The sequence below is a fragment of the Streptomyces sp. NPDC002144 genome (assembly GCF_053593695.1).
Map to the genome: position 1 here is coordinate 130990 of NZ_JBSFDB010000006.1, position 54157 is coordinate 185146.

A 54157-nucleotide genomic window follows, 5' to 3' on the forward strand; every position below is an offset into this window, starting at 1 on the left:
CGGCTGAAGTCATGGCCGCCCTTTTGGATCGCCGCCCCAGCTGGCCAGGGCCCATCCGGAAGTGACCCGGATCCTGCGCCGTCGTGGCCTGCAGCACATCCATTCTGAGATCGGCCTCGCCCCCCGCGTCCTGCGGGACGTGGAGGAAGGCGTTGCGTCCGGCCGCTTCGACGTGCCCGATCCGCTCGTCGCCCTCTCGGCGCTCGGTGAAGGCCAGCTGACCCTCTGGGAACTGAGGTCCGCACGCCCCGATGTCAGCGCCGACGAAGCGCGGCTGACATGGCGGAAATGATCCTGTGCATGCTCGGTCTCCCCCGCGAGGAAGCACGCGAAGTCGCCCGGCGTCCCTTTCCCGCTCTCGACTGATCGAGCCGGCCTGGCCGTCGAGGCCGGTTCGGCATGTCCGGGGCGGTCAGGGCTTTGCCAGGGCAGTTCGCAGAGCGTCGAGGGCGGCAGCGCGGAAAGCGGTCATCGAAGGTGCTTTGCCGTCGAGCAAGGCATCAGCACCGTGGTACATGCCTGATTCGACCCGCAGCTCGCAGGCGACGCCGGCCTCGCTCAGGCGTCGGGCGTAGTCGACGTCTTCGTCGTGGAAGAGGTCGATGTCGCCCACGCCGATCCACGCGGGCGGCAGCCCGTCGAGGTTCTTGCGCCTCGCAGCCGCAGCATAGGGGCGATCGTCGAGGTCCTGTGGCGGGCGGCCGAGGTAGGAGGTCCAGGCGAAGCGGTTGGAGTCCGGGGTCCACGTATAGATGGCACTGTCGGGAGGGTCGACGCGTAGAGCCGTGCGGTCGTCGAGCATGGGGTAGATGAGGAGTTGAAACCGGACCGGCACTCCTGCATCGTGGGCGCGCTGGACTACGGCGGCGGCGAGCCCGCCTCCGGCGCTTTCGCCGCCGACGGCGATGCGGGCGGGATCGACGCCGAGGGCGGCGGCGTTGGCGTGAAGCCAGCTAAGCGCACCGAAGCAATCGTCCAAAGCTGCGGGGTACGGATTTTCGGGTGCGAGGCGGTAGTCGACGCTGACGACCAGAGCGCCCAGTTCGTCGGCAACGCGGCTGCACCAGGTGTTTTCCTGCCGAGCGGCACCCATGACGGTTCCTCCGCCGTGGATCCAAAGCAGCGCCGAGCGCGGTGCTTGGCCTTCTGCCTGGTAGGTGAGCACCTCGACGGGGAGGTCGCCGGTCGTGGCCGGCAGCGTGCGCTGCTCGATGCGGACGCCTGGCCTGGAGGCGGCTCCCGCCAAGGGCACGAGGCGGCGAGCGATGGCCAGAGTGACCGGGTTGCCGAAGTTCAGCGGGAGGAAGAGCACTGGGTGCCGCAGCTCGCGAGGGACTGCCGCCAGGGCGCGGCGACGTGTGCTGATCGCCGCAGCAACGCCGAGGGTTGCTGCGGCGCCCAGTTCGGCGAGGACTCGTCGGAGCGTCATGTACTGCGCACCTTTCGTTCGGGTGGTCACGGTTCTCGGGTTCCAGGGTGGCGCCTTGACGGTCGGCCGCGGTTTCCAGGTCGGGCAGTGGTTGCCGGCAGATCTCGTGGGCCTCGTCTCTGGTAAGGCCGAACATCGGCAGCAGTTCCTCGATGACCTGGTCGGCCGCTTCGGCGTCGTCGCGTTCGGGGTTGTCGTGCAGGAGTTGGCCGCGGCAGAGCGCCGCGTCCGCGAGGCCATGTCCCTGTTCACGCCGGCCAGGGCCAGTCCGTTCCCGCTCTGACGAGCCCTACTTCGGAGGCGAAAGCCACCGCCCGGTCGCGGGTCCCGGCACCGATCCTGGCGAGGATGCTGCTGACGTGTGACTTGACCGTGGTTTCGGCCGGATGAAGGTCCTCGGCGATCTCTCCGTTGCTCCGACCCGATGCGATGCGGGCGGGAACCTCACGCTCGCGTCCGGCGAGGTGGTGGAGCGGCCGCTGTCGTCCCGATCCTGGTCTGGGACGGAACGTTTCAGACGGTGAGCGAAGGTGTCGAGGAGTCTGTGGGTCACACTCGGCGCGATGACGGCGTCGCCTCTGGCCAGTGCGTGGACTGCGGCGATCAGAACGTTGTCGGGCTGTGGTGCAGAGGCCATACGGACCCTCTCGGAGCCGGTGTCGGCCTCGCCGACGACGGTCAGTCCAGGTTGTCGTTCGAGGATTACGCGCGCGGCAAGACGTGGCAGGGGCTCTTCGTCGACGATCAGCAGGGTCATCATGGTGCTGGTTCTTTCGTGGGGGCCAGCGGTACGGGCGTCTACGGCGCTGCCCGGGTAGGCCCTACTCGTGTGCGATGTGTGCGCGGTGTTCGGCGAGCACGTCCAGTCCGAAGTCGGAGGTCAGGTCACGCCACACCGAGTGGGCGTGGTTTGCGTACCGCTGTGTGTTGTCGTACTCGATGAGGACGCGAGGGTCCTGCACCCGGTAGTAGTGCGGTTCCCCGGCGTCCGTGCTGCCCGCCCAGCCGAAATGCACCGCGTCGAGGACGGTGTCGAAGGCGTAGTGGGTGTCGTAGGCGTCGGCGAGGAACTCGGGTGCCCGGCCGGTGTAAAGGCTGACGAGCCGGCGCAGCAGGTGCCGCTGCTCCTTGTTCAGGTCGCGACCGCCGATGCCTTTGGGGGGAATCGTGATGGCCACGCGCGCGTGATCGTTCTCGGTGTATCCGCTGCCCGCTTCCGCCCGGCGGTCGATGTCGTTGACGAGCCGGTCCAGCTCAGGGTCGGCGAACCGGCCCCGCCACAGGTCCTGCATGTGCATCATCGTGTCGCCGTGTTCGACGCGTGGGCGGTTGCCGGAGACGATGTCCGAAACTGCGGACGGGTGGAGCAGGGCGCTTTGGAGTTGGCCCGGATCCAGACTGCGGACCAGTTGACGGGCCGTCTCCTCAGGGCCTTGCAAGGGCCGCAGGGTGCCTCCGATCAGCTCGGTGGTGGCCGGGTCGGCACCGATGAAGCAGGGGGTCGTGGAGACGAGCCGGCCGGCGACGACGAGGTTGTTCAGGGAGATGTGGTGGCCGCCGAACCGCCATGCCCAGACACGGTCGCCGGGGCGGCCGAAGATCCTCAGCCAGTAGCGGCCCGGGTCCCGTCCGCGCTGCCGGCCCCAGTGGACCCGCCACCCTTCCAGCTGGTCCAGGACGTTCTCCAGTCCCATCACGGTGGTGACCGTGGCGTAGCCCGGGATGGACAGTCCGGTGGCCACCAGCCGCATGGCCAGGCTCTGTTGGCGGGCGTTCTGGTCCCGGACGGCGAGCCCGCCGTGGTCGGTGGGGGTGTAGAACCAGCGCAGCCGCTCGGCCTCCGCATCCGGGCGCAGCGGGGAGTCGTATGCGGCGAGCGGGAGTTGGTCCTCGCTCAGGCTGTTCAGCCAGGCGGTGGCAGCATCGGCCATGGCGGCCGCTGCCTTCTCCCGCCCGGCTGCCAGGGCGTCGGGCACGGTGCCCTCTCGGTCACCGGTCACCGGCGGACTCCCAGTCCTCGGAAATGTCGAGCATGACCTTGATGGCGTTGCCCCGGCGCTCGGCGTAGGTGTCGAACGCCTCGGCGACGTCGGGCAGCCCGAAATGGTGGGTGACCAGTTCCGCGGTGCGCAGCCGGCCCCGGGCGGCCAGGCCCACGGCGCGGGCCACCGAACCGGTGCCCTCTCCGCGGACCGTCTGGATCGAGATGCCGTTCATCACGGCATGGTTCAGGTCGGCCCGTACGGGCTCTTCGAAGAAGCCGACGAGGACGACCGTCCCGGACCGCTTGGCCATGCGCAGCGCGTCGTCCACCGCACTCGGGGCGCCGGAGCACTCCAGGACGATGTCGGCGCCGATCCCGTCGGTCGCCTCCCGGACCGCCGCAACCGCGTCCTCCTCCCGGGAGTTGACGACCAGGTCCGCGCCGAAGGACTTGCCCATGGCGAGCCTGGATTCCCGCGTGCCGGCCAGGGCTACGGTCCTGGCCCCGAGTTCACGTGCGACCTGTACCGCGAGCAGACCTATCGGTCCCGGGCCGATCACAGCGACCGTGGATCCGACGAGCAGGGTGTCGAGCACGTCGAAGGCGTGCATCACGGTGCCCACCGTGGTGAGGACGACCGCGGCGTCGAAGTCCACGGTGTCCGGCAACCGGTGGAGGGTCGCCACGTGGTTGAGCGCGTACTCCGCGAAGCCCCCGTTGACGGTCATCCCCTGCACCCGGTGCCCTGTGTGCCGCAGGCCGTAGTTGAGGCAGTCCGTGTAGGCCCCGGCCAGGCAGTTGGCGCAGCGCATGCAGCCGCGGTGGGCTTCCGTCACGACCCGGTCGCCGACCCGGAACTCGTCCACGGCGCTGCCCACCGCGGCGACGACGCCAGCGTACTCGTGGCCGGGTACGAACTCGCCCGCGGCCGGGCCGCCGTCCTTGAAGAAGTGCCGACTGCGGATCTTCAGGTCCGTTCCGCACAGGGACGCCCTGCGGACGTGCACCAGAACGTCTTCCGGCCCCACCTGCGGCACGGGCAGCGTCGTGACGGCGAGGGTGCCGGGCTCGCCCAGCACCGCGGCCTGCATGGTTTCCGGCAAGGACATAGGGGCCTCCAGTTACGGCCATGAACATGCGTCGGAAATCGAACCGAAACGGCCCTGTTCCCCACCTCATCTTGCATGCCGGCAACGCCTATTCCCTATTCGCGGCGCATAGGCATCCCTTATGCATGTCGCGAGAGATTCCTATTGGAGACCCATCACGACCTCATGGCAGTGTCATTTGAAAACGACGAACGGGGCCACCGCCCAAGGAGCGAAGCTGTGGATCTGGGAATTTCGGGCAAGACCGCGCTCGTACTGGGCGGGGGTGGGGGTCTCGGCGGCGCGATCGCCCAGGCCCTCGCCGCTGAAGGCGCCGCTGTCGCCGTCGCGGACATCAGCCCACAGGCCGCAGAGAGCACCGCCGAGGCGGTGGCCGACGCGGGCGGGAAAGCCGTGCCCCTGGAATGGGATCTCGCGGACCTGGGCGCGATCGACCAGCAGATCGCGGCAGTCGAAGGGGCGCTCGGTCCCGTGGACATCCTGGTCAACAACACGGGAGGGCCGCCGCCCTCGCCGGTTGCGGGGCAGGACCCTGAACTCTGGCAGAAGCACTTCCAGTCCATGGTGCTGTCCGTCATCGCGATCACGGACAGGGTCGCGCCGCTGATGCGGAGCCGCGGCTGGGGCAGGATCATCACCAGTGCCAGCTCGGGGGTGATCGCCCCCATCCCCAACCTGGGGCTGTCGAACGCCTTGCGGGGCAGCCTGCTCGGCTGGTCCAAGACGCTGGCCCGGGAAGTCGCGGCCGAGGGTGTCACCTGCAACGTGGTCGTTCCTGGACGGATCGGCACCCAGCGGATCAAGTTCCTCGATCAGGCCAAGGCTGATCGGGAGGGCAAGTCCGTCGCGGAGACGTCCGCCGAGAGCGTCGCGTCGATCCCTGTGGGCCGCTACGGCGAACCGCGGGAATACGCAGCCGCCGTCACCTTCCTCGCAAGCGTCCAGGCCTCTTACATCACAGGCTCGGTCATCCGAGTCGACGGCGGACTCATCCCCAGCCTCTGAAAAAGACATCGGACTTCTGAGGAGGCAGAAAAAAATGGCACCCCTGGACCGCAACACCAATGGTGTTTTCGCCATCGCACCAACGCCCTTCGACGAGGAAGGCGCAATCGATTTCGACTCACTCAGCCGACTCGTCGACTTCTACGCAGACGCCGGCGTCACCGGACTGACCCTCCTGGGCCAGATGGGCGAAGCACCCAAGCTGTCCCACGAGGAAAGCGTGCGCATCGTCCAGCACGTCCTCAAGCGCACCGATCTGCCGATCATCGTGGGCGTCTCCGCACCCGGCTACGCCGCCATGCGGGCTCTCACGGTCGACGTCATGTCAGCCGGTGCCGGCGGCGTCATGATCGCCCCGCCGAACACGCTGCGCACCGACGACCAGATCGTGAGCTACTACGAGGGAGCGGCGGGCGCCATCGGCGCGGACGTGCCGTTCGTGATCCAGGACTATCCGCTGTCCTTCTCCGTCGTCATGTCCCCTGCCGTCATCGCCCGCATCGCGAACGCCGCGCCCGGGTGCGTGATGCTCAAGCACGAGGACTGGCCGGGCCTGGAGAAGATCAGCGCACTCCGGCAACTCGAAGCCGACGGAGCGATGCCCCGCCTGTCGATCCTGTGCGGAAACGGCGGCCTCTTCCTGGACTTCGAGACCGAACGCGGAGCCGACGGAGCGATGACGGGCTACTGCGTTCCCGAACTCCTCGTCGACGTGGTGCGCCACACCGCCGCCGGCGACCGTGACGCCGCCCATGACGTCTTCGACACCCACCTACCCCTGCTGCGCTACGAACAGCAGCCGGGCATCGGCCTGGCCGTACGCAAGTACGTCATGAAACGCCGCGGAATCCTGGCCTCCGACACCCAGCGCAAGCCCGGGGCCGCGCTGTCGGCGCGTGCCCGCACCGAGGTCGACTACTTGCTGTCCCGGCTCACCCGCAAGGACAGCAGGGTCGCACTCAGGGCATGACGCACACGCGAGCTGCATGCCATGCGGCCGAGTAACTTGATCACATGCAGCTACGTCAGCTGGAGTACTTCCTCGCGGTCTGGGAGGCGGGCTCCTTCAGCAGAGCGGCTGCGCGGCTCTATGTCACGCAGCCTTCGCTGTCCCAGCAGATCGGGGCCCTGGAGAAGGAGCTGGGCGCGGTCCTGCTGGAGCGCGGCCGGCAAGGGGTGACGCTGACTCCCGCGGGCCGTGTCTTTCTGCCCCGAGCACAGAACGTCGTCCGCGCGGTTCAGGACGCGCAGGACTCGGTGCGCGAGGTGGTGGAGGGCCGTCAGGGCGACGTCCACGTCCTGACCGTACGGTCCGTCGCCTCGGGGATCCTGCCGCCGTCCGCGGCGCGCTGGCACTCGACGTACCCCTCCACCGTGCTGAGACTGCACGACTACTCCCACCGCCGGGACCTCGAAGAGGCCATGCGCAGTGGCCAGGGCGACATCGCGGTCAGTCCACGGCCCGAACCGTGGGAGGGACCCGTCATCTCCCTGGGATACGAGGAGATGGTGGTGACCGGCTCGGCCGAATACCCGGCGGGGACAGCGGCCGATCCGGCCGAACTGGCCGCTGCCGACTGGGTGCTCTACGAGCAGGAACAGGGCATGAGCGAAGTGGTGGACCGCCTGGCAGGGCACCTCGGGTTCACGCCGCGCGCCGTCGCACGCACGGGCCAGGTCTCCGCGGCGCTCCTGTTCGCGGTCGAGGGGATCGGTGTGACGGTGACACCGGAGAACGCGGTACCGCTGCGCTGGTCGAGGCACGCCCGGCGGATCGGGCCCGGCTATTTCCGAGAGCTGGTGGTGTTCAGCAGGAAGCTCCCCTCCCAACTGGCCGAGCGGTACCGGGACATGCTCACCACTGTGGAGTTGCCGCTGACCGCGGAGCGGGATCTACCAGAAGGAGCACTCCGCTTCTAAGCTTGACTCTGTCGGGGATCTTGGAGTTTCCCGGTGCGGCAGCAAGATCGACGGGCAGTACTGCCCGTACGGTACGAACTGGCACCGGGGGTGAAGCTTCGGCACCCCGAACCGGTCCGGGAGGCGGGGGGCGAGGGGAAGGGGCTGCTGGCGACGCTGCGGAGGGTGATGTTCGGGGCGAAGAAGGAGAGTTGAGGAGGGGGCCTTTCCCTCGGGGGCCCACCCGTCATGAGCAGTGATGCGGGGCACCGCCAAGCGCACCCTGGCCCGTCGAGGCCCTGAAAGAGATTGCGGGCTCCGCATCATTCCGCTGCGGTGGGTGACACCGATCCGCATCCGCCACCGTATCCGTCGAGCAGCTGCCGCCGGGTCCCGCACCGCCGGACGACCCCGCTTGACGGGCTGCGGCAACAACGCCTCCAGCCAGGCCCATTGACCGTTCGCCAGAAGACCCTATTCGCGGCCTTCAGCCTTCGGAGAGGTTCTCGCTCCAGCGCGGTCGATCACAACGGCCGGGGCAACCGGCTCACGTCGTCACACTGCGCGGCGGCGGACACCCGGTCCCGGAACCAGCAGTGGGCCGGGTCGTACGCCCAGCGCGGAGACCACGCCATCGCCATGACGTAGGGCCGGGCGAGGGACGCGGGGACCGGGGCAGGGCGCGTTCCCGTCGGCCCGCACCACGTGTCCGCCAGCCGCCTGGGCACGAGCGCGGTGAGATCCGTACCCGCCACCAGCGGGAACAGTATCGCGAAGCTCTCCACCCGCACGGTGATCGACCCGGCGAGGCCCTCCCTCTCCAGCAGTTGGCCCGGCGACCACGGCATCAACGGTGTGTCGTAGCAGACGGCCCACCGTGCCTGCGCGAGATCGTCGCCCTCGGACTGCCGAGTCGCGCTGACGATGCGCACCCACTGGTCCTCGTAGAGGTCGAGCGACGGAGTCCCGTCCGGGAGCGCGGCCCGGGGCACGATCACTGCATCATGCCTGTCGATCTCCTCGACGATCCCTGCCCGCATGTCGTTCGTGAGCAGATCCAGGCGGATACGTGCACCAGTGCCGTGCGCCGTGACCTCGCGCACCAGTGACGTGGCGAGCGTGCTGCAATCGTAGTCGGAGAGCAGCAGGGAGAACTCGCGGTCGAGCGAACCTGGTTGCAGGCCGGCGTTGGCCCCGAAGACGCCGTCGAGTTCCGCGGTCAGCAGTGAGACCCGATCGCGCAGGCGCTCGGCCAGCAGCGTGAGCTGGGTTCCCTGGCCGGGGACCCGGACCAGCAGTTCATCACCGAAGTGCCTGCGCAGTCGCTTGAGCGCCGCGCTGCAGGCCGGCTGGGAGAGGCCGATACGGTGCGCCGCGGCCGTCACACTGCGCTCTTGGAGCAGCGCGTTCAGCGGCACGAGCAGATTCAGATCGAGACCCATCACGTTCCAACTTCATCCATGCGGTGAATGAAACCCATAACAAAGTTCCACTGTACAGATGGAATGGGGTGTGATGAAACTAAAGCAGCGGCCGCGCCGAGCACGCGTCGCCGCAACGGATCGACCATTCGCGAGCAAGTCGGAAAGACCCAGGGGGCTGAACCACCCAGCAACAACGGCGTTTCCTCGCCACCGCTTCCAATCGGCCGCTTCAGGTCGCCCCACCTCCAGGATTCTCCCTGGGTGCAACGTATCGGAGTGAATCATGATCAAACTTATTGTCGCGGCCCGTCGCCTGCCGGGCATGACACGTCAGAAGCATTGGCAGCATTATCAGAACGTCCATGCGGCCAAGATCCTGGCGGGCCCCGCCGATATGCTGGCCCACCTCTCAAGGTATGTACAAAACTTTGTAATCGACGCTGCCTATGGCGCACCGGATGCGGCACGAGTGGCGCCGGCCGAAATAGATGTCGTAAGCGAAATCTATAACCCCTCGCCGGAAGCGGTAGGTCTCCTGACGTCGCACCCCTATTACCTTTCGGTTATCCAGCCGGACGAACACCTCTTCGCCGACGGGTCGGCCCTGAAGGTGCTGGTGACAGCCGAGGAGCGTGAGCAGGTTGCCGTGCCCCGGCGCGGTGCCGTCAAGCTTGTCCATTTCATAGCCACGCGCGAAGGTGTCGACCGGGAACAATTCTTCACCGCATGGCGTGCGGCCTCGCAGGCGATTGTGGCTGATCCTTCATTGTCGCCCGCGCTGTGTGGCTACACCCGCAGTCATGCACTGCCGGTGCCCGAGGAAGCGACGCGCGATCTTTTGGGCGGCGCCCCCATAAATGTCCATGCCGGCGCCACAAGCATCTGGCTGGACAGGGCAGACGACCTTTCCGGCGTCGCCCGCTACCGCGAGCTCTTCGACGAAATCATGGTCTCGGCATCGGACAGCCTGGTCGATGCCTCTCAGTCCATGTTCCTGATCGTGCAGGAACTGGAACATTACCCGTATCACGCCTAGGGCCCGTTGCGAAAGTGCTGGTCACAGCCACTCGTTGAGGACTGCGACCAGTACGGCCGCCTCGTATCGGACAGCGAACTTAACTCTGTCGGGGATCTTGGTGCCGGCGGAGTCAAGTGCCCAGGGTTCGCCAGGACTTCAGGCGAGGGATCTCGCGTTGGTCGAGGTAGTTCTGGAAGGCAGTGGGCCGACGGGGTGTGGGGGCTTCCTCAGCCGGTGGCAGTCCGCTGAGGCGTTCGATGTTGACGGCGATGGCTGTCAGGACGTGCTGGACGTGGGCCTTTCCCTGTCCTCGGTAGCGGCAGCGCCGCATACCGTGCCCGCGGGCGAACTCGTTGACCGTGCTCTCCACTCCGGAGCGGACCGCGTAGCGGGTCTTCCACTCGGGGGTCTGCTGCTCGGCGCGGACGCGGAGTTCCAGGTCGCGGAGCTCTCGTGGGGGAAATCCCACGGTGCGGGCGTCGTCGGCGGTGCTGGTGCACTGGGTGCGGGTCGGGCAGGGGCGGCACTGGCTCTTGGTGAACCTGGCCACGATCAGCGGGGCGGCGGTGGGTGAGGAGGTCGGGTAGGGGCCGTGCCAGCCCGCGCTGACCTGTCCCTGGGGGCAGGTGACCTGCTGCTTGTCGTAGTCGATGTGGAAGTCGTCGCGGGCGAAGCCCTCGTTTCGGCGATGCTGGCGGGTGGGGTTGCTCTTCAGCGGCCCGGAGACGGTGACCTGGTGTTCACCGGCGGCTTGTTCCAGGTGGGGGCAGTCGACGCGTCCTCGACGCCCGGGAGTCGTTTCGTTCCGACTACTCCTGTCTGCTCCCAACACGCCCCCGAGCGCTGCCATTTGACCGCTGGCGGGGCCGACCGCCATCGGCTACTTCGCACACATGACCCCGCACGGCCCGTATCCCAGCGACCTGTCGGACGCGCGCTGGGAACTGATCGAGCCCGTCCTGACGTCCTGGCGGGACCAGCGCCGCGCCCGGGCGTTTGACATCGGCCGACCGCCCGAACACGACCTGCGCCAGATCATGAACGCCATCCTGTACGTGGACCGCACCGGCATCCCCTGGCGCTACCTCCCGCACGACTTCCCACCCTGGACCACGACCTACGGGTACTTCGCCAAGTGGCAACACGACGGAGTATTCGAGCAGCTCACCGGCCTGCTGCGACGCCTGGTCCGGGAAGCCGAGGGCCGAAGGGCGGAGCCGTCGGCCTGCGTGCTGGACTCCCAGACAATTAAGACTTCCGCCAACGTGCCCCTCGCGGACCAGGGCACCGACGCAGGGAAACGGATCATCGGGCGCAAGCGCCACCTCGGCTGCGACACCCTCGGCCTGCTGCTGACCGTGCTGGTCACCGCCGCCAGCGTCTCCGACACCGCAGCCGGCGTGACCCTGCTCTCCCGCATCGCCGCCACCCGCCCGCACATCACGAAGGCCTGGGTGGACGCCGGCTACCGCACCACCGTCATCGACCACGGAGCGCGCCTCGGCATCAACGTCCACCCCGTCCAGCGCCCGCCCGGCGCCCACGGGTTCACGATCATCCCGAGACGGTGGACCATCGAGCGCAGCATCGGCTGGCTCATGCACCACCGACGCCTCGCCCGCGACTACGAGACACACCCGCACCGCTCCGAAGCCATGATCCACCTCGCCATGATCGACCTCATGGCCCGCAGACTCAGAGGGCGACGCCACCCTGAACTGGCGCGGAACCTGACCCGGGACCAAACACGAATCACCGGACCAAACGCTCAGTAAGGGCCCGTAAAGAAGTGGGGCCGTCGGGGAGTTCGCGAATGCGGGATGCCTATGGCAGCCGACCGGTGAACCCGTGCGGGCGACGTCCATGACTTCCTCGGCAACTCGCTGAGCAAAGGCCTGCCCTCAGGACCATCTACAACCTGGCGACGGCACCGGCTGCGTGAACGTCGTTACGCCCACGCCCCCGCGAACTCGCTCCGAAGCCGACCATCATAACGGTTACATTGTTGCCGTTATTTCGCTAGGCTGAGCCGCTGCATCGATCGACCGAATCGCCCATCTGGGCGCCGAGCGATGCGCTCGGCCGGCAACTCGACCGCGCCCGACACATCCCATAACGGTCTCGTGACGCCCCGCCCGCCATCAGGCCGTCACCCTTGACGCCCACGCCGCCGCGACGCCGGCACCTGGAGATACCTCATGATCCTCACCATCACCCTCGCCTGCGCCATCGCCCTGATCTTCGGGGGGATCGGAGTGCTCAACACACTCGCATTGCCGAAGGCGCGCGAGCTGGCCGCCGAGACCGGCTTTTCCGTCGCCGCCTATCGCCGCATCGGCGTGCTGCAACTGGCAGGAGCCGCCGGCGTGGCGCTCGGCCTCGCCATGCCGCTGCTCGGCGGCCTCGCGGGGGCCGGGCTTCTCCTGCTGCTCGCCGGAGCTGTGGTCGTACACCTGCGCAAGGGCGACCCGGTTGCCAAATTTGTGCCCGCCGCTGTGTGCGCGGCGCTTGTCGCCTCATACCTCGCGGCCTTGTTCGCCTGAAGCGCTGCGGATCGAGCCCATGCCACGGAGGGCAGCTCCGGCAGTGTCACCCTGAAAGCAATGCCGCCTCGAGCTGTGACTTCACCTCGAAGAGCCGACCGACGGGGATGGCTTCAGACCGCCACGCTCCCGAAGGGCAGATCCAGGGCTGGCCAACAGGCATCCGATGGCACCACTGGACCAAAACCAGCTAAACGGCTACGCTGTAGCCAATATTAGAGGTGGCAGGAACCGCAGCCACCTGGGCTCGAGGGCGCTCAAGCCGCGACCGCACGGTCCGCCCTGCCTTCACCAGCGCCCCTTCGTCCACAGTGCCCACCCCCGAGGGGTAGACGATGCCCGTCCTGATCGTGATAGCGATCTACGCCATCCGGATCGCACGCGCCCCCTTGGACGCGCGCCTGAAGAAGCGCCACGTCGGACCCCTGTCGGTCACGACCGGAGCGGTCATGCTCTATCTGGCCTGGGACTGGCTCAGGCCCGAGGGCCTCAGCGCTGTCTATTTCGTCGGCGAGTTCGCCGGCGTCCTGTCCGTCTACCTGATGTCCTGCACCCTGGTACTGGCCACCCGCCTGATGTGGTTGGAACAGTGGTTCGGCGGCCTGGACCGCATGTACCGACAGCACAAGCTGTACGCCGTATGGTCCATTCTCCTGCTCACCCCCCACCTGCTCCTCCACTTCTTCTCCGGTTTCGACGGGAGCCAGTACGGCTACGCCCACCGGACCGCGTCGGTAGGGATGGGCCATCTCCTTGGTGCCGTCTCCGCCATCGGCCTGCTGCTGCTCGTCCTCATCTCACTCGGCCAGGTCGGCCGCATCCTCCGACTGCCCTACGAGCGCTGGCTGTTCCTGCATCGCCTCACCGGCCTGCTGCTCCTGTCGGCGCTGTTGCACGGCTGGTTCCTCGATCTCATCATCAACGGATCCACGCCCCTCCTGGCGATCTACGTCACCATGGCCACCATCGGCATGACCGCCTACACCTACGACGAACTGGTGCTACGCCACAGAGAACCCCGGGCGGACTACACCATCCACCGAGTCGAGCGGCCGACACCCGACATCCTCGACCTCACCCTCACGCCCACCGGCGAGACGACCCTTCCCGTGACAGGAGGTCAGTTCGTCTACCTGCGCGCCGGCGGCTGGCACGAACACCCCTTCAGCGTCGCAGGAACGCAGGCCGACGGCTCGGTACGCCTCACCATCCGTGCCCTGGGCCGCGGTACACGCCGCCTCTACACGGACCTGAGTGAAGGACACCCCGCAACCCTCAAGGGTCCTTACGGCATGTTCGACCACACCCTCGGCGGACCCCGGCAGATATGGATCGCGGGGGGCATCGGTATCGCGCCCTTCCTCGGCTGGCTCACCCACCCCGGTGCAGCGCCGCCCCGCACCGACCTCTTCTACTGCGCCCCCACCGCCGACGAGGCGCCGTTCCTCCCGGAACTCACCGCTGCGGCAGCACACCGCCCCGAGTTCCGGCTCCACCCGACGTTCAGCCGCAGCCACGGCCGTCTGACCGCCGAAAGAATCCAGGCCGAGGCCGGACCGATCACCCCCGACACGCACGTCTTCCTCTGCGGCCCCGCCTCCATGATCGAAAACCTCACTCGCGCCCTCCATCGCCAGGGCGTCCCCCGCCGGCATCTCCACGCCGAACACTTCGCCTTCCGCTGACGAACCGCCGACCACACGAGATCACGCGCTCAGCACCAGCAGCTGTGGCCACGCTCCATGCCGACCGAGATGACTCCGTGGGTGGGCAGCCTCAGGCTCGCATCGTCCTGGCTGGTCAGGCTTCGTCGCGCAGGTGGGCAAGCCCGCTGAGAAGGAGTTCGAGGCCGAAGGAGAACTCCTCCTCGATCGGAACGGGCATCGACCCGGCGACGGTGACCGTTGCCGGGAACAAGGCTGGATCAACGCCCTGAAAGACGGCGGACAGTTGCGCGTCGTCGAGTTGCCCGCCACCGCCATGACCGTTGACCTGTATGGCGAATCCGAGGACGTAGCGGGAGAGGGTGGCAAAGGCGTGCGCGGCCAGTCGCGGCGGGAAGCCGCTGTCGAGCAGCACCGCGACACAGTGCTCCCGCAGCGCCATGGCGTTCGGCCCCAGGGGAATCTCTTCGACCACCAGGCGCGCCGCGTTCCGGTGCCGGGCCAGGGCCTCGAACATGGTGTGCGCGACCGTCCGCAGGGCTTGCTGCCAGCCCATCGCGAGGAGTTCTTCGCCCTTCAGTTCCACGGCGCCGAACATGCGGTCCACGACATGGGCGACCAACGCTGCCCGGTTGTCGAAATGCCGGTACAGCGTCGCCGTGCCCGAGCCCAGGCGCTGGGCCAGCGTCCGCATCGAGAGAGCGTCGGCCCCTTCATCGTCCACGATCTGCAGTGCGGTAGCGACGATGCGCTCCAGCGGCACGGGCGGACGCCCCGGGCCCCGACCCGATGCCGTGGTCGCTCGCACAGGACCAGCTGCTGCCACTGAACGTCCACCTCCTCAGCCAGCACCATAACAGCAACACCGTATCCAGTATGGAGCTCGCCGGCTGGGCATGGAGCGGCAGTGCCCCTTCGATCAGCCCATCGACGACCGCTCATCGGGGACTCCATGCACCGGCCAATCCCACTGAGTGGTGTGCATCGTGAAATCGCAGGTCACGGGTCTGGTGTGAGTGACGATTCGGGGACTCGTGCCCGTCGGCGGCCGATGTCTATGCCGTAGATCATCGGGCAGGTCCGGTTCCGAGGGTCTGCCGGGTTCGGCTGCGCACGTGACCGCCCCCCTACGATCCGTCGGCAGGTCGGCACCCCACGAGATCGCGGGAGGGCCCGGGATGCCGGAGCGGCAGTGGATCACCGCTCGTCGGAGTGAACTGGACGCCCTCGCCGAGGAGTTGATCAAGCAGCTTCAGGAGGTCCAGGTCGCTGGCCGCCCGCATGCCGTTCTGGCCTTCCTGGCCCTGGTTCAGGTCCTGTCGGAGGCTGTCCGCTTGCGCAGGCGCGGCCGTCGGCGCGCAGCGGTGATCGGCGTGGGCCGCTCGCCCGGTACGACTCGGTTGCGGATCGAACCGATGCCCTCGACTGTCATTTCCACGATGTCTCCGGGTTCGAGCGGAGGCGGTGTCCGCGTCCCGCTGCGGCCCCACAACTCACCGAGGCAGCCGCCGTTGCCGCAGGTCCCGGAGCCGAGGACGTCACCGGCCTTCACCCAGGTGCCGCGGGATGCGTACGAGATGAGCTCCTCGAACGTCCAGCTCATGTTGCTCAGCAGATCCTGGCCGACCTCGGTGCCGTTGACCGACACCCGCATGTCCAGTTGCAGGAACCCCTCGTCGTCGCGGTAGGTGTCCAGCTCGTCGGCGGTCACCAGCCACGGTCCCAGGGTGGTGGCGAAGTCCTTTCCCTTGGCGGGCCCGAGGCCCACCTTCATCTCGCGGCCTTGCAGGTCCCGCGCGGACCAGTCGTTGAGGACGGTATAGCCGAACACATGGTCCCGTGCCTCTTCGGGGGTGAGTGAGGCGCCGTCCTTGCCGATGACGGTGGCCACTTCGAGTTCGAAGTCCAGCACGTGTGAGCCCGGCGGGACGGGGACGTCGTCGTGCGCGCCGATCAAGGCATAGGGGTTGGTGAAGTAGAAGGCCGGGGCCTCGTACCACTCCGGTACGACCACGCCGCCTCCGCTGACCGACCGCACGACACCCTCGACGTGCTCCTCGAATGCCGCGAAGTCCCGCACGGTCGGCGGTTCCAGCGGCGGCAGCAGCCGTACGGAATCGATCGGTGTCGGGGAGGAGTTGTCGAGGGCGGCGGCACCGGCCTCAAGGGCGGCCGGCAGTCCGGCCCGTACGAGGTCCAGGACCGTCGTCGTACCGGGGAAGGCGTGCAGCCCGTGCTCGCCGACGACCCCGGCGGCGCAGCGGCCGGCGCTTTCCCAGGTGGCGAAGCGCATGGTGTGTGTCCTTTCCGGGGGCTCTACTTGATGGCGATGGGGTTGACCGGGGCTCCGACGGCACCGGTGACGGGGAGGGGGGCGGCGGTGAGGAAGAAGTCGTAGATTGCGTCGGCAGCGCAGTCGGCCGCGAGGGCGTCGAGATCCCATATCTCGCCGATGAAGAGACCCATGTGCGGGATGGCCACTTGGTGCAGCGGCTGGAAGGCCTGGTCGAATTCGTTGGGCCGGACCTCGAAGCCCCAGGTGTCAGTGGCGATACCGGCGATCTCGCGGGTGTGCAGCCAGTCGGCGGTGGTGAACGAGAGGCCGGGTGCCGGCCCGCCCGCGTAGTCGCCCCAGCCGTCGCGACGCGTCCGCGCCAGCTGTCCCGTACGGACCAGCAGCAGATCGCCCCGGCCCACTCGGGAGGATTCGCCTTGTGCCGCGATCGTGGCTTCGAGGTGCTCGGCGGTGATGGCGAAGCCGTCCGGCAGTTCGCCGTCGGTGCCGATCGCTCGGCCGACGTCGAGCAGCACTCCTCGACCTGCTATCCGGTCGGCCACGGTCTCGATACCCGTGAGCTGATCGCCTTCGCCGGTGACCACCGCGGAGGCGCGTCGTCCGTTGTAGGCCATGCCGTGGTCGAAGACGTGGCCGAGGCCATCCCACTGCGTCGACGCCTGCAACGGCATGAACACCACATCGTCGGCACCGCCCAGGCCGTGCGGGAACTCCGGCGGACCGAACTCGGCGTCCAGGCCCGAGGAGAGCATGGTGTGCACGGGATTGGTCCTGCGGCGCCAGCCGTTCTGCGGACCGTTCGTGTCGAAGCGCTGGGCGAGCGAGAAGGAGACCCCGCGCCGGATCAGGGCCGCGCCCTCGCGCCGTTTGCCCTCGTCGAGGAAGTTGAGGGTGCCCAGTACGTCGTCCTGTCCCCAACGCCCCCAGTTGGAGCAGCGCTTGGCGGCATCGGCGATCGCGCCGGCGGGGTTGGCACGGTCCAGTTCGTTGGGGGTCACGCCGGGTTCCTTCCGATGAAGAACTCACGGAACGGGTCCATGCTGGGCTCGAGTCCGGCGTCGAGGAGTCCCTTGCGCAGGGCGTGCATCTGGGCGTCGTGGATGCGCTGGGTGGGCTGGCGCAGCGGTCCGCCGTTGTAGCCCTGCAGCCACCCCTGGAACTTCCATGCCTGCCGGTTGATGAACGCACCGCCGTGCAGCACGGGAGCGAGGCCGCCCTTGATCTTGCGGGCCGGATGCAGCTGCCAGTAGATGTCGGTGGCGTCGTCGTACTTGCCCTCGCGCAGCAGCTGCATGACACGCGGGATCATGGGCCCGAAGTATTCGTGGTCGCTCGTGGCGGACAGCTGAACAGGCATGACCTGGGCCAGCGGGATGAGCTCGCCCTCGATGGGCACCGAGATGACGACCTCGTCGCCGAAAAGCCGGTGGCACTCGATGGCGCTCTGAATGCTGGGGAAGCCGCCCTCGGCCTTGATGACCGCGATGTTGGGGCAGTCGTCGATGAGCCGGCGGATGAGCCGCGTCGGGATGTCCGAGGGGTGCACCCGGGGACTGAACCCCCACAGGTACATCGGGAACAGCATGACCGCGAGGTTCGTGGCGTCGCAGACGGCCTTGGTGTAGTCGTAGATCTCCTGTTCCGACTCCGGGTAGAAGTTCGGCGGATAGGACAGGAGCACCAGGTCGGCACCGGCCTCCTCGGCGCCGCGCACCGCCTCGATGTTCTGCTCCAGGGTGCTCCAACTTCCGTGGTGGACCACGACGAAGCCGTCGCCCGCCTCATCACGGACGATGCGCAGGAAGTCGAGGTATTCGGGCAGGGTGATGCTGACCTCGGAGACGCCGAGGGTGCCGAGGAATCCGTGCTGCTCGGCGAGCCGGATGTCGTGCCTGATGCCCTGCTCGTTGATGCCTTGAAGGTCGGCGGTGAACGACGGGATCGTGCAGTTGACGGCTCCCACGAGCTTCTCGCGGGCCCAGTCGCGGGCCTCTGTGCGGGTGTATGCGGGCATGGTCGTCCTTGCCTCGGTGCGTGGGTGATGGGGGGGGTGACTCAGCGCCTGGCGGGTTGGTCTCGGCGCGACTCGTTCGTGCGGTGTCCGGCGCGGCAGTCGGCTCAGGGCGCGCCGGCGCCTTCCCAGGCCAGGTACTTCATCTCCAGGTACTCGTCGATGCCGTAGACGGAGCCCTCCCGTCCCAGCCCCGACTGCTTGACGCCGCCGAAGGGGGCGACCTCGTTGGAGATCAGGCCGGTGTTGATGCCCACCATCCCCGCTTCCAGGGCGGCCGAGACGCGCCAGGTCCGCTCGGCGTCGCGGGTGAAGAGGTAGGCGGCCAGACCGTAGTCGGTGTCGTTGGCCATGCGGACGGCCTCGGCCTCGTCGGTGAAGCGGATGAGCGGGGTGAGCGGGCCGAAGGTCTCCTCGCGGGTGACGAGCATGCCCGGGGCCACGTCCGCCAGCACGGTGGGCTGGAAGAAGAGCCCTCCACGCCGGTGCCGCGAACCGCCGCACAGGATCCTGGCACCCCGCCTCGTGGCGTCGGCGAGATGTTCCTCGACCTTCGCCACCGCTGCCTCGTCGATGAGCGGTCCCTGCTGCACGCCGTCGTCGAAGCCGTCTCCGACGACAAGGTCCTCGACCCTGCGGGTCAACGCCTCCGCGAAGCGGTCGTGGATTCCCGTCTGCACGTAGACACGGTTGGCGCTGATGCAGGCCTGGCCGGTGTTGCGGTACTTGGTGGCGACGACACCGGCGACGGCGGTCTCGACGTCGGCGTCGTCGAAGACGAGCACCGGCGCGTTGCCGCCCAGTTCCATCGAGGTCTTCTTCACCGTCTGGGCGGACTGGGCCAGGAGCAGCCTGCCGATCTCGGTGGAGCCGGTGAAGCTGACCTTGCGGACCAGCGGATTGCCGGTCAGCTCGGGCCCGATCTCGCGGGGGTCGCCGATCACCACGTTGAGGACCCCGGCCGGTACACCGGCCCGCTCGGCAAGCTCGGCGAGGGCCAGTGCCGTCAAGGGCGTCTGCTCGGCGGGCTTGACGACCATCGTGCAGCCCGCGGCCAGTGCCGGAGCGGCCTTACGGGTGATCATCGCGGCGGGGAAGTTCCACGGGGTGATGGCCACGCACACACCGACCGGCTCCTTGAGCACCAGCACCCTGCGCGAGCTTTCCGGTGCCGCGAACACGTCGCCGCGGATCCGTTTGGCCTCCTCGGCGAACCACTCGATGAAGGAGGCGGCATAAGCGACTTCCCCGCGGGCCTCGGCGAGTGGCTTGCCCTCCTCCAGGACGATCAGCCGGGCGAGGTCCTCCGTGTGCTCGGTGACAAGGTCGAACCAGCGCCGCAGCACCTGTGCGCGCTGTTTGCCCGACCGCGCCCGCCACTCGGGCAGAGCACGATGAGCGGCGTCGACGGCCTGGGCGGTCTGCGCTCTGCCGAGTGCCGGCAGGTCCGCGATGAGGTCACCGGTCGACGGGTTGCGGACGGTGAGCCGACCGCCGTCGCCGGCTTCCAGCCACTTGCCCTCGACGTAGGCGGCCGTGCGCAGCAGCGTGGGGTCGGACAGGCCGAGTGGAACGGTCGTCTCTGTGGTCATGGCGGCTCTCTCACTTCTGCACGGGATGAATGGTGGCCGGCATCCGGGTGCCGAGTCCCAGCCGCTCGGCGTTGCGCGCGCACATGCCGGCGACCGCCAGGTCCTGGACCGCTGAGCCGACCGACTTGTACAGCGCGATCTGATCGGCGCGGGTGCGCCCGGGGACGCGCTCGCCGACGAGGTCGGCCAGCGAGCGGATCTCGCCCGCCACGTCGAGACCGGCGGCCCGCGCGGCGATCAGGTCACCGGTGTCGTCGAGCACCTCCTCGACCATGTCCGCCACGATCACGTCGGCACGGGCGATCACATCAGGGTCCACCTCACGCTGCTCGGGCAGGGTGGATCCGATGGACACGACGGTCATGCCTGGTCGGAGCCACCTCCCGAGCAGAGTCGGGGTCTCGTCGCGGGACCGGGCGGCGCAGACGACCAGCGTGGCGCCTGCGACGGCCTCCTCGGCGCCGGCCGCCTGCGTGATCGGCAGGTCGGACAGTTCGGCGACGAAACGGGCTCGGCTCTCCGGTCGTGGGCTGTACACCCGTACGTCCTTGAGGTCCCGTACGACGGCGAGGGCGCGCACATGGTTCTGCGCTTCGAAACCGGAGCCGATCACGGCGACGGTCAGGGCGCCGGGCAGCGACAGCAGGTCAGCCGCGACGGCCGAGGTGGCCGCCGTCCGGTAACCGGTGATGGAGTGGCCGTCGAGCAGGGCCACCAGCTCGGCCGTTCGCTGGTCGAACAGGGGGATGAGGTAGGAGGCGCGGCGCGTCGGCATCGCGGCCGCGATGATCTTCGCTCCCATCAGTTCGCGTCCGGCCGGTACGCCGGTGAGAGTGCGCAGCCAGCCGTGGTCTCCGCGGGCCATGCCGCGGGCCGGATAGCGTGCTGCGTCCACGCTCGTCGCGTATGCCTCGCGCACCGCCGAGGTTGCCAGCTCCCAGTCGAAGGCCGCCTGTACCGCCGCGTCATCGAGGAAAAGAGTCACTTCAGTGGCCTTTGCGGAGGATGGATCAGGAGGAGGGGGAGGGATCAGATCGGCGAGGGGGTCCACAGACCGCCGTCCGTCTGCTTGAGCAGCACCGGCAGCATGGTTTCGGTCATCGACCCGCCGGTCCCCCACTGGTCCTGCGACTGAGGAGAGGTGCTGTCGAAGACGCGGGGCTCCCACGCCTCGTCGTCCTCGATCGTCTCCAGCTCCGTCGTGTACTCGACGACGTTCTCGTTCGGGTCGAGGAAGTAGGTGAAGGTGTTGTCTCCCGGGCCGTGCCGGCCTGGGCCCCACAGCGGGCTGTGACCGGCGCGCATCAGACGCCCGGACCCGCGCATGTACTCGTCGATGCCGCGCATCTCGAAGGAGATGTGATTCAGCGAGACGCGCGGTGCTCGGGAGATGGCGAGGATGTGATGCTGGGTTCCGCTGCGCATGAAGCACATCAGGTCGCCGAGCCAGTCCGAGAGGCGGAAGCCGAGGTACGTCTCGTAGAACGCCTTGGTCGCGGCCACATCGGTGGAGTTGATCACCACGTGGCTGAGCTTCTTGGGGACGGATTCGCGTTCCTCGAGCTCCCGGAAGGGCTTCTGCGCGACCCCGGCGGACACCTCGACGAGTCGGCCGTCGGGGTCGAAGAACCGGACGCCGTATCCGCCGCCCGGGGTGTCCAGCTTGCCGGGCTCCCGGTCGAGCATGATCCCGCCGACCGCCAGCCGACAGGCCAACTCGTCGACTTCTTTGGGAGAGTTCACACCGAAGGCGATGAGGTCCAGTCGCTTGTCCTGGTCCTGCCGGACGCGAAGGACGTACTGCTCCGGGTCCGCGGGAGTGGCGAAGAAGGTCACACCGCTGTCGTCGGCCACCGGTTGCAGTCCCCAGAGGTTCTTGTAGAACTCCAGAGCCTTGCCGTAGTCGGGCACACCGATACCCACATGCCTGAGATGGGTGATCGGACGGAAGGCTGCGGTCATCGTCGACTCCTGCTCTTCAGTGACGCCGAACAGATCGTTCGCGTCGCTTTCCCGCTGCAAGACGCTAGACAGACGCACTCCTCGATACAAACAATCGATAGTGATGCGTTCGGATTGATGACATCAATCCGTGGTCGGAGTCGACCGTCGAGCCGCGGCAGCCGACTTCTTTCGGCATGCCTTCAGCACAGACAGGAATTCCGGTCGATGCCCACCACCAATGCGCCCCTGGATCTCAACCGGGTGGATCTGAACCTGCTCGTCGCCTTCGACGCCCTGATGGCGGAACGAAGCGTGACCGCGGCGGCGGCCCGTCTGTCCGTCGGGCAGTCGGCCATGAGCTCCACGCTGGCTCGGCTCCGCAAGCTCCTCAACGACCCGATCCTCGTCAGGCAGGGGCGGACCATGGTTGCCACACCGGTTGCCGAGTCGCTGGTGCAGCCCGTGCAGAAGACGCTGACCGACATCAAGTCGCTGCTGTCACAGCGCGACCGCTTCGATCCCGCGACCGACCACAGGACGTACTCGGTGATGGCGAGCAGCTACGCGGCCGTCGCCGTACTGCATCCGCTGCTGGTGCACCTGCCGACCGAGGCTCCGAACGTGCGGTTGCGCATCCAGCCCTTCGCGGAGGAGTACGCGGAACAGCTGATCCGCCACCAGATCGACCTCGTCATCGTTCCGCGCGAGCTGGTGCCCAGCGGCCCTGACCTGTGCAGTGAGGCCGCGTACACCGACCGCTACGTGCTCGCGGTCGACCAGGAGCACCCCGATGTGGGCGAGAGCATCTCGGTCGAGCAGTTCAGCGAGCTGCCGTACCTCGCGACGAGCCCCGACCGGCGCCCCTCCCTGGCCGAACTGAATCTCGACCTGCTCGGCATCCCGCGCCACGTCGAGGTCACCACGAGTTTCGAACTCGCCCCGTTCCTGATCCGCGGTACCCGGCTCATCACCTTGATCCCCGAAACGCTCGGGCGCCGCATCGCCCCGGCGACAGGCCTGCGGCTGCTCGAGCCTCCCATGGAGCTGCAGCCGGGCACCGAAACGATGGTCTGGACGAGACGCATGGACGACGATCCGGGCCATGCCTGGCTGCGGCAGCGCATGCATCATTTCGCAAATGCCTACATCCGGGACACGCCGCCCGCCCCGGCAGCCGGCTGAGACAGGACCGGTCAGGAGGAGCCTGGCCGCGTTCCATCGATTGGATCAATGCCGACTCATCGACAGGAATTGCTTTTCCCCATGTGATGGCACCAATAGCCTGACGTCTCGAGCCGCAGGCAGGGCCACGGAATTCCGCTGATCGCCCCTGCTGAGCACGACTGAGGCAAGGGAGCCCCATGACTGCCATCTCTCCAGAAACGGCCGATGCCGCTACCATCCTGGACCGCGTCGAGGCTTCGCTGAAGAACGATCTCGTCCCGGTGGAAATCTTCAACGACGAGGCGGTTTTCCGCGCCGAAATCGAGCGGATATTCACCAAGTGCTGGGTGTTCGTCGCGCACGAGAGCGAGATCCCCAAGGCGGGTGACTTCGTGCAGCGCAGAATCGGCCTCGATCCGGTGATCGTCACGCGCGACGGCAAGGGCGGCATCAACGTGCTGTCGAACTACTGCCGTCACCGGGGCACCCAGGTGTGCCAGACCGATGCCGGCAACTCCCGTTTCTTCAAATGTCCTTACCACGGGTGGACCTACAGCAACAACGGAGACCTGGTCGGCACCCCGCACCTGCACGACGCCTACGGCGAGCGTCTCGACCCCAAGGCATGGGGCCTGATACACGCGCCCCGGGTGGCCACCCGGCAGGGCTTCGTCTTCGCCTCGCTGGACCCGGACGGACCGTCGCTCGACGAGTACCTGGGCGGGGCCGGGTGGATGCTCGACCTGATCGTCGGGCTGGCACCCGGCGGCATGCGGGTCGCCGGGCCTCCGGAGCGCTACCGGCTGCACGCCGACTGGAAGACGGCCGCCGAGAACTTCGCCGGCGACGGTTACCACGTCGACACACTGCACTGGAGCACGGAGGAAATCGCGGTCTCCCAGGGGCTGCAGACGACGTGCGAGATCGCGCGCTTCTACGAATTCGAGAACGGCCACGCCTTCACCGGCCATGCCTGGACCAAGGCGGTCCATCCCGGCTACGTGCTCTGGGGCTACGCGCCGGAAATCACCCAGCACTTCGACCTGTCGGGCCTGGACGAGGCACAGCTCCACGTGGTCAATCACGAGCCGCCGACGGTCGGCACGATCTTCCCCAACCTCAGCTTCATCCGGCTGAACACCCCGTCCGTGCCGGGCGGTCCCCTGTCGGTGATCACCAGCTTCCGGCAGTGGCAGCCGATCGGCCCCGGCGAGATCGAACTGTGGAACTGGCAGTTCGTCTGGGACTTCATGTCGGAGGACGAGGCCCGCGATTCCTACGTCAACGGCCAGTTCACCTTCGGCTCGGCAGGCATCTTCGAGCAGGACGACACCGTCGCCTGGGAAGGCGCACCGCGCGCCGCCCAGAGTCCGTGGATGCGCAAGGCCGGCATGGAGTTCCACTTCCAGCAGGGCAACAACAGTCAGGTCGACCAGTCGTACGACCCCTCGTGGACCGGCCCGGGCCGCAAGCGCAACACCGGCTACGGCGAGCACGTGCAGCTCCACTTCTACCGCCACTGGCTGAACGTGATGCGCGGGAACACCGGCGCCGGCACCGAGGGAGCTGCGTCAGTATGACCACGACCGACACACCCCGCGTCGTCCCGCCTGTGAGCGCCAACCCCGAACTTCAGGCCTTGGCCACCCAGTTCCTGGCGCTGGAGGCCCGGCTGCTCGACGAGGGCCGCGAGGAGGAGTGGTACGGACTCCTCGACGACGAGCTTCTCTACACCGTGCCGATCCGGCAGGCAGCGGAACCGCGTGCCAAGGAGATCGACCGCAACGCCTTCCGGGTGCGGGACACCAAGGCCCACGTACGCACGCGCCTGGACCGGCTCAACACCGACCACGCGTACTCGGAGGTACCTCCGTCCCGCACCTTGCGCATCGTGGGCAGCGTCGAGGTCGAGGAGACCGACCGCCCCGACGTCATCAAGGTGTCGAGCGCCCTGCTGGTCTACCGCCAGCGCGGCATCGACCCGCACTTCGATCTCATCCCGTGCAGGCGCTACGACCAGCTACGCCTCACACCGGCGGGCCCACGCCTGCTGTCCCGCGAAATCGTGCTGACCGAAACGGCGCTGGCCACTCCGAACCTTGGGGTCTTCCTGTGAGCGACAGCCTCTCCGTCTCCCTCGACGGCACCCGCTGCAAGTCCTACGGCATCTGCGTCAGCGTCATGCCCGACGTCTTCGACACCCCGCCCGGCAGCCCGACGGCTGTTCTCCTGCGCGACACCGTCGACGCCGACGAGCGGGAGGACCTCGAAGAGGCCGCCCGCGTCTGCCCCGCACAGGCCATCGCACTCAACTCGGGACCCAAGTCGTGACCGGCGGCTTTGAGCGGGTCGTCGTGGTGGGAGCCTCCGCTGCCGGCCTCAGCGCCGCCGACGGCCTCCGGGAGGCCGGATTCACCGGCTCCATCACCGTCCTCGGCGCCGAGCTGCACCAGCCGTACGACCGGCCCACGATGTCGAAGGCCCTGCTTGTCGCCGAGGAGGACCCGCAACTCCTCGAACTCCGCTCTCCCGAACGCATCGAGGCGAGCCGCATCGACCTGCGTCTCGGGCACGCCGCGGCGGGGCTCGACGTCGACCGCCGCTATGTGGTGACCACGTACGGCGAGGCGCTTCCCTGGGACGCTGTGGTCATCGCCTGCGGCAGCCGCCCCCGCGAGATGAGGAGCCTCGCGGGCGAGGTACTGCCGGCCCTGCGCACCCCCGAGGACCTGCGGGTGCTGCGCGAGGCCGCAACGCGATACGGCGAGATGACCCTGATCGGCTCCGGCTTCATCGGACTGGAGGTCGCGGCCGGTCTCGTCGCGCGGGGCGTGGCGGTCACGGTCCTCGACACGCTCCCGCTGCCGCTGGAGCCCGTACTGGGGCCCGACCTGGCCACCCATCTCCGCGACCTGCACACCGCACGCGGGGTCCGCTTCCGCAGTGCCGTCGCGGTGGCGTCGGTCACGGGACAACCCGGGGCGTACGAGGTCCGGCTCACGGACGGAAGTGTGCACCGGACCCCGTTCGTACTCACGGGCATCGGCGCCGAACCCGCCGTCGACTGGCTGGCGGGCTCCGGGATCGAGGTGACCGGCGGGGTCGTCACCGACGCCGCCGGCCGGACCAACGTACCCGGCGTGTGGGCCGCCGGTGACGTGGCCGCGTTCCACCACCCGCTGCTGGGACAGCGCGTACGCGTGGAGCACTGGACCCATGCGGTCGAGCAGGGCCGGCACATCGGCTTGAACATCGCCCGCGGCGAGACCACGCCCTACCAGGGAGTGCCGTACGTCTGGACCGACCAGTACGGCATGCGGTTCCAGTGCTACGGCCGCCGCCGCGCGGGCGACCGCAGCCTCGTCGTCGAGGGTTCACTCGACGCGGGCGAGTTTCTCGTCCTGTTCGGCCACGCCGGCGAGCTCCACGCCGCGTTCGCCTGCGGGCGTGTCCGCTCGCTGCGCGACTACCGCAAGCTGCTCGCCCGCGGCGGCACCTGGGACGAGGCACTCGCGCTCGCCCGCACGAACAATCCCGCCCTCGACACCACAGTGTCGTGCGCCAACCGGAAGGAACGCACCACCCATGAAGCTGCTTGACGACCACGTCGTTCTCATCACCGGCGGCGGCTCGGGGCTCGGTCTCGGGGTTGCCCGCCACTGTCTCGAACAGGGCGCGCAGCTCGCGATCCTCGAGTACGACCAGGCCAAGGTACTCGGGCTGAAGAAGGAGTTCGGCGACGACGTCCTCGTCGTGCACGGCGACGTACGCGACGTCGACGATCTTCGTGCCTGCCGGTCTCAGATCGAGGACCGCTACGGCCGGCTCACCTCCCTCATCGGCGCGCAGGGCATCTTCGACGGCAACGTCCGGCTGACCGACATCCCCGTCGAGCGCGTCGGTGAACTGTTCGACGAGGTCTTCTCCATCAACGTCAAGGGCTACGCCCTGACCGCGCGGATCATGCACGACCTGCTGCAGGCCGAGGAAGGGGCGATCGTGCTCACCGCCTCACAGGCGGCGTTCGCAGCCGACGGCGGCGGTGCGGCCTACACGGCCAGCAAGGGGGCGGTGCGCAGCCTGGTGAACCAGCTCTCGTTCGAGTTCGCCCCGCGGGTACGGGTCAACGCCGTCGCCCCTTCGGGCATCGCGGGCAGTCAGCTCCGCGGACCCGGCGCTCTCGACCTGCACGAGTCCAAGCAGTCGGACATTCCCGCGGACGCCTTCCGCGCGGCGTTCGAATGGTCCACGCCCCTTCAGCACCTGCCCACCCCGGAGGAGTACGGGCCCTTCTACGCACTCCTCGCATCCCGGCACAACAAGGTGATGACAGGCCAGACCGTGATCGCCGACTCGGGCACCCTGAACCGGGCCCTCATGAGCATGGGCCAGCTTGTCAGCAGCTACCCGTCGGCCTGAGTGCCGCGCCTCTGCGCACCACACCCGGGCGCAGAGGCGCGCATGCCGTCTTCCTGCTGGCGGCCATCAGCCGTACGACCGTTGACGTGCGTGCTGTTGCCGCTTGGCCGACCTGTCCCGAACCCACATTCCAAGCCGTCTCCGCAAGCAGGTGCCGACGAATCAGCCGTACGAAGAGCCAGCCCAAGGGGCGCTATATCAGCCGCGTGGTGGGGGTGGCGCGCATTGGGAGGGTGCCTCAGCCACTTGTCGGGTGCCCGGAGGAAGGAGACGTGCGCAAAAGCCGAGAGATGCTGGGTCGTCGAGGGTCAGGCCGGTGCCCGCTATGAAGCCGTCGAGGACGGCGGACCGGTACTGAAGTCGTTTGAGCCGGTTGCGGACGAGGGCTTCTAGCCGGTCGAGGGCGACCACGGCGAGGTTGGCCAGGCTGCGCTTGACGTGCGCCCATACCCACTCGACGGGGTTGAGGTCGGGCGAGTAGGCGGGCAGTAGGAACACCATCAGCCAGGCCCGTTCGGCGATCAGCTCACGTATGGCGTGGGAGACGTGGGTGTTGAGCCGGTCCCAGACCAACACGATCGGTGCCTTGACGAGTTGGTGGACGCCGTCGATCAGTGCGATGAAGTCCCGCTCGCTCATGCTGCGGCGTCTGTCTTTGCCCGCTCGGTGGGTGCGCAGGCGATGGCACAGCCGGGTCCGCGAGCCGGGCCGCATGGCGATCAGCCCGGCCACGGACAGGCGTCCCGAGCGTCGGCCGCTCACCGTCACGACCGGGGTGCGGCCGCGTCGGCCTCAGGTGCGTCCTTTGGGCGGCCGGCGGGTGAAGCCTGCCTCGTCCTCGAAGCAGATGTAGCCTCCGCAGGCCGCCCGGGCTCTTTTACCTCGGCCCATGTCGCCTCCTTCCAGGCGGTGACGGCCTGCTCGTCGCGCTCGGCGACCCGCCGTGCGGGCACCTGCGGACTGAAGCCGAGCCGGTGCATCAGCCTCGTGGCACCCGAGACGCTGTAGGAGACGTGGAACTTTCTGCCGATCAGCGTGGCCACCCTCGCCGCAGTCCACACCTGGTCCTCCACCCAGCCATGCGCGGCCGGTCCCTCCTCGAGGTATGCGGCCAGCTTCTCCAGACAGCGCGGGGACAGACGGCATGGTGACCCGCTCGGGCCACGTGACGCCAGGGCCTGCACGCCGCTTTCCCGCCACAACTGGTGCCACTGGTAGGCCGACTTCGGGCTCACCCGCAGGCGCCGTGCCACTTCCGGCGGCTTGGCCTTCTGCTCGAACAGCTCAGCCGCCTGCATCCGTACGACCTCCCGGCGCTGCCGTCCCGCAGGAGTCAGCCCGCCCCACCTCATGTGGCACCACCAGCTTGCCTTCGACGAGACCCGTCCTCTGCGCGATCACACCCATGTGCGAGCCGCAGACCCACGGAGTGCCGCAGGAGCAGCCATCGGCTCGCCGTCACCGACTGGATCGAGTTCGAGGAGGAACGGCACCAAGTCGCGGGGCTCGACGGTGCAACCGTGCGGCTACGTTCGGAGAACGGCCGCACACAGAGCATCATGCTGTCGGTCCTGCTCGCCGACAGCAGCTTCCGTGCGGCGGTCGAACCGCCGCCCACGGCACTGATGGATCCCGATGCCCACCCCGATCCAGCCGGCGTCCTGGCAGGCCTGGACAAAGCTGTGCAGGACGCTGCGCGAGGGTCGCTACTTCCTCCCATCCAGAGAAGAGTTCAGTGCCCAGGTCAGGGCCACGGGGGCTGAACTGTTTACTTTCGTCCGACAGCCGGGCCCGAGGGCGCGGGCGGGTGCTTCTCGGCGGCGACCACCCGGGCCGGGCCCCGGCTCGGCAGCATCCTGAGCGGCAGCGTCGCGCCCGGGGGGCCGGCCGGGGCGTCCTCGCTCCGGTCGGTCTTCCTCGTCGGCAGCAGAAGCTCCTCGTAACGGCCCAGTGCCAGCACCACGCCGAGCATGAGGAGCGGGATGATCACGGCGAGCAGTGGCATGGCCGTCCTCCCTCTCCGGGGGCGTGGGGGGCGAGCTCCGGGTCTCCCGGGGTTCGCCGCGCAAACCCCGTGTCGGCCTCCGGTCCTCGGGTACGCGGTGCCCACTCGCGAAGATCTGGAGGGACCACTTATGCAGCGAGGAAGTGACCGGCTGAGCGTCCACCGCGACGAGGAGATGAAGCACGAGCTCCAGGGGCTGCTCCGGTCCGGGCGCCCCACGCGGACGGAGGAATGGCACGATCCCGAGCCCACCGCCGACGACGACCCGGAGGTCGCGGGCGGCCCCGTCGCCGCCACCGCGTCCCTGGCCAAGGTCCGCACCGAACTGGCGCGCCATCTGAACCGCCATGTGTTCCCCGCAGGCCCCCGGGAACTGACCGCCGCCCTGCGCAAGGCGCACGCGCCCGACACCCTGACCGAGCGGGTGGACCACCTGCCCCGGTCGGCGCGCTACACGACGGTCCAGCAGCTGGCCGAGGCGGTCGTCGAGGCCGGGCGAGAGCGATAGACGTGCCCGATGACGGTCGCGGGTTGCCGGCGGCCGGGAAGCGGAGGAAGGCCCACTGTGATGGCTGATTTCGTCAGGGAGGTCATGACGCCGGGCGTGGTCGCCGTCCGCCCGGACGCGTCACTCGTCGAGGCGGCGCAGCTGATGCGCGCGCAGGACATCGGGGACGTGGTCGTCGCCGACGGTCAGCGGATCGTCGGCGTGCTCACCGACCGTGACATCACGGTGCGGGCGGTCGCGGAGGGCGTCGACCCGCTGACGGTGAGCGCCCGGTCCGTGTGCACCCCGGATCCGGTGATGGTCGCTCCCGACGACCCCGTCGAGGCGGCCGTCGCGCTGATGCGCACGCACGCCGTGCGCCGGCTGCCGGTCGTCGAGAACGGTCTGCCGGTCGGTGTGGTCACCCTCGGCGACCTCGCCGAGGCCGAGGACCCGGACTCGGCGCTGGCCGAGATCAGCCGGGCCGAACCCGACGACGGGGGCACCGTATGACCCGCGGCCGCGCCGCGGACATCGCCGCAGGCACCCGCACGGTCGACGTCGCCGACGTCACCACCCGGTATCTCCTCTACGGACTGCTGCCCGGCTGGTTCGTACCCGGCCTCGCCGACTGGGCGATGCACCGCCGCACCCGCATCGAGGACACGGCGGGCACCAAGGAATCGCTGGTCCTCCCCCACTGCCAAAAGCGTGGGGGGACCCCCACGCTGATGATGGCCGAGATCGGCGTCCCCATCGCGCTGACCCTGCGCTACGAGGTCAACCCGCTGCTCCTGTCGGTGCAGTTGGGCGGCGCCGCGGTGCACGAGGCGACCGCGCTGTGGGACGTGCGGACGGCCGTCGACAGCGACCGCGAGGTCAAGCCGGTCGAGCAGCACATCCACAGTTTCCTGGAGTCGCTGCCCTTCGGCGCGCTGGCCGCCCTGATGTGCCTGCACGCCGACCAGGTGGCGTCGCTGTGGCGCGGGGGCGGTGGTGACCCCGACGCGTGGCGGCTGGTGCCCCGCCGCCGGCCCTTGTCCCGCGGCTACCTCGCCGGTATCGCCGCGGCCATCGGCACCTGTGTGGTGCTGCCGTACGGCGAGGAACTCCTGCGCTGCGTGCGCACGGGCCGCCGTAACCGCAAACGCGCCTCGGACCGAGCGACGTGGCGCACGAGGAAAGGACGTTGACCATCATGCGTATCGCATTCCTGACCGCCCCCGAGGGCGTCGAGCAGATCGAGCTGACCGATCCGTGGCAGGCGGCGAAGGACGCCGGGCACGAGCCCGTGCTGGTGTCGACGCAGCCCGGTGAGATCCAGGCCTTCAACCACCTCGACAAGGCGGACACCTTCCCCGTGGACGAGGTCGTCGGCGAGGCCTCGGCCGGCTCGGTCGGCGCGCTGGTGCTGCCCGGCGGCGTGGCCAACCCCGACTTCCTGCGCATGGACGACAAGGCCGTGTCGTTCGTGCGGGACTTCTTCGAGCAGGGCCGCCCGGTCGCGGCGATCTGCCACGCCCCGTGGACTCTGGTCGAGGCGGACGTCGTGCGCGGCCGCACGCTCACCTCGTGGCCGAGCCTGCGGACCGACATCCGCAACGCGGGCGGCACCTGGGTGGACGAGCAGGTGAAGATCGACGACAGCGGCGGCAACAAGCTGATCACCAGCCGCAAGCCGGACGATCTCAAGGCGTTCTGCGAGGCCTTCCTGCACGTCTTCTCCGAGGGGGCCGGCTGATGGGTGCCCCGGGCGAGGACCGCAAGCAGCACCAGCGCGAGGCCTTCCACGCGGACGACCCGGCCGCCGGGCCGCTCACCACCGACCAGGGTGTGGAGGTCGACCACACCGACGACTCACTGGCCGCGGGTGAGCGCGGGCCGACCTTGATGGAGGACTTCCACTTCCGGGAGAAGCTCACCCATTTCGACCATGAGCGGATCCCGGAGCGGGTGGTGCATGCCCGGGGTGCGGGCGCGTACGGCTACTTCGAACCGTACGAGTCCTGCGCGGAGTTCACCCGTGCCGCCTTTCTGCAGGACCCTTCGGTGCGGACGCCGGTCTTCGTCAGGTTCTCCACCGTGCAGGGCCCGAAGGGCTCGGCGGACACCGTGCGGGACGTGCGCGGCTTCGCGACCAAGTTCTACACGCAGGAGGGCAATTACGACCTCGTCGGGAACAACTTCCCCGTCTTCTTCATCCAGGACGGCATCAAGTTCCCCGACTTCGTGCACGCGGTCAAGCCCGAGCCGCACAACGACATCCCGACCGGCGCCTCCGCGCACGACACCCTGTGGGACTTCGTGTCGCTGCAGCCGGAGACCCTGCACGCCATCATGTGGCTGATGTCGGACCGGGCGATCCCGCGCAGCTACCGCATGATGCAGGGCTTCGGCGTGCACACCTTCCGGTTCGTGAACGCGGCAGGCCGCGGCACGTTCGTGAAGTTCCACTGGAAGCCGAAGCTGGGCGTGCACTCGCTGGTGTGGGACGAGGCACAGGAGTGCCAGGGCCGTGACCCGGACTTCAACCGACGCGACCTCTGGGACGCGATCGAGGCCGGCGAGTACCCGGAGTGGGAGCTGGGCGTGCAACTGGTGCCGGAAGAGGACGAGTTCGCGTTCGACTTCGACCTGCTCGACGCCACGAAGATCATTCCCGAGGAGCAGGTGCCGGTCCGGCCGATCGGCCGGATGGTGCTCGACCGCAACCCGGAGAATTTCTTCGCCGAGACCGAGCAGGTCGCCTTCCACACCGGCAACGTCGTGCCCGGCATCGACTTCACCAACGACCCGCTGCTGCAGGCCCGCAACTTCTCCTACCTGGACACGCAGTTGATCCGGCTGGGCGGCCCGAACTTCACGCAGATCCCGGTCAACCGGCCCGTGGCACCGGTGCGCACCAACCAGCGCGACGGCTACCACCAGAGCGCCATCCATCGGGGCACGAACTACTTCCCGAACTCGCTCGGCGGCGGCTGCCCCGCGCACGCGGGCGCCGACGGGCACGCGTACACGCACTACGCGGAGCGGGTCGACGGCGCCAAGATCCGCAAGCGGAGCGAGAGTTTCAAGGACCACTACAGCCAGGCCGCGCTGTTCTTCCACAGCATGACCGACTGGGAGAAGCAGCACATCGTCGACGCCTACCGGTTCGAGCTCGGCAAGGTCGGGGCGATGACGGTACGCGTCCGTACGGTCGAGCAACTCGCCAAGGTGGACGGGGAGTTGGCGGCTGCCGTGGCCCGCGGCATCGGTGTGCCGGAACCGGCCGGGCAGGAGACGCCGTACAAGCAGGAGTCCCCGGCGCTGAGCCTTCAGGCACTGCGCGGCGACGGCTCGATCCGCACCCGGCAGATCGCGGTCCTGGTCACCGACGGCGTCGACGCGGCGCAGGTGACCTCCGTGCGGGAGACGCTGGCCGCCGAGGGCGCGATCGTCGAGGCGCTCGCTCCGGCCGACGGCACCGTCAAGGGCGCCGACGGGGAGACGTACGCGGTGGACCGGGCGCTGCCGACGGTCGCCTCGGTGCTGTACGACGCCGTGCTGGTGCCCGGCGGTCCGGACGGGACGCCGCCGGTGGCCGAGGACCCGGACGCGCTGCGCTTCGTGCGGAGCGCCTATCTGCACGGCAAGCCGGTGGGCGCGCTCGGCTCGGGCGTGGAGGTGCTGTCCGTCCTCCAGCCCCAGGGCGTCGAGCTGTCCACCGGCTCGCGGGGCGTGGTCGCCGACCGGGGTGTGGTGACGGACGCGTCACCGGGCCCCGCCGGCGCGGAGTTCGCACGGGCGTTCGTCGACGCGATCGCGGCGCACCGGCACCGGGACCGGCCTCCGGTGCGCCACTGACCGGTGCGGTCAGGCCTCAGGAGCGGGGAGTCACCGACTCCCCGCTCTGGCGTTCCCGGGCGCCTTCGCGGGTGCGGCCCGCGGCCACCATGCGCTGGGGGTTGCGGCGCAGATACTCGCCCTCCAGCTCGGCCATGCGGTCGTTGTGGGCCCGGAGCGCGTCGCTCGAGCCGTACAGCAGCGTGTCGTGGCGCGTGCGGTGGATCGTCTCCAGCTCCTTCATGAGCTGCTGGTCGTCCAGCCTGCTGGCGTCGACTCCGGTCATGGTGGTGATCCGCTCGTCGTGTTCGTCCATGCGGTCCGGGTACCCGCCCGGCAGCAACAACCCCAAGCGGCATCCGGGAGGGAGCCATGGATCTCGCCTTTCTGCATCCACTCTACGAACATCCGGGCCCTTGGGCCTCCGTGTACATGGACACGTCCCGGCACACGGAGGCCACGCCCCACGAGCGCCATCTGACGGCCGTGGCACTGGCCCGGGACCTGGACCGGCAGGGCGCCGACGAGGCCACCTGCCGGGCGGTGCGCGAGGCGCTGGAAGAGCTGCGGCACTCCTCCGAACCGAACGGCCGGGCCGTGTTCGCCCGGGCCGGCGAAGTGGTCCTCGATCCTCCGCTGGCCCGCCCCCCGCAGCGGGACCATGCCGTGTGGGCGCCCCTGCCGCACGCCGCTCCCCTGCTGGAGCTGGCCGGCGAGGACCCGGTGTGCGTGGTGGCGTACGTCGACCGCAAGGGCGCCGACCTGGAGCTGCGCAGCTCGCTGGGGAGCGAGGACGCGGGCTCGGTCACCGGCCGGCAGTGGCCGGTGCACCGTACGAGCACGGTGGACTGGTCGGAGCGGCACTTCCAGCTGAAGGTGGAGAACACCTGGGAGCACAACGCGGCCGAGATCGCCGAGGCCGTCGCCGCCTGCCAGGAGGAGACCCGGGCCGACCTGCTGATCCTGGTGGGTGACGACCGGGAGCGGCGGTCGGTGCACGAGCGGCTGCCGGCGCATCTGAAGGACCTGGCCGTCGAGGCGTCGCACGGCACCGGCAGCAGGCTGCTGGACGAGGAGGTCGAGCAGGCGCGCGCCGATCACGTACGGCAGCGGGCGGAGCGGGAGCTGGAACGGTTCCTGGCGGCCCGCGAACCGGACGGCGAGGGCCGTGCGGCAGCCGTGGAGGGCGTGCCCGCGCTGGTGGAGGCCGCCCGCGAGCACCGCATCGACGAGCTGCTGATCCGCCCGGACGGCCCCGACGCGCACCGCGAGGTGTGGATCGGCGAGGACCCGGACCAGCTCGCCGTCCGTCGCACGGACCTCAAGATCCTGGGCGAACAGCACTCGTGGCCGGCCCGCGCGGACGACGCACTGATCCGGTCGGCGGTCGCCACCGGGGCCCCGGCACTGTCGGTGGCCGCGGCCGAGGGGCGGGAGGCCCCGGTGGGCGGACTGGGGGCGCTGCTCAGGTGGACCTGAGCGCGGTCTACCGCGCCCGCTCCACCCTCCGCTCGTCCCACACCGCTTCCGGTGTCTCCCGGACGCGTCCGTCGCTGCCGAAGACCAGATAGCGGTCGAACGAGCGCGCGAACCAGCGGTCGTGGGTGACCGCGAGCACCGTGCCGTCGAAGGCCTCCAGGCCCTCCTGGAGCGCCTCGGCGGACTCCAGGTCGAGGTTGTCGGTCGGCTCGTCGAGCAGCAGGGCCGTCACGCCCTGCAGCTCGAGGAGCAGGATCTGGAAGCGGGCCTGCTGGCCGCCGGAGAGCCGGTCGAAGGCCTGCTCGGCCTGGCCGGTCAGCTCGTAGCGGCGCAGCCGGGACATCGCCGCGCCCCGGTCCTGGGAGTGCTCCTGCCACAGGATGTCCAGCAGGGTGCGGCCCTGGAGCTCGGGGTGGGCGTGGGTCTGGGCGAAGTGCCCGGGCTCCACGCGCGCCCCGAGCTTCCACTCCCCCGAGTGCGCCACGTCCTCCCCGGCCAGCAGCCGCAGGAAGTGCGACTTTCCGGAGCCGTTGGAGCCGAGGACGGCGACCCGTTCGCCGTAGAAGACCTCCAGGTCGAAGGGCTTCATCAGCCCGGTCAGCTCCAGTTGCTCGCAGGTCACGGCCCTGACGCCGGTACGACCGCCCTTGAGCCGCATGGTGATGTCCTGCTCGCGCGGCGGCTCGGGCGGCGGTCCCGCCTCCTCGAACTTCCTGAGCCGGGTCTGCGCGGCCTGGTAGCGGGAGGCCAGTTCATGGCTGACGGTGGCCGCCTGACGGAGGTTCAGCACCAGCTTCTTCAGCTGGGCGTGCTTCTCGTCCCAGCGGCGGCGCAACTCCTCGAACCGCGCGAAGCGTTCACGCCGGGCGTCGTGGTAGGTGGCGAAGCCGCCGCCGTGCACCCAGGCGTCGGCACCGGCGGGGCCCGGCTCCACGGAGACGATCTTCTCGGCGGCCCGCGAGAGGAGTTCACGGTCGTGGGAGACGAAGAGCACCGTCTTGCGGGTCTCCTTCAGCCGCTCCTCCAGCCAGCGCTTGCCGGGCACGTCCAGGTAGTTGTCGGGCTCGTCGAGCAGCAGCACCTCGTCCGTGCCGCGCAGCAGCGCCTCCAGCACCAGCCGCTTCTGCTCACCGCCGGACAGCGTGCGCACCTGCCGCCACTGCGCCTGCTCGTAGGGCACCCCGAGCGCGGCCGTGGTGCACATGTCCCACAGCGTCTCGGCCTCGTACCCGCGCGCCTCGGCCCAGTCGGCGAGCGCCTGCGCGTAGGTGAGCTGGGCGGCCTCGTCGTCGACGGTCATGATGGCGTGCTCGGCCTTGTCGACGGCCCGCGCGGCCTCGCGGATCCGGGGCGGCGCCACCGACACCAGCAGGTCCCGCACGGTCGTCTCGTCCCGTACGGACCCGACGAACTGCCGCATCACGCCGAGCCCGCCGCTGACGGTGACGGTGCCGCCGTGCGGCTTCAGCTCGCCGGAGATCAGCCGCAGCAGGGTGGTCTTCCCCGCGCCGTTGGGGCCCACCAGGGCCACGAGGGCCCCTTCGCCCACCCGGAAGGACACATCGCCGAGCAGCGCCCTCCCGTCGGGGAGGTAGTACTCGAGATGCGCGGCTTCCAGATGTCCCATGAGGAGGCATTCTGCGGGCGACCGGCGGGGCGGGGCAAACCCTTATCGCACCTCGTCCACGGACTCTCCGGCGGGACCGCTGTCGCCGCTGGGCGCGACGACGGCCCCCGCCCACGACAACGCCTTCCACCCGTCCGAGGGCGAGCCCTCCAGGATCACCACACCGGTGTTGCTCAGGGGGTGGGCCGCCGCGAACGGCACGTCGACGTTGTCCGCGCGGACGGCCGTCCACATCCGGATCGCCGCGCCGTGGCTGACCATGGCGACCGTGCGGGCCCCGCTGCCGGCCGCCTCCGCGACCACCGCGTCGTAGCGCGCCAGCGCCTCCGCGCCCGTCTCCCCGCCCGGCATCCGCAGCGCCGTGTCCCCGTCGGCCCAGGCGAACACCGTCTTCATGTACAGCTCACCCTGCTCCGTGTCCCCGGGCAGCATCTCCAGCTCCCCGGCGGACAGCTCCCGGATCCCGTCCCGGACCAGGACCTCCAGGCCCCGTGCGGCGGCCAGCGGCGCGGCAGTGAGCTGCGTACGCACCAGCGTGGAGGCGTACAGGGCCTCGATGTCCTCGTCGGCCAGGGCCTCCGGCAGTGCCGCGGCCTGCCGCTCGCCCAGCGGGGTCAGGCCCGCCCCCGGGACGGCCGTGTCCAGCAGATTGTCGACATTGCTGGGGGTCTGGCCGTGACGTATGAGGAGCAGACGCATTCAGGGACCCTCCGGGCTCGGCGATCGCCCGCGGTACGGGAAACGGGCACCTCAGGGTAACCGCCGCGACTCACCACTCCTTTTGGCTGACGCGACGTCAGTCCACATCGCAATACGCGGGTCTCACAGTTCGACATGCGGGCGTAGCGTGATGCGTAACCGGCAAGCCGTCGAACAGGGGAGTTCGTCATGTCGAAGTCGCAGGAGACCGCCGTCTACACGCACGGGCACCACGAGTCGGTGCTGCGCTCGCACACCTGGCGGACCGCCGCCAACTCCGCGGCCTACCTGCTCGGCTCCCTCAAGCCGCACATGCGGATCCTGGACATCGGCTGCGGCCCCGGCACCATCACCGCCGACCTGGCGGCCCTGGTCCCCGACGGCCAGGTCACCGGCGTCGACCACGCGCCGGGCATCCTGGACCAGGCCCGGGCCACGGCCGCCGCACGCGGCCTGACCAACGTCGACTTCGCCGTCGCCGACGTCCACGCCCTGGACTACCCCGACGACACCTTCTGCGTCGTCCACGCCCACCAGGTGCTGCAGCACGTCGGCGACCCGGTGCAGGCCCTGCGCGAGATGCGGCGGGTCACCAGGCCGGGCGGGTTCATCGCCGCACGCGACGGCGACTACGCGGCGATGACCTGGTATCCGGAGTCGGCCGGCATGGACGACTGGCTGGACCTGTACCGGCGGGTGGCCCGGGCCAACGGCGGGGAGCCGGACGCCGGGCGCCGGCTGAGGTCCTGGGCGCTGCGGGCCGGCCTGACCGACGTCACCGCCACCTCCAGCACCTGGACCTACGCGACGCCCGAGGAGCGGGCCTGGTGGAGCGGACTGTGGGCGGACCGGACGATGGCCTCCGCGTACGCGGAGCGGGCCACCGGCGGCGGGCACGCCACCGTGGAACAGCTGCGGGCGGTGTCACAGGCCTGGCGGGAGTGGGGCGAGCACGAGGACGGCTGGTTCGCCGTCCTCCACGGGGAAATCCTGTGCCGGAAAGACGTCTGACGCAGCGGGACTCATTCCCGGGGCAGCAGCGGTCCGAGTGGTCCGAGGTCCAGATTGAGGTCCTCGGGCCGCAGTCCGTACCGCTCGCGCAGTTCGGTCATCCGGTCGTCGAGAAGCATCAGCGTGAGCCCGATCCGCTCCTCCTGGTCCTCGGTGAGGTCGCCCACGTCGAAGCGGCGCAGCGCCTGGCGCTCCATGAGCTGGCGCAGCAACTCCACGACGGTCAGGACGAGTTTGACCAGGTCGCGCTCGACGGTGTCCGGCTCCAGGTCCATCCGGCCTCGGCGTGCGGTCACAGCGACTCCCCCCAGGGCGACGGCACCTGCTCGTTGACCGAGCTGATCAACGCGTTGAGATCGATGCGCACCAGATCGACGTCCGCGATGCGCAGCGTGATGTCCCCCGTGATGACGACGCCGCCGGCGAGCAGCCGGTCGAGCAGGTCCACGAGGGCGATCTCCCGGCGTTCGATGACGGTCATGCTTCTTCTCCCGCGAAGGAATAGGCGGCCCACGGCCCGGTCAGCTCCACTCGGATCCCGGGGCTGTCCGCCTTTGTCTGGTCCTTGGTCCGGTCCACCAGTTCCACGAATTCCTCGGAATGGTCCCGGGGCACGAGATAGGCGGCGTTGAGCACATTGCGCCCGGAGACACCGGACAGTGCGGGATTCTGCGGGGCGTGCAGCCGGGAGTCCTCGGCATACCGGGACAGCGTGCTGTGCAGACCGTTCGCGAACTCCTCCGTCTGCTGCCACAGATCCTCGTGCGCCCGCGCCCGCGTCCGCCGCTGCCGCAGATAGTCACGGCCCGACGCCGGCTTCGGCGCGGGCTCCGCGCCGGTCTCCGGACCGTTGTCGACGTACACCTTGACGCCCCACTCGACGCGGCCCTGCAGCCGGTCCAGGGTGCGCCGGAAGTCCTCCTCGCGTTCCTCCAGCATGACGCGGACCCCGCTGTCGTCCCGGAAGACGGTGGCCAGCCGCAGGGGCAGCGGGGTGGTGACCACGGTGAGGGCGTCGATCACGCTCTGATGGGCCCTCGCCGTCTCGGTCAGCCAGTCCAGGTCCTCCAGACGCCTGCGGAGCGGCTCCTCGGCGAAGTCCCGCTCCGGTACGTGACTCACCACGGCGATCAGGCCGTGGTGGGACAGCAGTCTGGGCGGATCGCCCGCCACACCCTTCAACTGGGCCTGCAGCGGGGCGCCGAAGGGGCGGCAGACGGCGTAGACGTACCGCAGTCCGGTCATGGCGCCTCCTCCTCCGTGGCGCGCCGGTCCGCACGCTGCGCGCCGTCGAGTTCCATCCGCTCCAGCCGTTCCTTCAGCTCGGCGTTCTCCCGGGCGAGTTCGTTGTGGCGGGCACGCGAGGACAGGGCGGGGTCGGTCTCCCACCAGTCGATGCCCATCTCCTTCGCCTTGTCCACCGAGGCGACGATCAGCCGGAGCTTGATCGTGAGGAGTTCGATGTCGAGCAGGTTGATCCTGATGTCACCGGCGATCACGATGCCCTTGTCGAGCACGCGCTCGAGGATGTCGGCAAGGTTGGCGCCCGAACCCTGTCCATAGGGTTCGGGCATCCGGCCGGCCATGCTCATCGACGGCTCCCGCCGTCGGCGTACTCGTACTCGGGCTCTTCCTCGTCCTCGTACTCCGGCTCTTCCTCCTCCTCGTACTCGCCCTCGGCCTCCTCCTCGTCCTCCTCGGGCTCCTCGGGCTCCTCGGGCTCCTCTTCCTCCTCGTCCCGGGGCTCCTCGTCCTCCTCGGGCTCTTCCTCGTCCTCGGCGCGAGTCTCCTCGTCCTCCTCGCGCGCCTCGTCGTCCCTGGGCTCCTCCTCGTCGCCCTCGTACGACTCCTCGCCCTCCTGCTCCTCCTCGGCGACCGCGTCCTCGTGGCTGCGGACCACCTCGCCGTCGCGGATCTCGCCGCGCCAGCTGTCCTCGGCCTCGCCCTTGAGGGTGATGAAGCGGACGTAGTTCTTGAGGTCGAGCCGGGCCCGGCGGCCCTGGGCGCGCCAGATGTTGCCGGTCTTCTCGAACAGCCCCGAGGGGTAGTACTCGATGACCAGCAGCACCCGGGTCAGGTTGTCGTCGAGGCGGTGGAAGGAGACGACGCCCTTGGTGGTGCCCTTGGCGCCCTCCGAGGTCCAGGCGATCCGGTCGTCCGGTATCTGCTCGGTGGTCTTCGCCTTCCAGCTGCGGTTGGACCAGAAGACCTTCAGCTGCCAGTCCGACTGGGTGTCGTCGGAGCGGCTGGCGTTCTTGACGCCCTTGGCGAAGGTGCTGAAGTCCTGGTACTGCGTCCACTGGTCGTAGGCCGTGCGCCGGTCCACTCCCACGTCGACGGACTCGATGATCACCGTCGGCTTCTTGCCCGCCCCGCGCTTGCGCTTGCTCTTGCCCCCACCGAGGTTCTTGAAGGCATCCACCACGTTCTCCTTGGCGCGGGAGGCGCCGAGCTCCAGTGCGGAGCGCAGCGGCCCCTTGCCCTCGGCGAGCTTGCGGCCGCCGTCGAGAGCGAGCTTGGCGAAGCCGGGGCTGTTGCCCTCGGCTATGTCGTTGAGCTTGCCGGTCGTCTCGCCGAGCTTGCGGCCGACGCCGGTCAGCAGTCGCTGGGCCTGCGCGGCCAGGTAGTCCTGCAGTTCGGCCTTGAGGCGGTCGGCGGCCTCGCTGTGGGCGAGGTCGGTCAGCGGGTTCTGGTTCGCCTTGTCGGTCGCTCCGCGCGCGGCGGAGGTCGCCGATCCGAGGGTCTCGGTCATCGCTCACCGTCTCCCTTCGGCAGGCGGGTGCCGGCTCCGCGGGCGGCGCCCCTGGCCGCCGAGCCGCCACGGCCGGCGGTCTTCTTGGCGGTCTTCTTCGCGGGGGCCTTCTTGCTCGCGGTCTTCTTGGCCGCCGTCTTCTTGGCCGGGGCCTTCTTGGCGGCGGACCTCGGGGCCGCGGTCTTCTTCGCGGTCTTCTTGGCGGTCCGCTTCGCAGGCTCCGCCTCGTCCTCCTCATCGTCCGGGGACTCGTCCTCGGCCTCCGTGTCCGGGGCCTCCTCCTCGGTCTCCGGCTCGTCCTCGTCGTACTCCTCGCGCGGCTCCTCTTCCTCAGTGTCCTCCCGCTCGGCGCTGGCGTCCTCCTCTTCGGAGTCACGGCCGCCGACCGTGCCGGCCACGCCGCTGAGCTGGTCGTGGACCTGCGCCGTACGGCTGTGCAGACGGTCGGCGAGGGAGTTGATCTGCCGCTCCACCATCGCGCCCGAGGCCGCCTTGCCGACCCCGCGCAGGTCCCCGCGCAGCTGGTCCCCGATCTCCTTGAACTGCGGGTTGTTCTGCAGTTGCTGGGACATCAGGTCCGCGAGCGCCTTCGGGCTCAGATGCATCCGCTTGCCGGCCACCATGGTGCCGACGGCGAACGCCAGTTTCATCTTCTTGGTACGTCCCAGAAGATATCCGGCCCCTAGGGCGAGGCCCATTCCCACTCGGTTCATCGTGCCGTCCCGTCGCCTGTGCCCGCGCCACCGCGCAGGCCTATCTCCAGCCGGTCCAGGAGTTCGTCCTCCTGTCGGTCGAACTCCTCCTCGTCGATCTCGCCGGCCTCCAACCGCTCCTCCAGCCGCGCGAGTTCGGCCCTGACCGCGGCGGGGTCGTAGTAGATGCGCTCCGCCTCCCGCAGGACCTGCCCGATCACCCAGCCGCTGCCGCGCACCGGGGCGAAGGGCAGCAGAACCAGCTCCTTGATGAGTCCCACGGCCTCACTCCTGGGCGACTCCCGGACCGGCCGCCGTGCCCGCGTGCTCGGCGGGGCCCGGTTCGACGAAGCTGTACGGCGGCAGCGGGCCGTTGACGCGCAGCTCGATGTGCGGATGGCTGTCGCGGACGTTCTCCACCGCGGTCAGGAACCGGTCGGCGGAGTCGCGGTCCACCAGGAAGGAGACGTTGACCAGCCAGCCGGTGGACTCGGGGCCCACGCTGACGTCCGAGGCGAGGGGTTCCAGGGCGCTGCGCACCGCGTCCGCGTCCTCGCTCTCCCGGGCCTTGACGGCGGCGACCACCATCTCGCCGAGGCGCAGCCGGTCGTCGTAACTGCCGCCGCCGGCTTTGCGGTTGGCCTCGGTCATGGCCCGGATGTCCGGGTTCGCGGACATCACCAGGTGCAGCACGGCCTCTTCCTGATGGGTGGCCTTGACGTTGTACTCGACCATGCCCTCTAGGGCGCGCAGCCGCTCCTTGTAGTGGTCCGCGCGCTCGGTGAGGACGCTCGTGACGGTGTCGTCGTCGGGGGCGACGCTGCCGAAGCGCATGGGCAGCACGACCCCGGCCGCGCCCGCCTCGGCGAGCACCGTCTGGTGGGCGAGCAGGTCCTTGCGCTTGGGCCGCAGCCCCTCGGGCGCGTCGCTGACGACTGCCGTCAGCTCGCCCGCCTCGAGGATCCGCACCGGGCGCGGCGGGTCGCCCACACCGGCGAGGTCCTTCGGGAGCGCGGGGTGCGAACTCGCGGTGATGCCGTAGACGTACGTGCTCACTCGTCGTCCTCCTTCCTGCGCGAGGAGGTGCTCTTGCGGGCGCGCGGCCGGGATTCGGTCTCCCGCTCACGGCCCCCTTCGCCACGTGCCTCCTTGAAGGCGCCGGAGATGGTCTCGGCGGCCCCCGAGAGTGCGCCCTTGGACTTGCCCTGCGCGCCGGACTCGGTCATCTCGCCGACCAGGTCGGGCAGGCCGGGGTTCTTGTGCGGACCGGACTCCAGGTCGAGCCGGTTGCACGCCTCGGCGAAGCGCAGGTAGGTGTCGACGCTGGCCACGACGACACGTACGTCGATCTTCAGGATCTCGATGCCGACCAGGGAGACTCGTACGAACGCGTCAATGACCAGACCCCTGTCGAGGACGAGTTCCAGAACGTCGTAGAGGCCGCTGGAACCGCCCCCACCGCCGGTCTGCTGTGCCGGGACAACGGTCATGCCGACCGCGCCTCCTTGTCTGTGGTTTCGAGTGTGTGAGCAGGTCGGCGGCCTAGCGGCCCCCCGACCTGTGTGCGTCGGCCCGCCCGCGTTCGTAGCGGCGGACGCGCCGGTAACCGGTCAGCTGGCCGTCGGGGTCGAGTTCGACCTGATAGCTCGCCATCAGGCTCATCGTGTCCGGCACCCGGGCCAGTTCGAGGACCTCCACCTCGAGTGACCAGCCGTCCTCGGTCTGCTCGAACGACGAGACGCTCTCGGCGTCCATACCGGTCAGCTCCGCGAGCTGCGTACGCGCGTCGCGCAGCACCTGCACCGGACCTGGCCGCTTGCTCGCCCCGCCATTCCCTTTGTCCGAATTCTGTGATTTCTGTGAATTCTGGGATTCGTGTGAGTCTTTTGTGTCAGACATGGCCACCTCTTGTTTGCGGGTGGCCGCAATATCAGTGGCCAAACCTTCAGGCGCCGCGCAACGCGTCCAACCTGCGCCGGGCCGGCCCCAGCGCCCGTGCCCTGCGGTTGATCCCGGCCCAGGGATCGCGGCGGACCTGTTCGAGGGCGTCGGCGATGGTCCAGCGGCGGGCGGAAAGGTCCGGGTCGTCCAGCTGGCTCCAGTCGATGGGGGTCGCCACGGGTGCGCCGGGCCGGGCGCGGACGGTGAGCGGGGCGACGGCGGTCTGCGCGTAGGCGTTGCGGCCCACGTCCAGGTAGAGGCGGTCACCGCGGTCCTTCTTGCGGGCGGCGGTGGTGAGCCGGTCGGGGTGGGCCTCGGCCAGGGTGTCGGCGGCGTCGCGGGCGAACGCGCGGACCTCGTCGAAGTCGTGCCGCCCGTCGAGGGGCACCACCACGTGCAGTCCGCGCGAGCCGGTCGTCATCAGCGCCGAGGGGAGCCTCAGCTCGTCGAGGAGTTCGCCGAGCAGCGAGGCGGCCTCCCGCACCGCGGTGAAGTCGTCGCCGGCCGGATCCAGGTCGAAGACCATCCGGTCGGGCCGCTCCACGCTGCCCACCCGGGACAGCCAGCGGTGCAGGGTGATCGAGGCCTGGTCGGCGAGGTAGACGAGGGTGGCGGAGTCGTCGCACACCGTGTGGCAGACGGTGCCGCCCTCCTTGGCCAGCTCGACGCGGGTGATCCACTCCGGGTAGTTCTCCGGGGTGTTCTTCTGCATGAACCGCGGACCCTCGACACCGTCGGGATGCCGTTCCAGCATCAGCGGACGGCCCCGCAGATGCGGCAGGAGGAACGGGGCGGCGGAGCGGTAGTAGTCGACCAGGTCGCCCTTGGTGTACTCCTTCGCCCCGCCGTCCCCCGGGAAGAGCACCTTGTCCGGCCGGTGCACCTGCACCGTGCGGCGCCCGGCCCGTACGGTCCGTACGCCGTCGTCGCTCACCGTACGACCGCCTCCTCCACCAGCAGCTTCCCGGCGGCCGCGATCGCCTCGGCGTCGATGCCGGCGGCGTGCAGCTGCTCCTCGGGCGAGGCGGATCCCGGCATGTCGCGCACCGCGAGGCGCACCAGGCGGGGCACGGGCCGCCCGTCGAGGAAGGCGTCCAGGACGGCGTCGCCGATGCCGCCCTCCTCGTGGTGGTCCTCGACGGTCACGAGACAGCCGGTGTCCTCGGCGGCCTGCCGCAGGGTCCGCCGGTCGACCGGCTTGACCGAGTAAAGGTCGACGACCCGGGCCCGGATGCCGTCCCGCTCCAGCGCGTCGGCGGCCGTCAGCGCCTCCTGCACGGTGACCCCCGCCGCGACGATCGTCAGCCGGTCCTGGTCCGAGGAGCGCAGCACCTTGCTGCCGCCGATCGGGAACTCCTCGTCGGGCCCGTAGATCACCGGGCTCTCGCCGCGCGAGGTGCGCAGATAGCGGACGCCGTCGAGGCCGGCCATGGCGGCGACGAGCTGCGCGGTCTGGTTGGCGTCGCACGGGTACAGCACGGTCGAGCCGTACACCGACCGCATCATCGCCAGGTCCTCCAGGCCCATCTGGGAGGGCCCGTCCTGCCCGATCGCGGTGCCCGCGTGCGAGCCGACGAGGTTGATGCCGGCGCCGCTGATCGACGCCATCCGCACGAAGTCGTAGGCGCGCGTCAGGAAGGCCGCGAACGTGGAGGCGTACGGCACCCAGCCGCGCGAGGCCAGTCCCACGGCCGCGGCGACCATCTGCTGCTCGGCGATGTAGCACTCGAAGTAGCGGTCGGGGTACTCCTTGGCGAAGAACTCGGCCCGCGTGGAGTCGCCGACCTCGCCGTCGAGGGCGACGACGTCGCCGCGTCCGCCGCCGAGGGCGGCAAGGGCCTGCCCGAACGCGTTGCGGGTGGCGACCTCGTCCCCCATGTCCCAGCGGGGCAGCTCCAGGCTCCCGGCGGGCACGGAGTGCAGCATGCGGGCGGCGGGCGGTTCGTTCACCCGGACGCGGATGTCGCGCGGTCCGCCGAGTTCCGCGATCGCCTCCTCGGCCTCCGGCAGCGGCTTGCCGTGCAGGCCCTCGCGGTCCTGGACGGACTCCACGCCCTTGCCCTTGAGGGTGCGGGCGAGGATCGCCGTGGGCTGACCGGACGTCGAGGCGGCCTCGCCGTAGGCCCGGTCGATCGCGTCGACGTCATGGCCGTCCACCTCGACGGTGTGCCAGCCGAACGCCTGGAAGCGGCGGGCGTAGGCGTCGAGGTCGTGTCCGTGCCGGGTGGGGCCGCGCTGTCCCAGCCGGTTCACGTCGACGATCGCGGTGAGGTTGTCGAGGTTCTCGTACGCCGCCTGCTCGGCGGCCTCCCACACCGACCCCTCGGCCAGCTCGCTGTCCCCGCACAGCACCCAGACGCGGTAGCCGGTGCGCTCGAGGCGCTTGCCGGCCAGCGCGATGCCGACACCGACGGGCAGGCCCTGGCCGAGCGAGCCGGTGGCGGTCTCGACCCACGGCAGTTGGCGTGGGGTCGGGTGGCCCTCGAGGCGGCTGCCGAGCTTACGGAAGGTGAGCAGTTCCTCGTCGTCGACGGCGCCGACCGCCTTGTAGACGGAGTACAGCAGGGGTGAGGCGTGGCCCTTGGACAGCACGAAGCGGTCGTTGGCGGGGTGGGCGGGACGGTCGAAGTCGTACCGGAAGTGGTTGGCGATCAGCACGGCCATCAGGTCCGCGGCTGACATCGAGGACGTCGGATGCCCGGACCCGGCGGCGGCCGAGGCGCGCACGCTGTCCACGCGCAACTGCTGGCCCAGCTCTACGAGTTCGGCGGTGTTCATGAGTCTCCTTCCGCGGAGGCGTCGGCACGTTTGACGGGCCCCGGCCCCTGCTCCGGCTCCCGGCCGCGAGCACCCGCGGCCGGCCCGGGACCGGGTTGATTCTTGGCGGCCTCACCGCCGGGCTGATTCTTGGCAGCCTCACCACCGGACTGATTCTTGGCCGCTTCACCACCCGGCTGGTTCTTCGCCGGCTCAGAGGCGCCCGGTTGCTCCTTGGCGGGCTCGGGGTCCCGAGCCGTGCCGGTGTCCTCGGCTGTTGCTGCGCCTGGGCCGGAGGGGGCCGGTGTGTCGTGCTGTTGGTCCGGGCGGCCGGCCACTCGGGCCAGTTCTGGGGACGCGGTGTCCAGCGGGACCGACCAGGAGCGTACGAGGCCCAACTGGACGGCCTGGCGCGGCAGTACGGCATCCAGGAACCAGTCGGCGACGACCCGGACGCGGTTGCCGGGCATCGCGGCGAGGTGGTAGCCCCGGGTGACCGCACCCGCGAGCGGCCCGGACAGATGGACGCCGAGCGGATTGGCGGCGGCCTTCACCCCGCCCAGGTCCACGACGAACCCCAGGTCGCGGTGGCGGTAGGCGTGCCGCTCGCCGAAGCCGAGGGACGCGGCCACGTTGCGCCCGGCCGCCTTGCCCTGCCGCCAGGCGTGCTGCGCGGTCATCGGCGTGTACTGGCCGGGGTTCTCCAGGTCGGGAACGGCCGCCGCGTCCCCGGCCGCGAACAGCTCGGGCCGGCCCGGCACCTGCAGGTGCGGGTCGACGAGCAGCCGGCCGCGTTCCATGGGCAGTCCCAGCGAGTCGGCGAGCGGATCCGGCCGTACGCCCACGCACCACACCAGCGAACGGGTCGGCACGAACTCCCCGTCCGTCAGCAGGACTCCGTCGTGCGTGGCCTCCTTCACCGAGGTGCCCATCCGCACGTCCACGCCCCGCTCGCGCAGCACCGAGTCGGCGGTGCGGGAAAGACGCTCGTCGAGTTCCGGCAGCACCCGCTTCGCGATGTCGAGGAGCAGCCACCGCGGCCGTATCCCCTTGCGCAAGGGGTGTTTGCGGACCTGCGCGTCGGTGAACAGCTTCCCCTGCGCGGCGACCTCCGTGCCGGTGTAGCCCGCGCCGACGACCACGAAGGTGGTGCGCGCCGCGCAGGTCTTCGGGTCGTCCTCGGACGCGGCGAGCTCCACCTGCCGGGTCACGTGGTCACGCAGGTACAGCGCCTCGGGCAGCCCACGGAAGCCGTGCGCGTGCTCGGCCACGCCCGGGATCGGCAGCAGCTTGTTGACGCTGCCGGCGGCGAGCACCAGCCGGTCGTAGCTCAGGGTCCCGCCCTCGCCCTCGGGTCCCGTGTAGTGCACGGTCCGTCCGTCGAGGTCGATCCCGTCGGCCTCGCCGAGCACCAGCCGGACGTGCGGCAGGGTGCCGGAGAGGGAGACCGTCACCCGGCGCGGCTCCAGGATCCCGGCGGCGACCTGGGGCAGCAGGGGCAGGTACAGGAAGTAGTCGGTCGGGTTCAGCAGGGTGACGTCGGCATTGTGCCGCATCTGCCGGGACAGGGTGCGGGCCGTCTGGTAGCCGGCGAAGCCGGCGCCGACGATCACGATGCGGGGTCGAGCCACGGTTCGCCTCCGGCGCTGTCGCGTGCGTCGTACGGAAACTTCCGCGTCCCCCTGGTCAGGCCCGCCAAACGTGCGCCGGTTTCCCCTCCGGCCGCCGGGTACCCGGCCCGGGACACCAACCGCCGACGTCGCGGAGGCAACACCCCCATGCCCGAGTACGGTTACTTCCTCTCGTGCGAGCAGTACGGTCCCGCCGAGCTGATCGAGCAGGCGCGGATGGCCGAACAGGCCGGGTTCCAGGCGCTGTGGATCTCGGACCACTACCACCCGTGGAACGACGAGCAGGGCCAGAGCCCGTTCGTCTGGTCGGTGATCGGCGCGCTGTCCGAGGCCGTGTCGCTGCCGATCGAGACGGCCGTGACCTGCCCGACCGTGCGGATGCACCCGGCGGTGGTGGCGCAGGCCGCGGCGACCAGCGCGGTGATGACCGACGGCGCCTTCCGGCTGGGCCTCGGCTCGGGCGAGGCGCTCAACGAGCACATCCTCGGCGACCACTGGCCGCCCGCCCACGTGCGCCTGGAGATGCTGGAGGAGGCGATCCAGGTGATGCGCCGGCTGTTCACCGGCGAGGAGGTCAACCACCACGGCCCGCACTACACGGTCGAGAACGCCCGCCTCTACACCGTCCCCGACGAGCCCGTGCCGATCGACGTCTCCGGCTTCGGACCGGCCGCCACCCAGCTGGCGTCCCGGGTCGGCGACGGCTACATCACGATGATGCCGGACGCCTCCATGGTGGAGCAGTACCGCAAGGGCGGGGGCGGCGGGAAGCTGGTCAGCGGCGGCACCAAGGTCTGCTACGACCTCGACAGGGACGAGGCGGTACGGACCGTGCACCGGCTGTGGGCGAACGAGCAGCTGCCCGGCGAGCTGAGCCAGGTCCTGCCCTCCCCCAAGCACTTCGAGCAGGCGCAGCAGCTGATCACCGAGGACATGGTGCGCGAGAACCGGGTGTGCGGCGACGACGTCGACGAGCACGTCGCCGAACTGCGGCAGTTCGCCGACGCAGGCTTCGACCGCGTCTACGTCAACCAGATCGGCCCCGACCTGCGCGGCTTCTTCGACTTCTACCGTACGAAGGTGCTGCCGCAGCTCCAGCCGTCCTGACCCGGGGGTGGCGGCGATGAAACTCCACCGACCCGTCGTCTCCGTCTACACGGTGCCGACCGACGCGCCCGAGGCCGACGGCACGCTGGCCTGGGACTCCACGACCGTGGTGATCGCCGAGGTGAGCGCGGGCGACGCGACCGGCACGGGCTGGACGTACGGCCCGTCGGCGGTCGGTGACTTCCTGCGCGACGACCTCGCCCCGCTGGTCGAGGGACGGGACCCGTTCGACATCCCCGCCCTGCACGACGCGATGTGCCGTTCGGTGCGCAACGCGGGCCGGCAGGGCATCGCGGGAGGGGCCATCTCGGCGCTCGACATCGCCCTGTGGGACCTCAAGGCCCGCCTGCTGGAACTCCCCCTCGCCCGCGTCCTCGGCGTCTGCCACGAGCGGGTCCCGGTCTACGGCAGCGGCGGGTTCACCACGTACCACGACACGCATCTCGCGGCGCAGCTCGGCGGCTGGGTGCACGGGCAGCAGATCCCGCGCGTCAAGATCAAGATCGGGGAGAGCTGGGGTCGGGCGGTCCATCGCGACCTGGCCCGTGTCCGGGCCGCCCGCCACATCATCGGCGACGAGGCCGAGTTGTACGTCGACGCCAACGGCGCCTACACCCGCAAACAGGCGGTACGGGTCGGCCACGCGCTCGCCGAGCACGGGGTGGGCTGGTTCGAGGAACCGGTGTCCTCGGACGACCTGACGGGCCTGCGGCTGGTCCGGGACGCGCTGGTCGTCGACGTGACGGCGGGCGAGTACGGCTACGACCTGCAGTACTTCGCCCGGATGATCGCGGCCGGCGCCGTCGACTGTCTGCAGATCGACGCCACGCGCTGCGGCGGCATCACCGAGTTCCTGCGCGCCGCCGCCCTGGCCCAGGCCCACGGGCTGGAGGTCTCCACCCACTGCGCCCCGCACGCCCACGCGGCGGCCGCCGCCGCGCTGCCCAACATCCGGCACATGGAGTGGTTCCACGACCACGTCCGCATCGAGGACATGTTCTTCGACGGCGCCCTGGACCCGACGGGCGGAACGGTGCGGCCGCTGTGCGGGGTGGGCCACGGTCTGACGCTGCGCACCGAGGAGGTGGAGGACTACCGGGTGGGCTGACGGCGATCCGCGTGCGGGTCAGCCCTGGCGGCCGCGGCGGCGCAGTCCGGTGGTCACCGCGGCGCCCAGCCCCGCGACCACCAGCCCGGCGCCCATCCGGGACCGGTTGCGGGACACCCAGTCCTGCGGACTGTCGTCGACCGCCTCGTCGTCGAAGCGCCCGTGCGCCCCGAAGTCCCGCCCGTGCACAACGTCCACCGGCGCCCACAGATTGCTCGGCCCGCCGTGCTCGCCGTCCTCCTGCTGGGAGTCGAACGCGGTCCGCGCCAGATAGCGGTCCAGGATCCCGGGCGCCACCGCGTTGGCGAGCAGGGTGGCCACCGTGGATCCGCCGACCCAGTACTCGCGCCGCCGTCCGTGCGAGGCCGCGTGCAGGATCGCCCGCGCCGCCACCTCCGGCTGGTACACCGGCGCGACGGGCCGGGCCTTGCCCGGCATCCGGTTCAACACCCAGTCGAACTGGGGGGTGTTGAGCCCGGGCATCTGCACCATCGTGGTACGGACGCCGGTGCCGCTGTGCAGCAGTTCGCACCGCAGCGACTCGTTGAACCCCTGGATGGCGTGCTTGGCCCCGCAGTACGCCGACTGCAGCGGGATCCCGCGGTAGGCGAGCGCGGAACCGACCTGCACGATGGTGCCCCGGTCCCGCGGCAGCATGTGCCGCAGCGCGGCCCGTGTGCCGAACACGTAACCCAGGTACGTCACTTCGGTCACCCGGCGGAACTCGTCCGCCGTGATCTCGGTGACCGGCGCGAACACCCCGGTGAACGCGTTGTTGACCCAGACGTCGATCTGTCCGAACGTGTCGGCGACCTGCTGGGCCGCGTCGTCGACGGCCTTCGCGTCGGACACGTCCACGGGCACGACGAGGGCCTCGCCCCCGGCGCGCCGCACCTCGTCGGCGGCCGCGGCCAGGCCCTCGCGTCCCCGGGCCAGCAGGGCGACCCGGTCGCCCTGGCGCGCCGAAGGCCACCGCCGTGGCCCGGCCCACACCGCCGCTGGCCCCGGTCACGACTACGGCCCTGCGGCCGCCCCGCACCGGCATTCCCCAGCGCTTACGCACCACGCATCACGCCCGGTGGTGCGGCAACTCGGGGTCGATGTCTTCCTGGCGCGGCGCCGGGGAGCCCGTCGCGGTGCCCGGTTCGCCCACGACCGGGGCGCCGGCCGCTCCGGCCGCGCCGCCCGGTGCGACGGGCGGCATCGGCGGAACGGGCGCTCCGCCCCCGGTCGGCGGGGCGACCGGCGCCGGCGCGCCGAACGCCCGGTCGCCCTGTCCGGCGGCCGTCAGTTCGGCCTCCCGCTCCGGCGTCGGCCGGGACCCGGACGGGTGGGCCATACCGCGCAGGACGTAGGCGACGACGCCCAGGACGGCAGCCGTGATCAGCGCGGCGGCCCAGTCGGGCAGACCGATGGCCAGGGCCAGGCCCACCGCGAGGGCGACGGCCGCGCCCGCGTACAGGGCGACGGCTCCGGACGCGGCGTACAGCATGGCCGTACGGCGCTGCTTGCGAGTCTGTTCGCGCAGTTCGTCACGCACCGTCTCGCGTGCCACCTGCGCCAGCTCGTCGACCAGGTGCTTGTCCAGATGCTCCAGATGATCCAAGCCTTCCATGCCCGCCGAGTACCCGTACGGACGGACGCATAACGCCTCGCGCACGGGAAGCCGCCGGGGACCGCTCCGGTCATCGGGGGAACGGATCACCTCCTCCCGCCGCCCCAACTAGGCTCTTGCGCATGGACATTCTGGGAGCCACGCTGCGGATCTGCGTCGACGACCTGGAGAGGGCGGTGCCGTTCTACGAGCGGCTCGCGGGCAGCAGAGCCCTCCGTTTCGAACGCGCCGGGGTGCAGGCGGCCGCGGTCGGCTGCTTCCTGCTGATGAGCGGGCCCGAGTCCGAACTGGAGGCGCTGCGCAAGGTCGCCGCGACGATCGCCGTCAAGGACGTCGAGGAGGCCCACCGGGTGCTGACGGAGCTCGGCGCCCACATCGTCGCGGGCCCGGTGACGACCCCGGGGGGCCGCAACCTGATCGCGATGCACCCGGACGGCACGGTGTACGAGTACGTGGACCGCAACGCGTAGCCGCGGCCCGGGTCCCGGGTCTCAGCTCTCCGCCGGCCGCATCCGGAAGTCGTAGTGCGCGGGCAGCGGCTCGTCGGTCAGCCGCGCCCACAGACGGCCGATCGACTCCGCCCCCTCGCGCAGGTCGGCGACCTCGAAGCCGGCCCGGAAGACGTCCAGCGCCTCCTCGGGGTGCCCCTCCGCGAGCAGCAACTGCGCCTCCGTCAGCCGGAACCGGCCACGCTCCCGCGTCGCCGGGTGCAGCCGGTCCCACACCGAGCGCGCCTGGGCGGTACGGCGTACGGCGAGCAGCGCGTCGATCGCCTCGCGGCCCAGCGCCGCGGTGGCCGCCGTCCACGACTCGCCGTTGTCGCGCCGTTCGTGGCACAGGTCGTCGAAGGCCTCGGCGTACCGGTCGGCGGCCCGCTCGTGGTACCCGTCGTCCTGGTCGGCGACGGCGAGGCAGCGCAGCAACGGCCAGAGCGACGGGGCGAGTTCGAGGGCCCGCTCCCAGCTGCGCACGGCCTGCGCCCGGTCGCCGGCGTGCCACTGTGCGACGCCCAGGTGGTACTCGGTGAGCGGGGTCGCGGGCGCGGTCTCCAGCATGTCCCGCCAGTGCGGGGCGACCAGCGTCTCGCCGGGCGGCCGCACCCGCCGCGGCTCGGGGAAGGACCCGGCGCGCAGCAGGTGCAGCCAGGGCGCCTGGGCCTCCCCGAGGGTGTCCTCGTCGAAGGGTGTGCCGGGCAACTTCCAGTCGGCGCGCAGCACTTCGAGCGCGCCCCAGCCGGATCCGGTGGCGAGGACCTCGCCGGGTTCGGCGTCGGCGTACGGCTTCCAGGCGGCGTACGCGGCGTCGACCTCGGCACGCGGCAGGGCGGCCTCCAGGCGGGCCTCCGCCGCGTCGGCCGCCTCGGGGGAGCTCAGCGGGCCGTACGCCTCCAGCCACGACATCTCGCTCTCCGGATCCAGCCGTACGTGCTCCAGCTGGGTCCGGGCGAGGCCGGCCTGGATCTCGAGGTAGCCGCCCGTGCCGCGTTCGGTGAGCCACTGCTGCCAGCGGCGTCCGCCGGGGCCCTGTCCCCAGAGGAACAGCTTGCGTCCGCGCAGCCCGTCCGTGGAGGTCTGGACGAGCCCGTGCCCGTCCTCGTCGAGGGCGGCGATCCACCGGCGCCGCGTGTCGGGCAGGTCGTAGAAGTAGTCGGCCGCGTGGCGGAGTTGCCGGATCTCGGCGTTCGAGGGCGCGGGCACCTTGCGCAGGCGCCGCTCGTACCCGAACCGCCAGGCCTCCTTGGCCGGGACCAGGATCCGGCGCTCCTCCGGGACCGCGATGTTGGACCACCAGTACGTGGGCACGGGCCGCTCGTGCGGATTGCGGACCCGGACGCCGACGTACAGGAAGTCGGAGCCGTCCGGGAGCCAGAGGTCGACCTGGAAGGGCAGATCGCGCAGGCGTTCCCACTCCCACAGACGG

At 69.9% G+C, this 54157-nt stretch carries 56 protein-coding genes and 3 pseudogenes (1 of these 59 cut by a window edge); 25 read left to right on the plus strand and 34 right to left on the minus strand.

The window, feature by feature from the left end; genetic code table 11:
• The first annotated feature begins 61 nt into the window (after positions 1-61).
• A complete protein-coding gene (locus tag ACWCQ1_RS11245; protein ID WP_451026315.1) occupies positions 62-292 on the plus strand; it encodes a hypothetical protein in 231 nt (76 codons plus the stop codon).
• 120 nt (positions 293-412) lie between these two features.
• Here the strand turns inward: ACWCQ1_RS11245 and ACWCQ1_RS11250 are convergent, their stop codons facing one another.
• Entirely contained in the window at positions 413-1429 is a 1017-nt protein-coding gene (locus ACWCQ1_RS11250) for an alpha/beta hydrolase (RefSeq protein ID WP_451026316.1), read from the minus strand.
• 22 nt (positions 1430-1451) lie between these two features.
• Between ACWCQ1_RS11250 and ACWCQ1_RS11255 the strand changes: the two genes are divergently transcribed.
• Positions 1452-1712: a hypothetical protein gene (locus ACWCQ1_RS11255; protein WP_451026317.1), complete on the plus strand. Its 261-nt coding sequence runs from the start codon at positions 1452-1454 to the stop codon at positions 1710-1712.
• Here the strand turns inward: ACWCQ1_RS11255 and ACWCQ1_RS11260 are convergent.
• The 3 genes from ACWCQ1_RS11260 to ACWCQ1_RS11270 form a co-directional block, all read right to left on the minus strand.
• Positions 1678-1860 (minus strand): response regulator transcription factor, encoded by a 183-nt coding sequence (locus tag ACWCQ1_RS11260; RefSeq protein WP_351924721.1) that lies wholly within the window; start codon positions 1858-1860, stop codon positions 1678-1680. The genes ACWCQ1_RS11255 and ACWCQ1_RS11260 overlap by 35 nt on opposite strands.
• A gap of 390 nt (positions 1861-2250) precedes the next feature.
• Positions 2251-3429: a DUF3500 domain-containing protein gene (locus tag ACWCQ1_RS11265; protein WP_451026318.1), complete on the minus strand. Its 1179-nt coding sequence runs from the start codon at positions 3427-3429 to the stop codon at positions 2251-2253.
• Complete coding sequence (locus ACWCQ1_RS11270; RefSeq protein WP_451026319.1) at positions 3419-4522, minus strand: zinc-dependent alcohol dehydrogenase; 1104 nt, start codon at positions 4520-4522, stop codon at positions 3419-3421. Before ACWCQ1_RS11270 ends, ACWCQ1_RS11265 begins: the two co-directional genes overlap by 11 nt.
• A 219-nt stretch (positions 4523-4741) precedes the next feature.
• Here ACWCQ1_RS11270 and ACWCQ1_RS11275 point away from each other — a divergent pair, with 219 nt between their 5' ends.
• The 3 genes from ACWCQ1_RS11275 to ACWCQ1_RS11285 are packed head-to-tail and all read left to right on the plus strand — an operon-like array spanning position 4742 to position 7447.
• Positions 4742-5527 carry an SDR family oxidoreductase gene (locus tag ACWCQ1_RS11275; RefSeq protein ID WP_451026320.1) on the plus strand — a complete coding sequence of 262 codons (786 nt, stop codon included), beginning with the start codon at positions 4742-4744 and terminating at the stop codon, positions 5525-5527.
• Between the two features lie 34 nt (positions 5528-5561).
• On the plus strand, positions 5562-6497 hold the full coding sequence (locus ACWCQ1_RS11280; protein ID WP_451026321.1) for a dihydrodipicolinate synthase family protein: 936 nt from the start codon (positions 5562-5564) through the stop codon (positions 6495-6497).
• 44 nt (positions 6498-6541) lie between these two features.
• Complete coding sequence (locus tag ACWCQ1_RS11285) at positions 6542-7447, plus strand: LysR family transcriptional regulator (RefSeq protein WP_451026322.1); 906 nt, start codon at positions 6542-6544, stop codon at positions 7445-7447.
• A 503-nt stretch (positions 7448-7950) separates the two neighbouring features.
• On the opposite strand, the gene ACWCQ1_RS11290 is transcribed toward ACWCQ1_RS11285, so the two are convergent.
• On the minus strand, positions 7951-8868 hold the full coding sequence (locus ACWCQ1_RS11290; protein ID WP_351924644.1) for a LysR family transcriptional regulator: 918 nt from the start codon (positions 8866-8868) through the stop codon (positions 7951-7953).
• A gap of 265 nt (positions 8869-9133) precedes the next feature.
• Here ACWCQ1_RS11290 and ACWCQ1_RS11295 point away from each other — a divergent pair, with 265 nt between their 5' ends.
• Complete coding sequence (locus ACWCQ1_RS11295; RefSeq protein ID WP_351924646.1) at positions 9134-9886, plus strand: EthD domain-containing protein; 753 nt, start codon at positions 9134-9136, stop codon at positions 9884-9886.
• A 112-nt stretch (positions 9887-9998) separates the two neighbouring features.
• Here the strand turns inward: ACWCQ1_RS11295 and ACWCQ1_RS11300 are convergent, their stop codons facing one another.
• A complete protein-coding gene (locus ACWCQ1_RS11300) occupies positions 9999-10700 on the minus strand; it encodes a transposase (protein WP_451026323.1) in 702 nt (233 codons plus the stop codon).
• A gap of 61 nt (positions 10701-10761) precedes the next feature.
• Here ACWCQ1_RS11300 and ACWCQ1_RS11305 point away from each other — a divergent pair.
• From ACWCQ1_RS11305 to ACWCQ1_RS11315, 3 genes and pseudogenes are all read left to right on the plus strand, one after another.
• Positions 10762-11602, plus strand: a pseudogene (locus ACWCQ1_RS11305) (IS5 family transposase).
• Positions 11603-12066: 464 nt separating this feature from the next.
• Positions 12067-12411, plus strand: coding sequence for a DoxX family protein (locus tag ACWCQ1_RS11310; RefSeq protein ID WP_388920559.1), 345 nt, complete (start codon positions 12067-12069; stop codon positions 12409-12411).
• 335 nt (positions 12412-12746) lie between these two features.
• Entirely contained in the window at positions 12747-14096 is a 1350-nt protein-coding gene (locus ACWCQ1_RS11315) for a ferredoxin reductase family protein (protein WP_451026324.1), read from the plus strand.
• A 115-nt stretch (positions 14097-14211) separates the two neighbouring features.
• Here the strand turns inward: ACWCQ1_RS11315 and ACWCQ1_RS11320 are convergent, their stop codons facing one another.
• From ACWCQ1_RS11320 to ACWCQ1_RS11350, 7 genes are all read right to left on the minus strand, one after another.
• A complete protein-coding gene (locus tag ACWCQ1_RS11320; protein ID WP_451026325.1) occupies positions 14212-14838 on the minus strand; it encodes a TetR/AcrR family transcriptional regulator in 627 nt (208 codons plus the stop codon).
• 546 nt (positions 14839-15384) lie between these two features.
• Positions 15385-16368, minus strand: coding sequence for a fumarylacetoacetate hydrolase family protein (locus ACWCQ1_RS11325; protein WP_451026326.1), 984 nt, complete (start codon positions 16366-16368; stop codon positions 15385-15387).
• A 23-nt stretch (positions 16369-16391) separates the two neighbouring features.
• A complete protein-coding gene (locus ACWCQ1_RS11330; RefSeq protein ID WP_451026327.1) occupies positions 16392-17369 on the minus strand; it encodes a cyclase family protein in 978 nt (325 codons plus the stop codon).
• The gene (locus ACWCQ1_RS11335; protein ID WP_451026328.1) at positions 17366-18385 is read right to left on the minus strand and encodes a dihydrodipicolinate synthase family protein; all 1020 of its coding nucleotides are present in this window, start codon (positions 18383-18385) and stop codon (positions 17366-17368) included. Before ACWCQ1_RS11335 ends, ACWCQ1_RS11330 begins: the two co-directional genes overlap by 4 nt.
• Before the next feature lie 104 nt (positions 18386-18489).
• Positions 18490-19974: an NAD-dependent succinate-semialdehyde dehydrogenase gene (locus ACWCQ1_RS11340; RefSeq protein WP_451026329.1), complete on the minus strand. Its 1485-nt coding sequence runs from the start codon at positions 19972-19974 to the stop codon at positions 18490-18492.
• A gap of 10 nt (positions 19975-19984) precedes the next feature.
• Positions 19985-20959: an ornithine cyclodeaminase family protein gene (locus ACWCQ1_RS11345; RefSeq protein ID WP_451026330.1), complete on the minus strand. Its 975-nt coding sequence runs from the start codon at positions 20957-20959 to the stop codon at positions 19985-19987.
• A gap of 44 nt (positions 20960-21003) precedes the next feature.
• Positions 21004-21936 carry a VOC family protein gene (locus ACWCQ1_RS11350; RefSeq protein WP_451026331.1) on the minus strand — a complete coding sequence of 311 codons (933 nt, stop codon included), beginning with the start codon at positions 21934-21936 and terminating at the stop codon, positions 21004-21006.
• Between the two features lie 207 nt (positions 21937-22143).
• On the opposite strand from ACWCQ1_RS11350, the gene ACWCQ1_RS11355 reads away from it, so the two are divergent.
• From ACWCQ1_RS11355 to ACWCQ1_RS11380, 6 genes are all read left to right on the plus strand, one after another.
• On the plus strand, positions 22144-23100 hold the full coding sequence (locus ACWCQ1_RS11355; RefSeq protein WP_451026332.1) for a LysR family transcriptional regulator: 957 nt from the start codon (positions 22144-22146) through the stop codon (positions 23098-23100).
• A gap of 179 nt (positions 23101-23279) precedes the next feature.
• Positions 23280-24662, plus strand: coding sequence for an aromatic ring-hydroxylating oxygenase subunit alpha (locus ACWCQ1_RS11360; RefSeq protein WP_451026333.1), 1383 nt, complete (start codon positions 23280-23282; stop codon positions 24660-24662).
• Positions 24659-25198 (plus strand): aromatic-ring-hydroxylating dioxygenase subunit beta, encoded by a 540-nt coding sequence (locus ACWCQ1_RS11365; protein ID WP_451026334.1) that lies wholly within the window; start codon positions 24659-24661, stop codon positions 25196-25198. Before ACWCQ1_RS11360 ends, ACWCQ1_RS11365 begins: the two co-directional genes overlap by 4 nt.
• Entirely contained in the window at positions 25195-25413 is a 219-nt protein-coding gene (locus tag ACWCQ1_RS11370; protein WP_451026335.1) for a ferredoxin, read from the plus strand. Before ACWCQ1_RS11365 ends, ACWCQ1_RS11370 begins: the two co-directional genes overlap by 4 nt.
• Positions 25410-26681, plus strand: a complete 1272-nt coding sequence (locus ACWCQ1_RS11375; protein WP_451026336.1) for an NAD(P)/FAD-dependent oxidoreductase — start codon at positions 25410-25412, stop codon at positions 26679-26681. Before ACWCQ1_RS11370 ends, ACWCQ1_RS11375 begins: the two co-directional genes overlap by 4 nt.
• A complete protein-coding gene (locus ACWCQ1_RS11380) occupies positions 26668-27501 on the plus strand; it encodes an SDR family oxidoreductase (protein WP_351924671.1) in 834 nt (277 codons plus the stop codon). The genes ACWCQ1_RS11375 and ACWCQ1_RS11380 overlap by 14 nt, the downstream gene beginning before the upstream one ends.
• 288 nt (positions 27502-27789) lie before the next feature.
• Here ACWCQ1_RS11380 and ACWCQ1_RS11385 read toward each other — a convergent pair.
• Together ACWCQ1_RS11385 and ACWCQ1_RS11390 are read right to left on the minus strand one after the other, a co-directional pair.
• Positions 27790-28853: pseudogene (locus ACWCQ1_RS11385) on the minus strand (IS630 family transposase); the annotation flags it as partial.
• Positions 28854-29269: 416 nt separating this feature from the next.
• On the minus strand, positions 29270-29506 hold the full coding sequence (locus tag ACWCQ1_RS11390) for a hypothetical protein (RefSeq protein WP_451026337.1): 237 nt from the start codon (positions 29504-29506) through the stop codon (positions 29270-29272).
• Positions 29507-29636: 130 nt separating this feature from the next.
• On the opposite strand from ACWCQ1_RS11390, the gene ACWCQ1_RS11395 reads away from it, so the two are divergent.
• The 5 genes from ACWCQ1_RS11395 to ACWCQ1_RS11415 are packed head-to-tail and all read left to right on the plus strand — an operon-like array spanning position 29637 to position 33839.
• On the plus strand, positions 29637-30014 hold the full coding sequence (locus tag ACWCQ1_RS11395; RefSeq protein ID WP_358596310.1) for a DUF2795 domain-containing protein: 378 nt from the start codon (positions 29637-29639) through the stop codon (positions 30012-30014).
• A gap of 60 nt (positions 30015-30074) precedes the next feature.
• Positions 30075-30506, plus strand: a complete 432-nt coding sequence (locus tag ACWCQ1_RS11400; RefSeq protein ID WP_133041862.1) for a CBS domain-containing protein — start codon at positions 30075-30077, stop codon at positions 30504-30506.
• Positions 30503-31186, plus strand: coding sequence for a diguanylate cyclase (locus ACWCQ1_RS11405; RefSeq protein WP_451026338.1), 684 nt, complete (start codon positions 30503-30505; stop codon positions 31184-31186). The genes ACWCQ1_RS11400 and ACWCQ1_RS11405 overlap by 4 nt, the downstream gene beginning before the upstream one ends.
• Before the next feature lie 5 nt (positions 31187-31191).
• Positions 31192-31734, plus strand: coding sequence for a type 1 glutamine amidotransferase domain-containing protein (locus tag ACWCQ1_RS11410; RefSeq protein WP_451026339.1), 543 nt, complete (start codon positions 31192-31194; stop codon positions 31732-31734).
• Positions 31734-33839, plus strand: coding sequence for a catalase (locus ACWCQ1_RS11415; protein ID WP_451026340.1), 2106 nt, complete (start codon positions 31734-31736; stop codon positions 33837-33839). Before ACWCQ1_RS11410 ends, ACWCQ1_RS11415 begins: the two co-directional genes overlap by 1 nt.
• Positions 33840-33855: 16 nt before the next feature.
• Here ACWCQ1_RS11415 and ACWCQ1_RS11420 read toward each other — a convergent pair whose 3' ends face one another.
• The gene (locus tag ACWCQ1_RS11420; RefSeq protein ID WP_133041858.1) at positions 33856-34134 is read right to left on the minus strand and encodes a DUF6158 family protein; all 279 of its coding nucleotides are present in this window, start codon (positions 34132-34134) and stop codon (positions 33856-33858) included.
• Between the two features lie 56 nt (positions 34135-34190).
• Between ACWCQ1_RS11420 and ACWCQ1_RS11425 the strand changes: the two genes are divergently transcribed.
• Positions 34191-35297, plus strand: coding sequence for a baeRF2 domain-containing protein (locus tag ACWCQ1_RS11425; RefSeq protein ID WP_451026341.1), 1107 nt, complete (start codon positions 34191-34193; stop codon positions 35295-35297).
• A gap of 7 nt (positions 35298-35304) precedes the next feature.
• Here ACWCQ1_RS11425 and ACWCQ1_RS11430 read toward each other — a convergent pair whose 3' ends face one another.
• Entirely contained in the window at positions 35305-36924 is a 1620-nt protein-coding gene (locus ACWCQ1_RS11430) for an ABC-F family ATP-binding cassette domain-containing protein (RefSeq protein ID WP_451026342.1), read from the minus strand.
• A gap of 42 nt (positions 36925-36966) precedes the next feature.
• Positions 36967-37623 (minus strand): histidine phosphatase family protein, encoded by a 657-nt coding sequence (locus ACWCQ1_RS11435; RefSeq protein ID WP_358596328.1) that lies wholly within the window; start codon positions 37621-37623, stop codon positions 36967-36969.
• Between the two features lie 189 nt (positions 37624-37812).
• On the opposite strand from ACWCQ1_RS11435, the gene ACWCQ1_RS11440 reads away from it, so the two are divergent.
• A complete protein-coding gene (locus ACWCQ1_RS11440; RefSeq protein WP_451026343.1) occupies positions 37813-38634 on the plus strand; it encodes a class I SAM-dependent methyltransferase in 822 nt (273 codons plus the stop codon).
• Positions 38635-38645: 11 nt separating this feature from the next.
• Here ACWCQ1_RS11440 and ACWCQ1_RS11445 read toward each other — a convergent pair whose 3' ends face one another.
• Genes ACWCQ1_RS11445 through ACWCQ1_RS11505 form a run of 13 tightly spaced genes read right to left on the minus strand, consistent with a single transcriptional unit; the run spans position 38646 to position 48407 of the window.
• The gene (locus ACWCQ1_RS11445; RefSeq protein WP_165954739.1) at positions 38646-38930 is read right to left on the minus strand and encodes a gas vesicle protein K; all 285 of its coding nucleotides are present in this window, start codon (positions 38928-38930) and stop codon (positions 38646-38648) included.
• Positions 38927-39115, minus strand: a complete 189-nt coding sequence (locus tag ACWCQ1_RS11450) for a gas vesicle protein (RefSeq protein ID WP_358596334.1) — start codon at positions 39113-39115, stop codon at positions 38927-38929. The genes ACWCQ1_RS11445 and ACWCQ1_RS11450 overlap by 4 nt, the downstream gene beginning before the upstream one ends.
• The gene (locus ACWCQ1_RS11455; protein WP_451026344.1) at positions 39112-39879 is read right to left on the minus strand and encodes a GvpL/GvpF family gas vesicle protein; all 768 of its coding nucleotides are present in this window, start codon (positions 39877-39879) and stop codon (positions 39112-39114) included. The genes ACWCQ1_RS11450 and ACWCQ1_RS11455 overlap by 4 nt, the downstream gene beginning before the upstream one ends.
• The gene (locus ACWCQ1_RS11460) at positions 39876-40226 is read right to left on the minus strand and encodes a gas vesicle protein (RefSeq protein ID WP_133041851.1); all 351 of its coding nucleotides are present in this window, start codon (positions 40224-40226) and stop codon (positions 39876-39878) included. The genes ACWCQ1_RS11455 and ACWCQ1_RS11460 overlap by 4 nt, the downstream gene beginning before the upstream one ends.
• Positions 40223-41386: an SRPBCC family protein gene (locus ACWCQ1_RS11465; RefSeq protein WP_451026345.1), complete on the minus strand. Its 1164-nt coding sequence runs from the start codon at positions 41384-41386 to the stop codon at positions 40223-40225. Before ACWCQ1_RS11465 ends, ACWCQ1_RS11460 begins: the two co-directional genes overlap by 4 nt.
• Positions 41383-42099 carry a DNA primase gene (locus ACWCQ1_RS11470; protein WP_133041849.1) on the minus strand — a complete coding sequence of 239 codons (717 nt, stop codon included), beginning with the start codon at positions 42097-42099 and terminating at the stop codon, positions 41383-41385. Before ACWCQ1_RS11470 ends, ACWCQ1_RS11465 begins: the two co-directional genes overlap by 4 nt.
• The gene (locus ACWCQ1_RS11475; RefSeq protein WP_451026346.1) at positions 42096-42359 is read right to left on the minus strand and encodes a gas vesicle protein GvpG; all 264 of its coding nucleotides are present in this window, start codon (positions 42357-42359) and stop codon (positions 42096-42098) included. Before ACWCQ1_RS11475 ends, ACWCQ1_RS11470 begins: the two co-directional genes overlap by 4 nt.
• A gap of 4 nt (positions 42360-42363) precedes the next feature.
• The gene (locus ACWCQ1_RS11480; protein ID WP_451026347.1) at positions 42364-43134 is read right to left on the minus strand and encodes a GvpL/GvpF family gas vesicle protein; all 771 of its coding nucleotides are present in this window, start codon (positions 43132-43134) and stop codon (positions 42364-42366) included.
• Positions 43131-43568, minus strand: coding sequence for a gas vesicle structural protein GvpA (locus ACWCQ1_RS11485; protein ID WP_133041846.1), 438 nt, complete (start codon positions 43566-43568; stop codon positions 43131-43133). The genes ACWCQ1_RS11480 and ACWCQ1_RS11485 overlap by 4 nt, the downstream gene beginning before the upstream one ends.
• A gap of 52 nt (positions 43569-43620) precedes the next feature.
• Positions 43621-43977: a gas vesicle protein GvpO gene (locus ACWCQ1_RS11490; RefSeq protein WP_133042138.1), complete on the minus strand. Its 357-nt coding sequence runs from the start codon at positions 43975-43977 to the stop codon at positions 43621-43623.
• Between the two features lie 46 nt (positions 43978-44023).
• Entirely contained in the window at positions 44024-44953 is a 930-nt protein-coding gene (gene ligD, locus ACWCQ1_RS11495; protein ID WP_451026348.1) for a non-homologous end-joining DNA ligase, read from the minus strand.
• Positions 44950-46797 carry a transketolase gene (locus ACWCQ1_RS11500; RefSeq protein WP_358596363.1) on the minus strand — a complete coding sequence of 616 codons (1848 nt, stop codon included), beginning with the start codon at positions 46795-46797 and terminating at the stop codon, positions 44950-44952. The genes ligD and ACWCQ1_RS11500 overlap by 4 nt, the downstream gene beginning before the upstream one ends.
• Positions 46794-48407 (minus strand): FAD-dependent oxidoreductase, encoded by a 1614-nt coding sequence (locus ACWCQ1_RS11505; protein WP_451026349.1) that lies wholly within the window; start codon positions 48405-48407, stop codon positions 46794-46796. The genes ACWCQ1_RS11500 and ACWCQ1_RS11505 overlap by 4 nt, the downstream gene beginning before the upstream one ends.
• A gap of 147 nt (positions 48408-48554) precedes the next feature.
• On the opposite strand from ACWCQ1_RS11505, the gene ACWCQ1_RS11510 reads away from it, so the two are divergent.
• Both ACWCQ1_RS11510 and ACWCQ1_RS11515 read left to right on the plus strand, forming a co-directional pair.
• Entirely contained in the window at positions 48555-49514 is a 960-nt protein-coding gene (locus tag ACWCQ1_RS11510; RefSeq protein WP_358596369.1) for an LLM class F420-dependent oxidoreductase, read from the plus strand.
• Between the two features lie 16 nt (positions 49515-49530).
• A complete protein-coding gene (locus ACWCQ1_RS11515; protein ID WP_451026350.1) occupies positions 49531-50622 on the plus strand; it encodes an enolase C-terminal domain-like protein in 1092 nt (363 codons plus the stop codon).
• Between the two features lie 18 nt (positions 50623-50640).
• On the opposite strand, the pseudogene ACWCQ1_RS11520 reads toward ACWCQ1_RS11515, so the two are convergent.
• Both ACWCQ1_RS11520 and ACWCQ1_RS11525 read right to left on the minus strand, forming a co-directional pair.
• Positions 50641-51667, minus strand: a pseudogene (locus ACWCQ1_RS11520) (SDR family oxidoreductase).
• A gap of 24 nt (positions 51668-51691) precedes the next feature.
• Complete coding sequence (locus ACWCQ1_RS11525; protein ID WP_358596375.1) at positions 51692-52237, minus strand: phage holin family protein; 546 nt, start codon at positions 52235-52237, stop codon at positions 51692-51694.
• Positions 52238-52359: 122 nt separating this feature from the next.
• On the opposite strand from ACWCQ1_RS11525, the gene ACWCQ1_RS11530 reads away from it, so the two are divergent.
• Positions 52360-52707: a VOC family protein gene (locus ACWCQ1_RS11530; RefSeq protein ID WP_133041839.1), complete on the plus strand. Its 348-nt coding sequence runs from the start codon at positions 52360-52362 to the stop codon at positions 52705-52707.
• A 21-nt stretch (positions 52708-52728) separates the two neighbouring features.
• Here ACWCQ1_RS11530 and ACWCQ1_RS11535 read toward each other — a convergent pair whose 3' ends face one another.
• A protein-coding gene (locus ACWCQ1_RS11535) for a DUF5107 domain-containing protein (protein WP_451026351.1) crosses the window boundary here: on the minus strand, positions 52729-54157 show its 3' portion. It continues 500 nt past the right edge of the window; the window shows 1429 of its 1929 coding nt (coding positions 501-1929); its start codon lies beyond the right edge, outside the window — the gene reads right to left on this strand; it ends in the stop codon at positions 52729-52731.

Coding starts and splice junctions, on each gene's coding strand:
- ACWCQ1_RS11250 (WP_451026316.1), bottom strand. CDS start 1,429: ATGACGCTCCGACGAGTCCTCGCCGAACTGGGCGCCGCAGCAACCCTC.
- ACWCQ1_RS11270 (WP_451026319.1), bottom strand. CDS start 4,522: ATGTCCTTGCCGGAAACCATGCAGGCCGCGGTGCTGGGCGAGCCCGGC.
- ACWCQ1_RS11280 (WP_451026321.1), top strand. CDS start 5,562: ATGGCACCCCTGGACCGCAACACCAATGGTGTTTTCGCCATCGCACCA.
- ACWCQ1_RS11285 (WP_451026322.1), top strand. CDS start 6,542: ATGCAGCTACGTCAGCTGGAGTACTTCCTCGCGGTCTGGGAGGCGGGC.
- ACWCQ1_RS11290 (WP_351924644.1), bottom strand. CDS start 8,868: ATGGGTCTCGATCTGAATCTGCTCGTGCCGCTGAACGCGCTGCTCCAA.
- ACWCQ1_RS11295 (WP_351924646.1), top strand. CDS start 9,134: ATGATCAAACTTATTGTCGCGGCCCGTCGCCTGCCGGGCATGACACGT.
- ACWCQ1_RS11310 (WP_388920559.1), top strand. CDS start 12,067: ATGATCCTCACCATCACCCTCGCCTGCGCCATCGCCCTGATCTTCGGG.
- ACWCQ1_RS11315 (WP_451026324.1), top strand. CDS start 12,747: ATGCCCGTCCTGATCGTGATAGCGATCTACGCCATCCGGATCGCACGC.
- ACWCQ1_RS11325 (WP_451026326.1), bottom strand. CDS start 16,368: ATGCGCTTCGCCACCTGGGAAAGCGCCGGCCGCTGCGCCGCCGGGGTC.
- ACWCQ1_RS11335 (WP_451026328.1), bottom strand. CDS start 18,385: ATGCCCGCATACACCCGCACAGAGGCCCGCGACTGGGCCCGCGAGAAG.
- ACWCQ1_RS11340 (WP_451026329.1), bottom strand. CDS start 19,974: ATGACCACAGAGACGACCGTTCCACTCGGCCTGTCCGACCCCACGCTG.
- ACWCQ1_RS11350 (WP_451026331.1), bottom strand. CDS start 21,936: ATGACCGCAGCCTTCCGTCCGATCACCCATCTCAGGCATGTGGGTATC.
- ACWCQ1_RS11355 (WP_451026332.1), top strand. CDS start 22,144: ATGCCCACCACCAATGCGCCCCTGGATCTCAACCGGGTGGATCTGAAC.
- ACWCQ1_RS11360 (WP_451026333.1), top strand. CDS start 23,280: ATGACTGCCATCTCTCCAGAAACGGCCGATGCCGCTACCATCCTGGAC.
- ACWCQ1_RS11365 (WP_451026334.1), top strand. CDS start 24,659: ATGACCACGACCGACACACCCCGCGTCGTCCCGCCTGTGAGCGCCAAC.
- ACWCQ1_RS11380 (WP_351924671.1), top strand. CDS start 26,668: ATGAAGCTGCTTGACGACCACGTCGTTCTCATCACCGGCGGCGGCTCG.
- ACWCQ1_RS11390 (WP_451026337.1), bottom strand. CDS start 29,506: ATGCCACTGCTCGCCGTGATCATCCCGCTCCTCATGCTCGGCGTGGTG.
- ACWCQ1_RS11395 (WP_358596310.1), top strand. CDS start 29,637: ATGCAGCGAGGAAGTGACCGGCTGAGCGTCCACCGCGACGAGGAGATG.
- ACWCQ1_RS11400 (WP_133041862.1), top strand. CDS start 30,075: ATGGCTGATTTCGTCAGGGAGGTCATGACGCCGGGCGTGGTCGCCGTC.
- ACWCQ1_RS11405 (WP_451026338.1), top strand. CDS start 30,503: ATGACCCGCGGCCGCGCCGCGGACATCGCCGCAGGCACCCGCACGGTC.
- ACWCQ1_RS11410 (WP_451026339.1), top strand. CDS start 31,192: ATGCGTATCGCATTCCTGACCGCCCCCGAGGGCGTCGAGCAGATCGAG.
- ACWCQ1_RS11415 (WP_451026340.1), top strand. CDS start 31,734: ATGGGTGCCCCGGGCGAGGACCGCAAGCAGCACCAGCGCGAGGCCTTC.
- ACWCQ1_RS11420 (WP_133041858.1), bottom strand. CDS start 34,134: ATGGACGAACACGACGAGCGGATCACCACCATGACCGGAGTCGACGCC.
- ACWCQ1_RS11425 (WP_451026341.1), top strand. CDS start 34,191: ATGGATCTCGCCTTTCTGCATCCACTCTACGAACATCCGGGCCCTTGG.
- ACWCQ1_RS11430 (WP_451026342.1), bottom strand. CDS start 36,924: ATGGGACATCTGGAAGCCGCGCATCTCGAGTACTACCTCCCCGACGGG.
- ACWCQ1_RS11435 (WP_358596328.1), bottom strand. CDS start 37,623: ATGCGTCTGCTCCTCATACGTCACGGCCAGACCCCCAGCAATGTCGAC.
- ACWCQ1_RS11440 (WP_451026343.1), top strand. CDS start 37,813: ATGTCGAAGTCGCAGGAGACCGCCGTCTACACGCACGGGCACCACGAG.
- ACWCQ1_RS11450 (WP_358596334.1), bottom strand. CDS start 39,115: ATGACCGTCATCGAACGCCGGGAGATCGCCCTCGTGGACCTGCTCGAC.
- ACWCQ1_RS11455 (WP_451026344.1), bottom strand. CDS start 39,879: ATGACCGGACTGCGGTACGTCTACGCCGTCTGCCGCCCCTTCGGCGCC.
- ACWCQ1_RS11460 (WP_133041851.1), bottom strand. CDS start 40,226: ATGAGCATGGCCGGCCGGATGCCCGAACCCTATGGACAGGGTTCGGGC.
- ACWCQ1_RS11465 (WP_451026345.1), bottom strand. CDS start 41,386: ATGACCGAGACCCTCGGATCGGCGACCTCCGCCGCGCGCGGAGCGACC.
- ACWCQ1_RS11470 (WP_133041849.1), bottom strand. CDS start 42,099: ATGAACCGAGTGGGAATGGGCCTCGCCCTAGGGGCCGGATATCTTCTG.
- ACWCQ1_RS11485 (WP_133041846.1), bottom strand. CDS start 43,568: ATGACCGTTGTCCCGGCACAGCAGACCGGCGGTGGGGGCGGTTCCAGC.
- ACWCQ1_RS11490 (WP_133042138.1), bottom strand. CDS start 43,977: ATGTCTGACACAAAAGACTCACACGAATCCCAGAATTCACAGAAATCA.
- ACWCQ1_RS11500 (WP_358596363.1), bottom strand. CDS start 46,797: ATGAACACCGCCGAACTCGTAGAGCTGGGCCAGCAGTTGCGCGTGGAC.
- ACWCQ1_RS11510 (WP_358596369.1), top strand. CDS start 48,555: ATGCCCGAGTACGGTTACTTCCTCTCGTGCGAGCAGTACGGTCCCGCC.
- ACWCQ1_RS11515 (WP_451026350.1), top strand. CDS start 49,531: ATGAAACTCCACCGACCCGTCGTCTCCGTCTACACGGTGCCGACCGAC.
- ACWCQ1_RS11525 (WP_358596375.1), bottom strand. CDS start 52,237: ATGGAAGGCTTGGATCATCTGGAGCATCTGGACAAGCACCTGGTCGAC.
- ACWCQ1_RS11530 (WP_133041839.1), top strand. CDS start 52,360: ATGGACATTCTGGGAGCCACGCTGCGGATCTGCGTCGACGACCTGGAG.